Here is a 56,989-nt window from a genome sequence, read left to right as displayed (position 1 = left end):
TCGACCCAGGTTGCCGCGCCGTCCGCGTGCGATCGGCCAAGCAGCGACGCTGCAACGATCGTCTCGGCGAGCGGAAGGCGCGGTACGTGGCGGCCCACCTGCTCCATCGCCAGCATCACGTCGAATAGAGGCGAGCCACCCTGATCGGGTGGCAGCGACCGCATCGTCAAAATGCCCATCTGGGCAAGATGCGCGTACAGGGTGCGGTCGACGGTTCCCGGCTCCAGATTGCGCAGGCGGTCGACCCCGCCCGCGCCTGTAAGAAGCTTTTCGACCATCGAGACCAGCAGGTTGTTTTCTTCACTCAGATCGAGATTCACGGCCAGTTCTCCACGGTCCGTTCCTGTGTCCTCAGCGTTGCCGGTCACGCTGGCCGGCGACTATAGCGGAGGGCGGATCAGTCTTTGCGCTCGAGCCGGCGCAGTTCGGATTTCTTGCCGGTCGTGCCGTGGTGCATGCCGGTCACCTTGGCCCAGGCTCCGCCGCGTTGCAGCCGGACTTCCATTCCGCTGTCGCTGGTCGCGCCGCCATCGACGAGGATCGTCTGACCGGTGATGAAGCGGGCTTCATCGCTGGCCAGGAACACCGCCGCGGCCGCAATGTCGGTGGGCATACCATGATCCGGCCAGGGCTGTCCCTTGGAAAGCCGGGCAGCCGCCTCGACCGGGTCCTGGCCGCCGATTTCGGTAAGGATCGCACCGGGGGCGATGGCGTTGACGCGGATGCGGTGGGCGGCGAGATCGACCGCTGCCACGGTCGTCAGATGCGCCACCGCCGCCTTGGCGACCGAATAGGGGCGAGGGCCTGCACCGCCGACGAGGCCGGCGGCGGACGAGGTATTGAGGATCACGCCGCCGGATCCTTGCGCCTTGAACTGGCGAACCGCGTGCTTGAGCCCGAGAAAGGGCCCCTTGACCAGGACGTCGAAGGTGCGATCCCAATCCTCGGCCGCGACTTCCTCGAGCGGGCCGAGTGCTCCCGGGATGCCGGCGTTGTTGAACATGATGTCGAGTGTACCGAAGACGTCGGTAGCGGTACCGATCATGCGTTCGACATCGGCCTCATCCGTCACGTCGGTCGTCACGAAGCGAACGCGGTCGGCAAAGCCGAGTTCTTCGGCTAGCTTGAGAAAGGCATCGCCGCTCGCCGGGTTAACGTCGGCAACGACGACCTTCGCACCTTCATTGAGAAAGCGCACGCTGCTGGCGCGCCCGATGCCGCTGGCCCCCCCCGTGATGACAGCAACCCTATTTTCGATCAGCATTGCATTTCTCTCCTGATGCGATGATGCCGCCCGCCGCCTATCATTGTGAGCAGTCATTTCCGGCGCTGACAATCCGCTGGCCAAGGACGACCCGGCGCGTCGACTGGCGCTGAACTGAAAGCACAAGTTTGACACCTATGTCAACTAAGTCGATCCGCTTTGTGCTGACCTGAATCGGGTGGGGTATTCGGCGGCTTGCGGGAGAGGGGCAGGGTTGTACGGTCAGGGGTCCTACGGTATCGGATTCCCCAGTTTTACTACGAGGCGGGGTTTGACGCAGAAGCGGGAGGCGGGCTTGGCAAGCAGGCCTGTTAAAACCGGGCGGTCAGGGGGGGCGCTCGGGCGAAAGGGGCTGGAGACCCGCGCCCGGCTCCTGCAGGCGGCGACCAGATTGTTGCAGGTGCAATCGGCGGTTTCGCTTACCGCTACCGCCATCGCGCAGGAGGCAGAGACCTCGCTGGCGACTCTCTATGTCTATTTCGGCGACGTCAGCGACATCCTGTTCGTCTTGGCGGAGGAGGCGAGCGCAGCGATCACCGACGTTCTCGCGACGCTCGAGGCCTGGGACCCACGGGGTGACAATACCGGGGGCGCTCGGTGCTTCCTCGATGCCTATCGTGCCTATTGGACCCGACACCACGCGGTACTGGTGCTACGGAACATGGAATCCGATCGCGGCGATGCGCGCTTCGCAGACATCCGCAAGCGGGCAGGCGTGCGGATCGTGCGCGCGCTTGCCGGCAAGATTCTGAGCGGTCATTCGGGCGCGACCCTCACCGATGAGCAGGCGATGGCGCGGGCGATGGTGCTCTTCGCCGCGATTGAGCGTCTCGCGGTTCGCGAGATGCTTTATGACGACGAAGGACCTGAGATTCAGGAGGCCCTGCATGAGGCGCAGATCGGTATCCTGAGCGAACTGGTTTCCGCGTAGCGTTCGTCGCTGACCCTCGTGGTGCGGCGGATTGGTCCATTGACGCCTCGCACGGTAATTTCTACACAGGTGTCAAATTTCGTCGACCAGACCCTTGTCGCGCCATCGGTGGAAGGATTGCGCAAGACCTTCTGTCTGGATCGTCGGACTACGGGAAGCTCCGTGCCGGCGCGCCCGGGCTCGGCGGCCCTCATTGGAGAGAGTGATGTCTTCGACCACCAGCCGTGCGATCAGCCTTAAGCATCCGGACCGGTTCTTCATCGACGGCGCTTGGGTCAAACCCTCCTCTGATGCCACGTTTGCGGTGCTCGACAGCGCGACCGAGGAAGAATGCCTGCGGGTGGCCGAGGCGCAGTCCGCGGACATGCAAAGGGCGATCTCCGCCGCGCGCCGCGCTTTCGACGAGGGCCCCTGGCCCCGGTTGTCGCCCGCCGAACGCGGCACTTATTTGCGGCGCATCGCCGACGCCTGGGAACGGCGCGCCGGCTCGCTCGCGCATAGCTGGATGGTCGAGGCGGGGGTGGTGCACGGCATGGCCGCCACCGCCGCGCCGGGCGCCGCGGCGGTGTTCCGCTTCCACGCCGATCTTGGAACGAGCTATGCTTGGGAGGAGCCGCGCACCACGCGCGGCGGCACTCCGGCGTTGGTGGTAAAGGAGCCGGTCGGCGTCGTAGCGGCGATCGTTCCGTGGAATGCGCCCGCGTCGCTGCTGACGCATAAGGCAGCGCCGGCGCTGATCGCGGGCTGTACGCTGGTACTGAAGGCATCGCCGGAGGCGCCTTCGGCGCTCTACATGTTCGCCGAGATCTGTGAGGAAGTGGGCCTGCCGGCGGGTGTGGTCAACGTCGTGACGGCCGATCGGCAGGTGTCCGAGGAACTCGTCCGGCATCCGAGCATCGACAAGGTGAGCTTCACCGGGTCCACGGCCGCCGGGCGGAGGATTGCGGCGGCCTGCGGTGATCGCATCGCTCGTTTCACGCTGGAGCTCGGCGGTAAGTCCCCCGCGGTCATTCTCGACGATTACGATATTGCCAAGGCTGCGGCCGAAATCGCCCTGTACGCGCCGATGGCGACCGGCCAGGTCTGCGCCTCGCTGACGCGAATCATCGTCGATGCGCGGCGCCACGACGCGCTTGTCGATGCACTGGCTGCGGAATTCGCTCGCATTCGGATCGGCGATCCGTTCGAGGTCGAAACACAGATGGGGCCGCTTGCCCTAGACCGGCAGCGGGATCGGGTGGAACGCTATATCCGGCAGGGCCAGGCGGATGGTGCGCGGCTGGCCTATGGCGGCAAGCGCCCGGCGGAGATGAACCGCGGCTATTATATCCAGCCGACCCTGCTCGCGAACGTCGACAATGGCTCGGCGGTTGCCCAGGACGAGATCTTCGGTCCCGTCATCTGTGTGATCCCGGCCACGAGCGAGGTGCATGCCGTCGCCCTCGCCAACGACACGATCTATGGCCTGAACAGCGCCGTGTTCACCAACGATCCCCAGCGCTACTATGCGGTCGGGCGGCAGATGCGGGCGGGGACGGTAGGCCATAACGGCTTCAAGCTGGACTTCTCGATCGGCTTTGGCGGGTTCAAACAATCGGGCATCGGCCGGGAGGGCGGCTTGGCCGGGCTGGGCGCCTATCTTGAGCCAAAGACGATGATCTACGACCCGCAGACGATCGCCGCCGGCTGAGCGGCCATCCAGGTCAGCCGGGATCCAGATTATCCGGCAACGCGGGAAGCGGTTGCAACAGCGCCAGCAGCGGGGTGGCAAGCAGGCAATAGCCAGCCACCAGGATCGCGGTTCCGGTGCCGATCCGGTCGGCAACACTGCCCCAAACATAGCTGCCAGCCGAAAGCCCGCCAAAGGCGCACATTTGGTACAACGAATGGCAGCGCCCGATCGCATCCTGCGGCGCGTACATCTGGATGGTGACGCTGATGGTGGACATCCCGCTGACCCAGCTCAGCCCGGCGAGCACCAGGAACGGAAGGTCCAGGGCGAGTTGGTTCTGGTATGCCACGCCGATCATGGCGGCAGCAAAACCCAGGCTGGCAATGCCGAACAGGCCGTCCGGACCGAGAAACTGGCGCAGTTCGGTGACGATCAGTGCACCGAGGATCGAGCCGACGCCGAACGCGCCCACCACGATGCCGAAGGTCCGTGCATCGCCGTGCAGCAGGTCCCGTGCCACCAGCGGCATGGTTGACCACAGGCTTGCCGTGAAGATCGAGAACAGTGTGATGCGGCACAGCGGACGGCGTATCGCCGGCTGCCCGATGGCGATGCACACCCCCCGCCAAATCGATCCCCAAAAGCCCTCCCGGGCAGCGGGCCGCCCCCCGTCGCGTTGCGGTCGCCACCGTAGTAGCACGAAGATCGTTCCCATGTACGAAACGGCGTTGATCACGAAATTCGCGGCGGGGCCGGCAATAACCAGCAGGCTGCCGCCCAGCGCCGGACCGATGCTGCGCGCCGTATTGAAGCTGAGCGAATTGAGAGCGACTGCCGCCGGCAGATCCGCCATTGGCACCTGCATGCGCAACGATGCCTGCCAGGCCGGCGTGTTGAGCGCTGTGCCGGTGCCGACCACCAGCGTGAGCGCCAGCAGTCCCCAGGGCGTGATGCGACCGAACAGAGTGAGCAGCGCGAGCGCCGAGGAGGCGAGCAGCATCAGCGCCTGCGCGGCGAGCATCGTCTGCCGCTTGTCGAGCGCGTCGGCGATCGCGCCGGCGATCAGCGAGAACATCATGAGCGGCAGCGTGGCGGAGGCCTGTACCAGGGCCACCATCTGCTTGGACGGCGTCAGCGTGGTCATCATCCACGCCGCACCCACCGACTGGATGACCGAACCGAAGTTCGACACCAGGATGGCAATCCAGATCTGGCGAAAGGCCGCGTGCCGCAACGGCGAGAAGGAACGCGAAAGGGCCATGCGGCGGCGATCAAACCCCATCTGACGAGAGTGTCAAGCCGGGAGCGCATGCCGCGATCGGTCGACGGCGCTGCGGTCAGTCGCCGGACCGGGGCGTGGCAGGTGCGGGATCTTGATGCACGCACCTGCCGCCGACGATGGTCGCGGCGACCCGGGCGTCGCCCAGATCCGCGCGGACCACCTCCCAGTCCTGCGTCAGCAGGCACAGGTCGGCGGGCGCGCCCACCGCCACGGTCCGCTGACGGGACAGCGCCATCGGATCGGCGAGGAACAGGCCCAGCGCTTCCTCCGGCGTCAGCGCCTCGTGAAGGCTCAGCGGCACCCCTGCGGCAGTGCGGCGGGTGACGGCGGCTGCCATCGCTGCCCAGGGGTCAGCCATGCCAAACGGCGTGTCGGTGCCGCCGGCAAGGGGTACCCCTGCTGCCAGGAACGATCGCAAGCGATAGAGATGGGACCATTCGCCGGGCGCGATGTCGGCGAGATAGGCGTCGCCGCGCTCGGCCACGAAGTTGGGCTGGGAGACGACGCTCAGGCCCAGCGCGGCGATTTGCGTGACCAGTTCGTCTGTTGCTACCGAGGCATGCTCGATCCGGTCCTGCGCGTCCGGCCCCGCCTCGCGCAGCGCGGCCAGGGCGAAGACGAGTTCGGTTTCGGTCACGCAGTGGATGGCCACCCCCCGCCCGACGCGATGGGCCTCGTCGATGGCTCCGGTCAGTGTATCGTAGGCGGGCAAATGCGCCTCGTGGAGATGGACCTTCAGGGGGCCGACGGCGACCCACGGATCGGGGGCCATGCCGGCAAGCGTGGCTCGCCCTGCCACCGTCACGCGCTGTGCAAGGGTGCCCTCCCGGCGGAGCGCCGAAAAGCGGGTGGCATCCGCCGGTTCGTTTTCCGGGTTCATGTCCGTCAATCCCGTCACGCCCCAGCGACTCCAATTTCGCGAGACCAGGCTCAGATCTGGCGGCATGCCGTGCAGCGCGTCGCGCAACCATCTGTCCGCATCGAACAGCCAGCCGGTGACGCGATCGAGCGCGGGCGGCGGTTCGCGGCCCGCCAGCAACAGGTCGAGACCGACGCTGTTGAAGATCCACATCCGGCCCGAGCGGTGCTGCAGTCGCACCGGCCGATCGGGCACCGCTGCGTCCAGCCAGGCGCGATCGATCCTCCCCGCGACACTTTCGTGATAGCCGATGCCACGCAGCCAACCGCTCCCGGCGGCGCCGGCGAGCGTATGGAACAGCCCGGCTTCGTCGGTTACCTCCGAGGGGCCGCAGCGGACCGAGGCCAGCGTTGCCGCGGTTGCGGCGATATGGACGTGGTGGTCATGCAATCCGGGCAGCAGCAGCCCACCGCGGGCGTCGATGTCGCCGCCGCGGCTGGGCTGGTGGTCGACTAGATCGGCGATCCGCCCTTCGTTAAGGGTAACGTCGACCAGGCGTCCGTCGAACAGGCGGGCTGCAGTGATCAGCATGTCATTTAGCTCTAGACCTTCGCCTTGCGTACAAACTGTTCGGCACTGGCGAGCAGGTATAGCGGCAGCGGATCGAAAATGCGCCACGTGCCTTGCTCGCGCTGCCGATCAGCGATTTCGCATATTTGCGCTCGAGCAGCGTCGCCAATTGAACGGTGCCAGAATCATGTGCCAATCGAGGTGGCTATCGGCAGGCCGGTGCGCTCGTGATTGAATTCCGCAACATCCTCGCGCGAGGGACAAACGGATGCATGGAACAGGTCGGGCGGGACCAGTTCGCGCACGTTGCCAAATTTCAGGTTTGCCATATTCATTTTTCCCGGTCTGGCGCGTTGGATTTTGGTAGATAACTCTAATGAAATTGGATCAATCGGAGGAGCGTCGGTCCAAGCCGCATGCGGAGGGCAAGGCGCCTGGCCAGTTGATTCGCCAGTCGCAGAAGCACGCCACCCGTAGCGCGATCGTCCGCGCGGCGAGAGCCTGTTTCCTTGCGTCCGGGGTAGCGAAAGCCAGCTTTGACGAGGTCGCGGAGCCTGCGGGGCTCAGCCGCGCTACCGTCTATCTGCATTTTTCCAGCAAGGATCAACTCCTGCTGGGGATGTTAGGAGAGGATTGGGACGCACGGTGTGCGCTGTTCGCGTTGTTGCAGGCGAACGCGATATCGCCAGATGCTTTTGCCCTTTGGCTACGTGAGGTCGTCGCGCGATATCAGGCCCGACGCGGATCGATTGGCCTTTACGCCCTTGCCCTCGCGCAAATTCCCGATCTGTCCGACTGTATCGTCGCGCAGCGCGATCGGCTGATCGCAACGCTAGGCGCACGCTTTCCAGCCTTTGCCATCACGGCTACCACGCCGATGGAAAAGCAGGTGGATGTCCATTTGATGATCGTGCAGATCGAACATGTCTGCCTGATGGGCGTGCGTGGCTATACGCAAGACGCCGTAGAGGCCGGTATTGCGCTGGTCAGCCGCCGTTTGGCCGATTATGTCGCCGCCGGCTGAACCGGGCGACGGCGGACTTGCCCGCACCTACGCGCAGGTCTTGCTGGCTGCGTTCGGGATCGGCGGCGCCGTGGCGCCTGACGGTCTCCATCCGGCGCTGGCGTGGCGGCGTTCGGGACTGATGGCGGTCACCGGGCGATCGGACGGACCCGCGCGCGTGGTGCCTGCAGCGTTGACAGCCGCCGCCGATGGTGCGCTGGCCGCGCTGCGGGCCCTCGCCCCCAGCGCGCGGCTGCCCAATAACGGCTGGGCGTTACCGGGCGAGCGGGCTCGCCTGCTTGGGCTGGGGCGACATGGAAGCGTGTCGGCCAACGAAACCTGCCATCTGTTGGCGGCGAACGATGGCATATTGGCGCTGAACCTGGCTCGGCCGGACGACTGGACGCTTCTACCGGCGCTTTTCCGGACCTCGAGCGTCGACCGATCTGTGATCGGGACTCTGGTCGCGGAACAGCCGGTGGTGGATTTGGTCGCTCGGGGACGTGAACTGGGTCTGCCGATCTCGTCGGCTGCTGCGGTGCCGCGGGCGCCCGCCATCCCTATCCAGGTCAAGCAATTCGCCGAACCGCGTGCCTCGACCGCACGGCCGCTGGTCGTCGACCTGTCGTCGCTCTGGGCCGGCCCGCTTGCCGGTGCCTTGCTGGCCCTCGCTGGCGCCGATGTCATCAAGGTGGAGAGCAAGCACCGACCCGATGGCGCACGGGGCGGCAATTGCGCGTTCTTCGATCTGCTCAATGCTGGGAAGCGCTCGGTCGTGCTCGATTTCGGTGACCTGCAAGATCTGGTGTTGCTGCGCACGCTACTATCGCGGGCGGATATCGTGATCGAGGGGAGTCGCCCGCGCGCGCTCGCGCAATTGGGAATCGACGCGCAGACCGTAGCGCAGGGCGGTGCCACCTGGTTGTCGATCACCGCCTATGGCCGCGAGGGCGATGCGGCGCACTGGGTCGGATTTGGCGATGACGTCGCCGTCGCCGGCGGGCTGGCGACCGCGATGTCGGAGGGCTGGGGCGAAGTGCTCTTCGCGGGAGACGCGATCGCCGATCCGCTGACCGGGATGGTCGCAGCGCTTGCCGGCTTGGCAAGCTGGCGCACCGGCGGTGGGCGGCTAGTTTCGGTTCCGATGGTATCCGTGATTGGCCATGCGCTTGCCTTGTACCGGCCCGGAGCGGACGAACGCGCACAGTGGCAGGTCATGGCCGAAGCCGACGATAAGCCGCTGGTCTCGCTACGGGTTGCGCCGGGGCGGGCGCGCCCGGCGGGTGCGGATACAGCATGGGCGGGGGCGACCTTCGCATCGACCTGAACGACAGCACCATCCCGCCCGACAAGCTCCATGGTATTAGACATATGTCTGGCGAAGTCGCAAAGGAGAGGGCGGGCGGGGATGATCGACTTCACACTGAATTCCGCATCAGCGCGCTCGAGCCGTCGCGATGTGGGGTGAACGCGACGATGTCGAAGCCGAGGCATAATCGGCAGCTGATGGCGGTCGCCTGACTGCGGCCCTAGCCGGTCGTCGTCACCGGGCTCTCGGGCACGTCGTCGGCCCAGCGGACCGAGCCGAAGGGGCGTTCGAGCAGGCGGCGGAGCCGGATCTCCGATCCCTCCCGTAGATAGCGCCGGACGTGGAGTTGGGTGTCGAGTTCATCAGGCGTGCTGCGGTCGCGTTGGCGCAGATAGTCGTGCCAGGTTGGGCACTGGTCTCGCTCGAGCCACAGCTCCGCGTCGGCGATATCGCGGGAGAGCGACCAGTCGAACGCGCCATTGCGTCGGCGTACCGAGCGCACCGCCTGCATCGCCCGATAGAATGCCCGGGCGTGCTGCGGCGCGACGCGATATTCGAGCTGTACGATGATGGGGCCCGATCGGCCGGTCAGGTCGAGATTGACCTCGGGATCAGACAATTTGACCGGCTCAAGATTCGCCGGCGGAGCGGCCTTGATCGGCATGATCCACCCGAGCAATAAGGTCGCCGCGAGAAAGGCTGTCGCGCCGAGCAGCGCCTGTTCGACGCTATAGGCCTGCGCCTTGCGCCCCCAGCACCAGCTGCCCGCCGCCATCCCACCACCGATTGCTCTCTGGTATGCCGCCATCAGCCGTCCTGAGACCCAGCGCGGTGCGAGGGTTTGGATCTGGACGTTGCAAACCGTCAGCGCGACCATCCAGCCCGCACCGCCAAACACGAGGCTGGCGCCGCTAAGCAGCGCACTGGTACTGGTCGCGACGGTGCAGGCCGCAAGCGCCAGCAGGCCGGTCGACAGCAGTACCAGTCCCTCGGCGGACAGCTGGTGTCGCAGGCGGTTGAGGCACATCGCACCGATGACCGCGCCTACTCCATAGGTACCGAGCAGCAGGCCATAGATTGCGGCGCTGCCTCGCAGCAGGTCGCGGGTGACCAGCGGCATCAGCGCCGAAATCGTACTGCCGCCGAAGCCGAACCAGAAGGTGCGGAAGAGCACCACGCGTACCTGCGGCGAGTGTAGTACGTAGCGGACGCCGGTATGCATCGCGCGGTCGATCCGCTCCGGCGGCAGGCGGGAAGGGGCCGGCGTGCGACGCCAGAGGAACATCACTGCGAACATCGTGCTGGCCGCGGTCGACGCGAAGGTGATTGCCGCGCCGCCAAGCGTGAGGATCACCCCGCCCAAGGCGGGACCGAAGCTCCGGGCGATGTTGAAGCTGATCGAGTTCAGCGAGACGGCCTGGCTCAGCATGTCGCGCGGCACCTGCTCGCTCACCGACGCCTGCCAAGCGGGGTTGAACAGCGTCATGCCCGTCCCGGTCAGCGCGCAAAACGCTAGCAGCGTCCATGGTGCGGCATGGCCGAGCCAGGTCAGAATCGCGAGCGCGCTTGCCGACATCATCGACAGCGCCAGCGAAACCATGCCGATCCTGCGCCGGTCGTACATGTCGGCCACGGCGCCGGCCGGTATCGACAGCAGCATCATCGGCAGCATCAACGCAGTCTGCACCAGCGTGACCATGCCCGCCTGTGCCGTGAGTGCCGTCATCTGCCACGCGGTTCCAACCGACAGGAACAGGAAGCCGAGGTTCGACAGGACACTGGCGATCCAGATTCGTCGAAACAGGGGCATGCGCAGCGGCTCCAGGAAGCCTTGGTGAGCGGCTGAGGAACGGATCGCGGCGGGATCGCTCATGCGGTGGGAGCGGCGGCGGCTGCGCTCAGACGCGCCCGGTTACCGGAATGCACGCGCCGGTAACCGCCGAGGCCGCATCGGACAACAGGAAGGCAATGACCTCGGCGAGTTCCTGCGGGCGGACCCATTTCGCGGCGTCGGCATCGCCCATGTCGGCCCGGTTCACCGGTGTGTCGATGATCGATGGCAGCACCGCATTGACCCGCGCCTTGCCCTTCCATTCGTCGGCAAGGGCTTCGGTCAGCCGGGCCACGCCCGACTTGCTGGCGGTGTAGGCACCCATTCCCATGCCCGCCTTCAGCGTAGCGGCCGCACCGACATTGACGACGCCTGCGCCTTCGATGAGGCGTGGCATGGCCGCGCGCGCAGCGTTCAGCGCAGTGCGTATGTTGATTCGGTAGAGGAAATCCCAGGTCTCCGGGCTCCCGTCCATCACCGTTTCCCAGCGGAACCCGCCGGCGATGCTGGCGAGACCCGCAAGCCCGTCCGCCAGGGCCGGGGCGGCAAAGGCCTCGGCAGTGGCCGCGGCGTCCGTCAAGTCGACGCCGCCGAGGAAGATGCCGCCAAAGTTCGGGGCTCGCGCGGCAAGGTCAATGCCGACCACTGTCCGGCCCGTTGCCGTCAGGTGTCGCGCGACGGCATTGCCCAGAAAGCCCGCGGCGCCGGTAACCACGACAGGCTTCGACATCGCACATGCTCCTTCAGAAAGAGAATCGTGTTGCGGGGCGCCCTCGCGCCCCGAGCGGTTTTCGCGGTCAATCCGAAGCAGGGAGCGGCTTGGCTTCCTTGACGACCAGCGCCACGCCGTCGACCGCCAGCGATCCCTTGCCCGGCTTCACGCACAGCAACTCGAACTGCCCGGCGGTATCGACATAGCGCTTGCCCATCATCGTCCCTGCCGAAAAGCTCGCCGATAGCGGCGCCGCTTCGCTGGGCTTCTCCACGGTCATCGGCGCGCCGCCGCACTGGATCGTGCCCGCGCCGCAGCGGATCACCATCACTTCCGTGTCGTCCGCTGCGCTCCGCAGGCGGGTTCCAGGCTTCATACCACTCTCCACTCGCTTGTATGTAGTTGTTTGCCGGCCATAGTCTGTGCCGCCGCTCGGCTCTAGTCGCGGGGGCGGCCATAATAGCGGACGAGCTGTTCGGGCGAAGCAGACTTCATGCTCTTCCTATCCATGCTCGACAGACCCTCGACGACGTTGAGCGCCCGCACGGTGGCCGGTCGCTGCGCGACCGAATCGTACCACCGGCGCGTTGCCGGACCAAATTCGACATCGGCGAAGAAGCGCGTGCAGGTCCGCATCCAGGGGAAGAGAGCGATGTCAGCGATGCTGTACGTGTCGCTGGCAAGATACGCACGCGTCGCCAGCACGGTGTCGATCACGCCGCACAGCCGATCGAGCTCGCGCCTGAACCGAGCAATGGCATAGTCATTGCCTGAAGACCGATCGCGGAAGTGAATTGCCTGACCGAACGTCGGGCCGACGCCCGCCATCTGGAACATCAGCCACTGCAAGGCATGATAGCGCCCAGCACCCTCGGCAGGGAAGAACTTCCCCGATTTCTCGGCGAGATAGATCAGGATAGCGCCCGATTCGAAGATCGTGACAGGACCATCTGTCGAGTCATCGTCGACGATGACCGGCACTTTGGCGTTGGGGTTCAGCGCGAGGAACTGGTCGCTGAACTGCTCGCCCAGAATGACATCGCACCGCTCAAACCCATACTCTGCGCCAATTTCCTCGAGCATGAGGAAAATCTTGACGACATTTGGGCTGCTCATTCCATAGAGAGTGATCATGCTTGTTCCACTTCGATGGGGTGGTCCCTTTTGCGATGGGCGCAGCCGACTGCCGTCAGGGATTTTTTACGGTGCAATCGAGGTCAGGAGTCGGTCCCTTCCGTCGCGAACGCGAACTTCATCCCCACCATATCGCCGCTGTCGCGCCACTCCTGGAAGTTGTTGAAGAACTTGCGGATGCCGCCGCCATAGGAGTCGGCGAAGAATCCGTTATTGTTGTCGACATTGCCTTCGTTGTTGAAGAAACCAGGGGTGCATTCCGCCCAGTAGCGGTCGGCCTTGCGCTTGTGCGCCCAGAAGTCGTCCAGGAAGTTCTGGACGGCTTCGGCACTGGGTTCGACCGAGGCGGCGCCGCGCTTTTCTGTTTCGGTGATCATGTGCACGACATGGCCGATCTGGCGCGTGATGCCGTAGAGCAGGTTGAGTGACGACCCGCTCTGGGTGCGGCCGAGCAGGAAAAGGTTCGGAAAGCCGTCGACTGCCACGCCGAAGAAGGTCCGCAGGCCATTCGCCCAATAATCCGAGAGCTTGCGGCCGTCCCTGCCCGTCACGTCATATCCGGCACGGTGGACGTAGGACGTCTCCGTTTCGAAGCCGGTCGCGAAGATCAGGCAATCGAGCTTATACTCCTCGCCATTGGTCATCACGCCGTCGGGTGTGATCTGCTCCACGCCGAGCCCGTCAGTATCGACGAGATGGACGTTCGGGCGATTGAACGCCTGCAGATAGGTGTCGTGGAAGGTCGGTCGCTTGCAGAACTGGCGGTACCACGGCTTCAGCGATTCGGCGGTTTTGGGATCCTTGACGATGTCCGCGATCTGCTGCCGGATCCTGTTCATGTTCTGATAGTCGTACAGCTCAAGCAGCTGGCTCCGCTCCTCGCGATCGAGCTTGCGGCCGACCTGTTCGGCTGCCTTTTTCAATGCCGGGCCGAACGCCTTGCGATAGAGTACCGTCCAGCCGTCGTTGACCAGATCGACTTCGACATCGGGGATGCCTTCGAGCACTTCGGCGAAGTTCACCATGCGCTCCCACTGCCAGCCCGGCTTCAGCGAAGCGGCCCATTCCGGATCGGTCGGCTTGTTGTAGCGCAGGTCCACGCACGAGGGGGTGCGCTGGAAAATGTAGAGTTCCTTGGCCGAGGCTGCCAAATGCGGAATGCACTGGATCGAGGTGGCGCCGGTGCCGATGATACCCACACGCTTGTCCTTGAGGCCGTCGAGCTCGCCCAGCGTGCTGCCGCCAGTATAGCCATAGTCCCAACGGCAGGTATGGAAGGTATGCCCCCTGAAGGAATTGATCCCGGGGATGCCTGGCAGCTTGGGCTTGCTCAACGGACCCGTCGCCATGACGACGTACTTGGACCTGAAGTTGTCGCCACGGTCGGTGGTGATCGTCCACTTCTTTGCCTTGTCGTCCCACGCCATGCCGGTGACAGAGGTCTGGAACATCGCGTTTTCGCGCAGGGCGTATTTGTCCGCGATACGGTTGGCCTGGGCGAGGATTTCCGGCTGATACGGATATTTGCACGTCGGCATCGTGCCGGTATCTTCGAGCATGGGCATGTAGACATAACCCTCGGTATCGCACTGCGCGCCAGGATACCGATTCCAGTACCAGGTGCCGCCGACATCGCCTGCCGCGTCGATCAGCCGGATGTTGCTCGGCGCCGTGTACCCCGCCTTGCGGAGGCGCGCGCCGAGGACCAGCGAGCTGAAGCCCGCGCCGATCAGCAGGAAGTCGACCTCGTCGTTGATCGGATCGCGCGTGAAGTTCGGATCGGCGTGCGGGTCCTCGCAGAAGTGCGAAAGCTCGCCGGCGATCTCCTTGTAGGAGCGGGCGCCGCGTTCAAGTCGCTTGTCGCGCTCGTGCAGGTATTTCTCGTGCAGTGCATCGGGATCGAAGTCGATTTCGCCAATAATCTGCTTAACGACCGGTGCAATTTCCATCTGCTAATTCCCTACCCTCAAGTCCCTGTCTACGCCCAAGCGGATTGCGGCGACGGACCCGCACAAAGCACCCTGGCCGGCGATCCGAAGATCACCCCGTCCGTTCGGTTGAGGACGGGAGCCGCGGCGTCGCTCATGCTAATGAACGTTTTTGACATTAGCGTCAAATATCTTTTGTGACGCGGCTGTCGGAGGCGCATGGATCGTCCGCGGGCACCCGGTACGATCGCCCCGCCGATACGGTGTGTGCCGGAGCGTCGCCAAACGCGCAGCCGCATCCGCCGTGCGTGCCTGGTCGCAAAACCTGGTGCTCGAAAGCCCGTGCGGCGCTCACGCCCACGCGCGCCGCAAGTGGCGGGGGTGCGATGCCGTGCCCGTTTCAGCCCGCAAACATGGCCTTCACGTTGCGCCGCAGCAGCTTGCCCATTTCGTTGTATGGCAGGGCATCCACGAACCGGATATGTTCGGGCACGCGCGACGAGCGCAGCTTTCGGCGCACGTGATCCTGAAGCGCCTCGGTGGTGAGTCCGGCACCCGGCGTCCGGACGATGGCGGCCGCGAGTGTCTCGCCCCATTCCACCGAAGGCACGCCGACGACGGCGACGTCGGCGACGCCCTCGCGTTCGCGCAGCACCTTTTCCACTTCGCCGGGGGAGATGTTCTCGCCCCCCCGCACGATCACGTCGTCGATCCGTCCGGCCAGAAACAGAAAGCCGTCCGCATCGAGGAACCCCGAATCGCGCGTGGGGAACCAACCCTGCGCGTCGGTCAGCTTGCGGCCTTGGTATTCCCCGGAAACCTGCGGTCCGCGCACGAACACCTCGCCCAGCTCGTTCGGCCCCAGCACCTTCCCGCTCTCATCGCGAATCTCGACTTCTACCGTGGGCAGCGGCTTACCCACCGAATCGAGCCGGCGGGCGATCATCGGATCGGGATGTTCGTGAGCCTCCCGATGTTCGTCCGGGCCCAGCAGTGCGATCGTTGAGCTCGTTTCGGTCAACCCATAGGCGTTGGTGAACGCCACGTGCGGGAACAGGTGCAGTGCGCGTTGCACCACCGGCAGCGGCATCTTGCCGCCGCCGAATGCGAGCGAGCGCAACGCCCCGAGGTCCGGTACGGTGCGCGCCTCGTCCAGATGTCCGATGATTCGGGTGAGCATGGTGGGAACGACGAACGCGTTGGTTACGCGCTGCTCCGCGCATTGCTTGAGCCACTCGACCGGGCTGAACTGCGGGAGCTGGACGATGCGGCGGGTAGCATAGATCGAGCTCAGGATCGCCGAAATGCCGGCGATATGGTAGGGAGGCACCGATACCAGTGTCGCCTCGTCCTCCTCGGCCGAACCGAACTCCACGGTGCCCAGCACGTAGCTGAGCAGGTTCTGGTTGCGCAGCAAGGCAGCCTTGGGCTCGCCCGTCGTGCCGCTGGTGAACAGCTGTACGGCAACGCCTTCCTCGTCTTCGGGAGCTTCCCAGTCGGATTGCTGGTCCGTGATCACCGTCGCCAGAAACTTGGCTGCCGACATCACGACCTGCGCCGCACCTGTAGGAATGGTGGCGAGCTTGTCTTCGTCGGCGATCAGGAACACCGGGTCCAGCCGCTCGATCAGTCGGTTTGTCTCGGGTACCGTCAGCCGATAGTTGAGCGGTGCGAACGGTCGGCCGGCGAGTGCCGCGCCGAACAGTGCGACCACCGTCGCGGGATTGCTTTCGCCGAGATACGACACATAGCTCGCGCCGCTTTCCACGATGCGCGCCGCCGCCGCCTTGGCGGAGGCGTAGAGACGGCCATAGTTATAATCCACCGAATTGTGAGTAAGGGCGATCCGATCTGCGAAGGTGTCGGCCGCCATTTGCAGCACCAAGGATATGTTCATGCCGTCACGCCGATGAGGTTGAAAGCCAAGTTGTAAGGAATGCCGCTGGCCGCTGGATTCTTGTCTGCGCGAGGCTTCGCACCCGCCCGATACGGAGCGGTGCAGTGCACATGCACATCGCGAAATTTCTGATCGTGCATTCTTCCTCCCCCAATGCATGTCTTATGCTGCTTGGAACGTGGTCGACCGTCCCCTTCGCCGCGAAGCCTTTCGGGGCGCGAGGGAGCGGCATGGAGATGGCATCGGGCAAAAACCCGTGCGCCGTTCCGTTTCCGCGGGTGGCAGCCGGTCATCTTATCCCTCTCACGTCCGTGCTTGCGCTTGCGCTGCACGGCAGCATATCGCTTGTTGACACTAGCGTCATATCCGTTGTTGACGGTGTAGTCATGTCCTTAAATGCGCGGAGAGGTTTCAAATGTCGTCGCCTGTCATCGTTAGCGCGGTCCGCACCGCGGTCGCCACCGCCCGAAAGGGAACGCTCGCCAACACTAGCGGCGAAGCGCTCGCTGCGACGATACTGGGGGCTGTCCTTGCGCGGGGCGGCATCGATCCTTCGCTGGTCGACGACGTGATCTTCGCCGAGTCGCTGTATGGCGGTGGGGCCCTGGCACGCCACGCCGCCGTCGAACTGGGGGTATTTCAGGCGGGCGGCATGGCGATCAACCGGCACTGCGCGGGGAGCCTCAGTGCCGTGGGTCTGGCCTCCGCACAGATTCTCAGCGGCATGGAGCGGCTGATCATCGCCGGTGGCGTGCAGTCGGTATCCACCGGGCCGATGATGCGCTGGCGGGTGCCGGCCAGCGACGAGGTCGAGGATTTTTGGATGCCGCCGACGCATCCGGCGAGCGAGGAAGCGCCGAATCGCGACATGTCGATCACCGTCGGATGGAACACCGCCAAGGCAGCCGGCTTGACGCGCGAAGAGATGGACGCTTGGGCGCTGCGCTCGCACCAGCGGGCCATCGCCGCGATCGATGCCGGCAACTTCAAGGACGAGATCGTGCCCGTCCAGGCCCTGCACATGGACGGTAGCACCGTCACGTTCGACGTCGACGAATATCCGCGTCGTGACAGTTCGGCCGAGCGGCTCGCCAGCCTCAAGGTCCTACACCCGGAAATCGACGGCTTCTCGATCACCGCGGGCAATTCGAGCGGGGTGAACGATGCGGCATCGGCGCTTGCCGTGGCCAGCGCGGACTTCGCCAACAACGAAGGGCTGGCGCCGATCGCCCGCGTGCTGGGCTGGACCGCCAAGGGCGCCGACCCGCGCTTTACCGGCATTGCGGCGATCGATACGATCCGCAAGTTGCTCGATCGCGCCGGACGGTCGGTGGGCGATATCAAGCTATGGGAAATCAACGAGGCGTTTGCGTCGGTGCCGCTCGCCGCATGCCGGATGCTCGACATCAGCGAGGAGGTAGTGAACGTCTCGGGCAGCGGCTGCTCGATCGGCCACCCGATCGCGGCTTCGGGGGGGCGCATGCTGACCACGCTGATCAACGATCTCAAGCGCCGCGGCGGCGGTCTGGGCGTTGCGGCGATGTGCGCCGGCGGCGGCCAGGGCGGCGCGGTCCTGATCGAGGTCTGATCGCCGCTACAGCCGTTCCGGCCGCGGGGAGGGGGCGTCGTCGCCTCCTCCCAACGGGGCGGTGGGCGGGCCGGATCAGTCTTCGATGCCGTCGATCAGGCCCCATCGCAGCGCCGTCCGTGCGCTGATCCGGGCGCCGGTCATCATCATCCAAGCTGCGCCCTGCCTGCCGATACGGCGAGTGATGCTGACACAGCCGCCCGCGCCCGGAATCAGGCCCATGTTCGTTTCCGGCAGGCGCAGGAAGGTCGATGGCGTTGCCGTCACCGTTCCGCCAAAGGCGGCGATTTCCAGCCCGGCGCCGACGCAGGCGCCGTGCAGATGGAAATGATATTTAGCGCCGTGATCGGCGAGCATCCGTGCCGGCAGCCGCTCGGTACGGATGAAGTGCCCGGAAACGCCGCTCTTCACATGCCCGAATTCGCTCAGAGCCCCGCCGATGCTGAAGCTGTCTCCCAACCCGCGGACGTGGATGCGTTCGATGCCGTCGTCTACCGCGCCCACCGTGAACGCCTCGAATAACGCATCGCGCATCGTCACATCAATCTCATTCCGCGCCGCGGGCCGGTTCAGCACGATGTCCAATTCCGCCCCCTTGCGATCGACCAGAACGGGCGGGCCGTCGGTCGCATTGGCGGCGGGCTCCCGCGACGACGCCGGCAGCCGGGCGAGCCAATCGCGAAATTCCTCGCCCTGTTGCAGGGCAGCGAAAGCCAGCGACTCAACGACCAGCGCCGATTGCGCCGACAGGCCTTCGATGATGCGCAAGGCCTGGACGAGGATCGTGGTCGAAACAGGATGGGCGGCAACCGCGCTTGCGATCCGTTCGACTTCCGCAGGGTTCGAGACCGAAAGATCGAACCCCGCCAACCGCGCAGGTGTTGTGGTCAGGGCCAGCGACGGGCAGGGCAGGCGGCGGAGCCAGGCCTCGGCGCGCGCCGAAACCGCCTCGGCATCTCCTTCGAAACCGGTGAAGTCGACGGTGAGCAGCGCACCGGGGCTGATCCCGAGGGCCAAAGGATCAAAGCCGATGAGGCTCCCTGCAAGTTCCCGAGCGTCCAGTTGCATGCGCGCACGTTGCCACGCCCGATCGCGGGATGCCAAGTATTCGTGGCGATAGGGCGCGCCGGGCGACGCGCTCGCCACGCGCGGAACCGGTTTCGGCCGCGAAAGATTGACGGATGCGTCAAATTCGTTATGCGCGGAGCGAGTGGCCGTGCAACCGTGCATGGCGAGGCGTCTGACCGCCAGATACGGGAGAGGCGAATGAACGCTGTGGGAACCTTCACGGTCGAGGATGGTATTGGTCTGATCACCATCGATTCGCCTCCGGTCAACGCCCTGAGCCATCGTGTGCGTGTCGCTCTCGACGCAGGCTTCCGCAAGTTTTCCGCCGATCCAGCGGTCAAGGGTATCGTGTTGATATGCGCCGGGCGTACCTTCATCGCTGGCGCCGACATCACCGAACTCGGCAAGCCAATTCTCGAACCGACGCTGCGCGAGGTGGTCGATCTGATCGAGCAGGGAAAGAAGCCTGTGGTCGCGGCGATCCATGGCACGGCACTGGGCGGCGGCTATGAGATGGCGCTGATCTGTCACTATCGCGTTGCGGTACCCAGCGCGCAGATGGGCTTGCCGGAAGTCAAGCTGGGGCTGCTACCCGGCGGGGGCGGAACCCAGCGACTGCCGCGATTGGTCGGTCCGGAAATCGCTCTCGAAGTCGTGATTAAGGGGGATCCGGTGCCCGCCCCCGAGGCGCTGCGGTTGGGCATGATCGATGCGTTGACCGAGGAGGGCAATCTCAAGGAAGGCGCGCTTGCCTTCATTCGGCAGGTATTGGCGGATGGACGACCGCTCCAGCGCATTCGCGACCGCACGGACAAGACCGGGCCGCACAAGGGGGACAGCAGCGTCTTCGACGCATTTCGTCGCAAAAACGCCCACGCGATGCGTGGTTTCCTCGCGCCGGAGAATAACATCAAGGCGATCGAGGCGGCGGTGGAATTGCCGTTCGATGCCGGCATCGCCCGCGAACACGAACTGTTCCAGGAACTGCTCGAATCCACCCAGTCCGCGGCGCAGCGCTATTATTTCTTTGCTGAGCGCGAGGCGTCCAAAGTGTCGGACGTGCCCGCCGATACCCCGGTGCGGCCGGTCGAGTCAGTCGGCGTCCTGGGCGCCGGCACAATGGGCGGTGGGATCGCGATGAACTTCCTCAACGCAGGACTGCCCGTCACGCTCGCCGAGACGACGCAGGAAAATCTCGACCGCGGCGTCGCCACCATCCGCCGAAATTATGAGGCGAGCGTCAAGCGCGGCAAGCTAACCCAGGCGCAGGTGGAAGAGCGCATGGCCCTGATCAATGGGGTGGTCGGGATGGAGGCGCTACAGGGCGCGGACCTCGTTATCGAGGCGGTGTTCGAGCAGATGGCACTGAAAAAGGAAGTCTTCGGCAAGCTCGACGCGATCGTACGGCCGGATGCGATCCTGGCGAGCAATACTTCCTTTCTGTCGATCGACGAGATCGCCCAAGCGACGCGCCACCCCGAGCGGGTTCTCGGGCTTCACTTCTTCTCGCCGGCCAACGTGATGCGCCTGCTGGAGGTCGTGCGTGGTGCGGCGACGGACAAGCAGGTCGTCGCGACAGCCATGAAGCTGGCCAAGACACTGCGCAAGGTGCCGGTCCTGTCGCGCGTCGGTCCGGGCTTCATCGCCAATCGCGTAATGGGTCCGCGCAACCGCCAGGCAGAAGCGGTCGTTCTCGAAGGCACAAGCCCCGAGCATATCGACGAGGCATTGTACGACTTCGGTTTCTCGATGGGACCGTTCCGCATGTTCGATCTGATCGGGCTCGACGTGACCGGCCGGGATTCGACCGAGCGCACCCTGCGGTCGGATTTTCTCAGCCATGGTCGGCTGGGGCAGAAGCAGAATGGCGGCTTCTACGATTACGACGCAGATCGCAACGCCACACCGTCGCCGGAAGCGGCCGCGATTATCGCCGCCTATGCGGAATATCGCAACGTCCCTGCGCGGGCGCCGCGTTCGCCCGAAGAAATCGTCGCCGATCTGCTCTATCCGGTCGTGAACGAGGGTGCGAAGCTGCTTGAAGAGGGGATCGCGTCGCGCGCCTCGGACATCGATGTCGCCTGCATCCTGGGCTATGCGTGGCCCGTCTATACCGGCGGTCCGATGTTCTGGGGCGATACGATCGGGCTCGGTAAGATCGTGCAGCGGCTGGACGAATTGGCCGCGCTCCATGGATCGGCCTTCGCACCCGCCGCGCTGCTGCGCGAGAAGGCGGCGGCGGGCGCATCTTTCACGCGGTAACGGCGACGTACCCTTCTGCGTGTGCACGGGTCGCATGGTCGAGAGACTGATTTCAGGAGGACCAGATCATGGGTGAAGCGTATATCATCGACGCGGTTCGCACGCCGCGCGGCATCGGCAAAGTCGGCAAGGGCAAGCTTGCGCACCTGCATCCGCAGCATCTTGCGGCGACCGTGCTGAAGGCCCTGAAGGACCGCAACAGTCTCAAGACGGATGAGGTCGACGATGTGATCTGGTCGGTCTGTACGCAGGTCCGCACCCAGGGCAGCGACCTTGGACGCATGGCAGCACTCGATGCCGGCTATCATCCCAAGGCGTCAGGCGTGACCCTCAACCGGTTCTGCGGTGGTGGCATTACGGCGGTCAATTTCGCGGCGGCGCAGATCATGTCGGGCATGGAAGATTGCATCGTCGCGGGCGGTACCGAGATGATGTCTTTCACCAATACGCAGGCGCGCGACGAGCAGGCTGCTGGTTTCGAGCCGCTGGGCATCGGTGCCGGCAACGCTCGACTGCAGGCGGCCCATCCGCAATCGAACCAGGGCGTCGCCGCCGATGCGATCGCGACGATCGAGGGCTTCACCCGGGAAGAGCTTGATCGTGCCGGCGTCATCAGTCAGGAGCGCGCCGCTCGGGCGATTGAGGAAGGCCGGTTCGACAGATCGATCGTCCCGGTGCTGGACGACGACGGCAATGTTGTGCTCGACCGCGACGAACATCCCCGGCCGGGCACTTCGCTCGCCGACCTGTCTGCGCTGAAGCCCTCCTTCGCCGCGGTCATCGACATGCCGATGAACAAGACCGGTGAAACCTTCCGCCAGGCGATAAACCGCCGCTATCCGGACGTCGACATCCAGAATTTCCATCATGCCGGCAATTCGTCGGGCGTGGTTGACGGTGCCGCAGGCCTTTTGCTGGCGTCGAAGGCCTATGCCGACAAGATGGGCTGGCAGCCGCGCGCGCGCATCGTCGCGACTGCGAACATGGGTGACGATCCGACGCTAATGCTCAATGCGCCGGTCGCCGCGGTCCGCAAGGTCCTGCAGCGCGCTGGCCTCACCCTCGACGACATCGACCTGTTCGAGATCAATGAGGCCTTCGCCGTGGTTTCGGAAAAGGTGATCCGTGACCTCGCGCTCGATCGCGACAAAGTGAACGTCAATGGCGGCGCGATCGCGCTGGGCCATCCGATCGGCGCGAGCGGCGCGATTCTGATAGGAACGGTGCTCGACGAACTGGAACGGACCGGTAAGCGGCGCGGACTCGTCACCATGTGCGCGGCCGGCGGCATGGCGCCGGCGATCATCATCGAACGCTGCTGAGCGAACGCCGCGCATCTTCATTGCCACGCGACAAACAGGGAGCGCTTGGGCACTCCGCGCGTTTGAACGCCGAGGTCTCAGATACTGATCGTTGCGAGGATCATCGTCGCCAGGTTGCGCAATACATCCTGGCGTTCATGGGGCGTGACGGTCAGCCACCAGTGGTACCAGAAGCGATCGAGCATCGAGCGCAGCGCAAGGCTGCGGATCAACAGGTCGGACTGGCTGCCGCGGGCGCCAAGTTGTTGCAGGGCTTCCGCCAGAACGCGGGAGGCGCGCTGGCTGCCTTCCATCCCGAGCTTGCGTAGCGCGGGGTCCTTGAGCGCCGCCTGCTGCCAGGTCAGTATATAGCCGCCGTCGCGTTCGAGAAACCGAAAATACTTGTCGATCCACGTCTCTATACCGGCCTGCAGATTGCCGCTGTCAATCTCGCCGAGCTGTTTCAGCAGTGCACAGCTCGTATCGCGGGCATCCGTACCGGCGACGATCATGATCTCCATCTTGGAGGAGAAATAGGTGTAGAATGACGCGCGTGACACCGCCGCAGCATCGGCGATATTGTCGATCGTGGTCGCCGCATAGCCATATTCCAGGAACAGCGCCTTGGCGGTGCTGACCAGCAGGTCCTTGGTTTGCAGCGCACGCTTGCGCAGGCGCGCATTTGCCGAGCGGTGGCTGGGCGCGCTGCGCGGCTGGCGCTCCGCCCGCTTCGTTTTCGTCACCTGCTCGCTGTCTTCGGCCGATTTGGGCCGCGGCTCGGCCACGGCGATGTCGGTGGTTTTTTTGGGCATATGCGTTTGGATTGTGTCAGTCTCGGATGGCGGTGGAAAGGGCCGTCAGCGCCTATGGCTGAGGTACGTACAGCGCCGAAACCCAACGGCTAAACGTGATTGACACAAGTGTCAAAAAGTGATTTTCAATGCACATACACAGGAGAGGTTCATGGATTTCGATCGCTACAAATACGTGCGCTTCGAGCGGCGCGGGCGGGTTATAGTTGCTGCACTTTCCCGGCCGGACCATCTGAATGCCGTCTCTGGGGAGATGCATCGGGAGCTGGCGCCACTGTTCACGGACCTGGCGCATGACCCCGACTCTGATGTCATCGTGCTGACGGGGGACGGCGGGGCGTTTAGCGCCGGCGGTGATTTTGATCTGCTTCTGGAGCAGAATGCCAATCCTTTCATGCTGCAAGCCGCGGTGGCTGAATCGAAGCAGCTGGTGTTCGGCATGCTGGAATGCAGCAAGCCGATCATCGGGCGCATCAATGGCGACGCCATCGGCCTGGGCTGCACGGTGGCGTTGCTTTGTGACATCATCGTCGCGACGGAAACCGCGCGCTTTGGTGACCCTCACGTTAAGGTGGGGCTCACCGCCGGCGATGGCGGTGCGGTAATCTGGCCGCAACTGGTGGGTTTTGCCCGCGCCAAACAATATTTGCTGAGCGGCGACCTGCTCGATGCTCGCGAGGCGGAGCAGATCGGCCTGATCAACTTCGCCGTCCCCGCCGAAGAACTGGACGAGGTCGCATTCCGCTGGGCCGACCGCATCGCGCGCGCTCCGCAACTCGCAGTGCGATCGACCAAGACCGTGATCAATATGGAGTTGAAGCGCATTGCCCATGCCGAGATGGATGCGGGCATGGCCTATGAGGCCATGACGATGGGTAGCGAGGATCTGCGCGAGGCGATCGATGCCATCAAGTCTCGCCGCAAGCCGACCTTCGTCGGTCGCTGAAATCATGGGAATCGTTCAAAGAGTGGAGGGCGGTCAGGAGCAGGAGGCTCCGGACCTTCTCGATGCCGTGCGCGCCAGCGTCCGCTCCTTCGCCAAGACCAGGCCGACGCAGCGGGATGCGGCAGCCTTGGCGGACGAATGGCAGCAGATCGCTGCCGCCGGATGGCTCGGGCTGCTCGCCGACGAAACGCTAGGCGGCTCGGCCATGTCGACCGAGGTCATGGCGGCGCTCTATGAGGAATTGGGCCGGGCTGGGGTGACGACCCCCTATAGCGCCGTTGCCGTGCTAGCCTTGGTGGCGCTCGACCAGTGTACTCCTGGCGTGGTGCGCGACGAGCTGCTGGCGGCGCTGTCCGCCGGTACAGCGTGCCCGGTACTCTGCTGGCAGGACCAGCCGAACCGCGACGAGCGTACGCTGCCTTTCGAAACCTTATCGCACGATAGAACCGGCACGATAGCGTTCCGGCGCTGCCTGATCGATCTTGCCGATCGCGCCACTCATTTCTGTGTCCCTGTTGATCGCGACGGCACGCCGGGGCTAGCCGTGATTGCCCGTAGCGATCCTTACCTTACCCTGACGTTGGTCCCCGGTCTGGCAGATCGGCCGCTTGGCCAGATCGAATTCAGCGGCGCCATTCCGGCCGATGCGTTCCTGCCGTTGCCGGATCGCGAGGCGCTTGCCCCCGCCTTCCTGTTCGCGCGCATCGCCGCTGCGGCGCAGCTTTCGGGGCTATGCGCGCAGATCAACGCGATGACCGTTGATTTCACCGGGCAGCGCGTCCAGTTCGGTAAGCCGATCGCCGCCAACCAGGCGGTGCAGCATCGGCTGGTCGATCTGTGGACCGAACAGACTTTGGCGGCCGCGGCGGTTGCCCACGCCGCCCGCTCCTGCGCTGACGGGTGCGACGCTGCCCTATTGGCGACGCTGGCGGCCAAGGCGCGCGCGGGGAAGGCGGCCGATGTCGTGACGCGCGGCGCGTTCCAGCTCCATGGTGCCATTGGCTATACGGGCGAATATCCGCTCGGCGGGCTCGTGCGGGGATGCCTTGCGCTGATGAGCTGGCTGGGGACGGCGCATGAATTGCGCCGCCGCTTCGTGGCGATCGAGCGCACCCGAGGAGCCGTCGCATGAACAAGCCCATAGATCTTTGGATTAACAATCACGTCGCGACCGTCACGCTCAACGTGCCCCCGGTCAACGCGCAGAGCGCGGCGATGATGGACGCGCTGATCGCCGCCTTCGATCGGATCAGCGACGATCCGGATGTGCGTTGTGCCATCCTGACCGGCGCGGGCAAGATCTTCTCGGCGGGCGCCGACCTCAAGAGCCGGATCAAGGGCAACCCCGAGCCAGGGGCGCAATGGGCGCATCTGCGGCGGGTACGCGAAACCTTCTATGCCGTGATGGAATGTCGCAAGCCGGTGATCGCTGCGGTTAATGGGCCGGCTTTGGGTGCCGGTCTCGCCTTGGTGGCGTCCTGTGACATTTTGCTCGTCTCCGAAAGCGCCAATTTTGGCCTTCCCGAGATAAATGTCGGCCTGATGGGCGGCGCGCGGCATGCACTGCGCCTGTTCGGGCACTCGCTGACGCGCCGGATGGTGCTCACCGGCTACCGCGTGCCGGGGCCGGAACTGCTGCGCCGCGGTATCGTCGAGGATTGCCTGCCGCCTGATCAACTGATGCCCGCAGCGCGGGCAATGGCCGAGGAGATTGCGAGCAAGAGCCCGCACGCCATCCGGCTCGCTAAGCGCACGCTCGGCTCGATCGAGAATCTGTCGCTCAGGGATGGCTATCGATTCGAGCAGAACATGACCGCCGAATATTCCAAGCATCCCGACTCGCGTGAATCGATGCTGGGTTTCATCGAAAAGCGCGAAGAGCGCGATTTTGAAGACTGATCGAGCCATGACCGAAGGCAATGCCGACTACGGCGCGATGGACTCCGAAGATTTCCGCCTGATGGTACGAGCATGGATTCAGGAGCATTATCCTGAAGACAAGCGCTTCATCGTCCGCCGCATGGGCATGGATGAAATTGGCGGTTGGGTCCGCGCGCTTGGCGCGAAGGGCTGGCTCGCTCCCAGCTGGCCACGCGAATGGGGCGGCATGGGACTGCCAATTCGGAAGCAGATCATCTTCATGGAGGAGCTGTCACGCCATGGCTGTGCCCGGTTCCCCGATCAGGCACTGAACCTGGTCGGCCCCCTATTGATGACGTTCGGCACGCCGGAGCAAAAGGCCCGCCACCTCCATCGCATCGCGAGGGGCGAGGAGATCTGGTGCCAGGGCTATTCGGAACCGGCGGCCGGCTCCGACCTTGCCTCGTTGCAATGCAAGGCGGTGCGCGACGGAGACAGCTTCATTGTCAATGGCGAGAAGACCTGGACCACGCTCGCCTTCTGCGCCGACTGGATCTTTACCCTGGTGCGCACGAGTAACGCCGGCCGAAAGCAGGAAGGCATCAGCATCCTGCTGATCGACCTGAACACGCCCGGCGTAACGGTGCGCCCGATCGACAGCTTTACCGGCGAGCGGGAATTCGCGCAGGTCATCTTCGACAATGCGCGGGTGCCCTCGGAGAACCTGGTGGGCGAGGCCGATCGCGGCTGGGATATCGCCAAGTCGGTCCTGGGCCATGAGCGCGTCATGGTTGGGGCGCCGATCATCCCGATGATGGCCCTGCGCCAGCTTGAGGACCTAATGGATCGGCTCGGGACCTTCGGCGATACCGGCGCGCTCGACCGCTACGCCGCCTTGCGGCTCGACCTTTATGACCTGACGACAATGTTCGAGGAATATGTTCGCCGAATCGAGGAGGGGGAGTCGATTGGCGGAGACGTCTCGCTCCTCAAGATTCGTGCGACCGAACTCTACGCAGCGATCTCCGAGGAGATCCTGCTGCAGGCTGGGGATATGGCGCGTGTGGCGGAGCCGATCGCGCTGCCGGACAATGTGGCGTTCCCGCTCGAAATTTATGCAGCTGCGCGGGTTCCCACCATTTACGGCGGTGCCAACGAGGTGCAGCGCAACGTTATCGCACGCTCCGTGCTGCGACTGCCGAGCTGAGTGTGATGACGAACGTGACCCTCGGTGACATCCTCAGGAACAATGCGCGCTGGTATGCGAACCGCCCTGCGGTGATTTGCGACGGGCAAAGTCTGACGCATGCCGAGTTCCTGAAACGCGCCAACCGCCTCGCATCGGGTCTGGGGCGTCTCGGTGTGCGGCATCAGGACAGGGTTTGCGTGCTCGCGCAGAACTGCATTGAATATCTGGAGGCCTATGCCGCGGCGGAGCTATCCGGGCTGATCTTGGCGACGGTCAACTATCGCTTGGCGGTACCGGAAATGGCATACATCATCGGTGATGCCGCGCCCCGGGTGCTGATATTCGAGGCGGCCTACGCCGATCACGTGCAGGCGATGCGCGACAAGCTCGATCCCGGCATGCGGTACGTCGTGATCGGCGAGGGGCCGGATTGGGCGTTGCCCTATGAAACGGTCGTCGCCGATGGATCGCCTGATGGCGAGCATTGGCAGGTATCGTCCGACGACATCGCCTATCTGCTCTACACCAGCGGCACGACCGGGCGGCCAAAGGGGTGCATGCTGGGTCAGACCAATCAGGTCGCCTCCGCCGCGATGACCTCATTCCACATGCGCTGCGCCGGCGAGGATCGCACGTTGCTGGTGATGCCGCTTTACCATGTCGGTGCAAAGAACATCCAACTCGCGCAGCATTGGGCGGGCGGCACCGTTCATCTCGCGCGCAGCTTCCGGCCTGCCGAAGCGCTGGCGACGATCGCGCGCGAGCGGATCACGGTGGGTCATCTGGCGCCGACAATGGTGCAGATGCTGCTCGATGAGCCGGGTTTCGCAGATCACGATCTGTCGAGCCTGCGGATGATCCTCTATTCCGCAGCGCCGATGCCCCTGCCGTTGCTGCGCGACGGCCTGCAACGCATCGGGCCGGTATTTGCGCAAATCTACGGCCAAACGGAAGGGTTGGGTACAATCCTGCCTATCGACCTGCACCGCCCCGATGGCGACGTCGACGACCTGCGCCGGCTGGCCTCGGTGGGGCATCCCTACCAAGGCGCGCGCATGCGGGTGGTCGACGAGAACGACATCGAACTGGGGGTCGGCCAGCCGGGGGAACTCTGCGTCCAGTCGCCGACGGTGATGCGCGGCTATTGGAATAATGCGCCCGCCACGCTCGAAACGCTGCGTGGCGGCTGGCTCCACACCGGCGACATCGCTGAGATCGATGCCGAAGGCTATATCCACCTCCGCGACCGCAAGAAGGACGTGATCATCTCGGGCGGGGAGAACATCTATTCCCGCGAGGTGGAAGCCGCGATTGCCGAGCACCCGGCGGTTGCAGACGTCGCCGTAGTCGGGGCTGCCGATCCGAAATGGGGAGAGGCGGTTACTGCCTTCGTGTTGTCGCGCTCGCCGACGCTCACCGAGGCCGAGATCATCGCGCACAGCCGTACGCTGATCGCCGGCTACAAGTCTCCGCGACGGGTCATCTTCGTCGAAGACATGCCGCGCTTGCCGAGCGGCAAGATCAACAAGCTCGCCCTGCGCGCGGACCTCGCCGGCCGGGTCGGGCATAGGCCGGAACCGCGTCCTCCCAAAAGGGGGCGGCAGCAAAGGTAACATGCATGACCGTCGATAGAACTGAAGAACTCGACCTTTATCGCGACAGCGTTCGCAAGTTCCTGGATCGAGAATGTCCGCTCGAGAAGATCGCGGTCTGGGAACGGGAAGACCGGGTCCCGCGCGAACTGCTGAAGGGCATGGCGGAACTGGGCATTCTCGGCCTCACGACTCCGGAAGAATATGGCGGCAGCGGCACCGACGTCACCGTCATGACCGTGGTGATGGAGGAACTGGCGGCGCGCTGGAGCGGCATTGCCAGCCTGTACAATATGAGCGTCGGCTACGGCAGCCTGAACCTCGTGTACAAGGCTTCCGAAGCCCAGAAGCATCGCTTCCTCCCGGGCCTGCTCGCTGGGGACACGCTGGTCGCCTACGGGCTATCCGAGCCCGAGGTAGGCGGCGACCTCGCTTCGGTTCGCACCCGAATGGAGCGCAAGGGCGACAAGGTGGTCGTCTCGGGCGCCAAAAGGTGGATTTCGGGCGCGAACGTGGCGGATTACATGCTGACGCTGGTGCGCAGCGGCGACCCGGCCGACCGCCACCGCAACCTGTCCTTCGTGATGATCCCGATGGATGCCGAGGGCGTGAGTTTCGAGCGCACCCGCTGCATGGGGACCCACGGCATCCCGACCAACGACGTGCATCTGGACGGCGTGACGCTCGATGCCGACCTAGTCATCGGTGAGGAGGAAGGCTGGAACAAGGGCTGGGGGATGCTCGCAGGCGGGAGCCTTGAGGTCGAGAAACTGGCGCCGACCTTCATCGCGCTGGGTATCGCCGCAGCGGCGGTGCAGGAGGCATGGCAATATAGCCAGGATCGCTCGCAGTTCGGCAAGCGCATCTGCGGTCATCAGGCCGTGCGGCACGTCCTGTCCGACGTGCAGACCAAGCTGAAGGCGTGCCGACTTATGGCCTATGATGCGGCGGGCAGGGTGCACCACAACCAGCCCTCGGCGGTCGATACCTGCATGGCCAAGCTGTTCGTCGCGGAAACGGCGAAGGAGATCGTGCTGTCCTGCCAGCAATATGTGATGGGCGCGTATGGCTATGCGGAAGGCTTCCAGATGGAGCGCTACGTACGTGATATCTTGGCGGTGCCGATCTACGGCGGTTCTTCGGCCATCCAGAAGAACAACATCGCCACCCTGATGAAGCTGCCGCGCGAATAGGTCGGCGGCCGCCCGAAGCGTTCGGTGCGCCTGATTCCCCGCACGCGGCGAAGCTTCCGGGTGCGGCATGGCAGAAGGGGCAATCGCGTCCAGGCTTGCCGCAGTTGACAACCGTGTCGTGAAGTGGTCGAGTCGATCCCAGACAGGGATGGACGATGATCTTCCTGTCCGTCCGCGCCATCTGTATCGCGGCGATTTCAGGAGTGCGATCTCGCGGTGACGAAGTCTGAAACACCTGAGGTGCAAGCGCGCCAACCGCAACGGGAGGAAGACCTGTCCTTCGTTCATCGCGCCCGGAGTGCGAACGGAGCCGGCCGCCAGGGACCGACGGTGGGCACGCGGGCGCTGCGCACGCGCGAGCATTTGCTCAACACGGCCCGGCAGACCTTCCTGAAGCAGGGCTATGACGCCACCTCGATCGACAGCATCGCCGAGGCCGCGGGGGTCTCGCGCGCGTCTGTCTATACCTATTTCTCGTCGAAGAGCGAGTTGCTGCGCGAAATGGGCAGTTCGGGCGTCGCGACCAGCTTCTCGATCCTGAGTTCGCTCGGCGATCTGCGCCAGGATTGGGATCTTGACGACATTAGTGCCTGGGTGCAGCGCTATTTCGATTTTCTCGAGGACCATGGCGGCTACATGCTGGTGTGGCTGCAGGCGGCGCGCTCTGACGAGCAATTGCGGGAACTGGGCATGCGCGGCTCGATGCGTGCGGCACGGCTGGCGAGCGACGCAATGCGCAAGCTGGGGGCGCCGACCGACGAGGAACCACATGTGCAGGGCCTCGCGCTGATGGCGCTGCTCGATCGCTTCTGGTATCACTGGCGCATCACCAAGGCACCGCTCGAAGCCTCCGATGTGCACCAAGGCTTGGCTCGCATGCTCGCCGCCATGCTGCGGCCCGCTCAGGCTGAGCCTAAGCGGAAGACCAAGCCTCGCGCTAAGCCGAAAGCGGAGTCTGCCGCCAAGGCTGCCGCCGCTGCCGCCAAGAAGGCTGCTCCTGTGCCTCCCGCCAAGCGGACAAAAAAGGCTTGAGCAAATGCGATCTGCCATAGTTGCGGCCGCAGACTGCAATCCCGTCTCTGGCCAGAGTTGGCAATGATTATCGCAGTTGAGCCCTCGGAGGGCGCGACCGCGCGTTCATTTGGGGGCGAATGCGTAGCGCATCATCGTTCGATCGAAACGTGCTCTTTTTCACCAACGTATCTCTAGCGATTCCACCCCCATTACTGCTCCGCCGCGCTGGTTGGGCGCGAACCCGTCCGCGAGCCGTATGTCCGGCATGCGCTTCAGCCATTCGGCGAGAAAAATGCGCAACTCAAGCCGCGCCAACGGTGCCCCGATGCAGGCATGAGGGCCGGTGTTGAACGCCACATGCTGGCAGCGGCCCCTGGATAGATCCACATGGTTCGGGTTCTCGACCCACCGCGCATCGTTGCTTGCCGCAGCAAGGCTTACCAGCACCCGGTCTCCAGCGCGCATTTGAACGCCTTCGAACAGGACATCCCGCGCCACGCGACGATAAACGTTCACGAAGGAATAGCGCCGTAGCAATTCCTCGACCGCTCCGTCGATCTCGTCGGGGTGAGCGCGAAGCCGTTGCTGGAGCGCGACGTCCTTGGCGAGATGTGACATTGCAAAGGTGAGGGCATTGGTGACTGTGTCCGTGCCGGCGGTGAACAACAGTGTGGCGATCTCCTGAACGCGCTTGTCCGATAGGGGGACGCCATCGACCTCTGACGCAAGTAGAAGGCTGATCGGATCATCGCCGGGGCTTGCCCTGCGGCGTTCGATTTCGCCGTCGAGATAGGCGCGAAGCTTGGGAAGCGACGCTTGCACGCGCGCCAGATCGTTGCTGGAGATGATGTCGATGGTCCAGCCGACGAATTCCCGCAGGCGTGAAACGTCCCAGTCCATGACAGCAAGAAAAATCGACACCGGCAGCTGCACGGCGATTTCGCTCTTGAACTCACAGCCATTGCGTCCAGCGAGGCCGTCGATGAGGCGCGTACAGAGAGCCAGCACATGCGGCGCCTGTTTGGACAGGTCCTTGGGTGCGAGGAACTGCAGCAGCAGCTTACGATATTTGATATGCGCGGGTGGATCCAAGTCCTGCGGCGGCAGCCGAAATTCGAGCGACGGCGGCATGGCACTGGATGACGCGCTGGAAAAGACCTCGGTGTCGCGGACCAGCTTGGTGACATGATCCATGCGAGAGACGATCCAGTGACCGCCATTGCAAGGTGTGTAAATGATGTCCGGGAGACCGGCGTGCAACCTGTTCACCATGGCGAACTGCACATCCGGAGGGTTGGTCGGCTCCGACCAAACGTCATACTCGACGACAAGATGCGGAGGAACGTGATCGGGAACGGTAGTTTTGAGGGCAATTGCCATACCAGCCTCGAAGTCATTTCTTGATGCATCGCCATTCCGGATTCGCCGGTGCGGAATCGTCACGTCGAGGGCGCACCTCGCTCTATGCCGAGCAGCTCGGCTAGAAGTGCCACAAGCCGTGTGCCCGGGCTCTCGCCATTGCTTCCTAGCCCAAGGCGCATCTCTACCGCCAATTGGGGGCAGAAGGAGCGAAGGGCCATGCTGAGGAAGCTGGTGGATAAGTGGGTAGCGCCAGAGCGCCTGATCAATGCGGCTGCCAGTGCATCTGCGCGTTCGCAGATTCTGGAGAGATGCATACTGTACCGTTCTGAAATGTCAGGGTTGCGCATGGCTTCCAGGCGCAACTCAAAGTCGAACAGGAATAAGTTTGTGTTCAGCGCGAAGGCGTCGAAGCGCGCTTGCAAGATTGGCAAAAGGTCGTCGAACGAACCCTCGGCTGCGAGCAGCGTCTGCCACGCCTCAATTTCCTGCGTCTGGTGCTCTTCCAGCAACTCCAGCAGCAAATCATGCTTTCCCGCATAATTCGAATAAAATGCTCCGCGCGAAAAGCCGGCCGATTCACTAATGCGGTCGATGGATGTTGCGCTCACGCCCCGGAACGCGAACTCGTGCTGTGCCGCCTGCCTCAGATGTGCTCGCGTGAGTGCCTGCTGCTCGCTTCGGGTCTTCCTTAGTGTGCGCATGTGTATCTGGATACAGTATTGTATCTAATGTGCAAGGGAGTTTCTGCGGGTTCTTGCCACGCCTGGCACCCCCCACGCAGGCGTTCGTTCTGGACAAGAGCCGGGATAGTTTCACGCCGCGGGTCTCGGTTCGCTATGCACTCGCCGATCGGCTGAACGTCTATGTTACATTCAGTCAAGGCTTCAAAAGCGGGGCCTATAATTCCAGCAGCTACCCCTCGTCGACGGCGGCGATTGCGGCCGTCGATCCGGAGCCGCTGCCATCACCCGGCTGCAGAATGCTGCCACCGCGAAGATCACCGGAATCGACGGCGATCTCTCCTTCACCGTGGCCGAGGGGCTGCGTCTGACCGCTAGCGCTGCCTATTCCCACGCGCGGTACGATAGCTTCCCTGGGGCGATCGCGCTCACACCGTCGACGGTCATCAATCCCTTGAATGGCGCGGCGAACGGGAACGTCCAGAGCAACGTGTCGGCGTCCGGTAACAAGATGGTCCGTCAGCCAGATTATACGTTGAGCTTGAGCGCTAACTACACTGTTGCGGTGGGGGCATCGAAAATTCAGCTGTCAGGCAACAGCTATTTCAGCGGTTCCTTCTATTGGGATCGGGCGAACACCGTGCGCGAGCGGGCTTATAACGTCACCAATGTACAGGCGACATGGATCTGGCCTGGCGAGAAGGTGCGCGTCTCGCTCGTCGGCAACAACGTGTTCGATCGCAAGTACAACCAGGCCATCGCCATCGCCGGTGCCGGCACGCGTGCCGTCATCGCCCGACCGGCCACGATCGCGGCGGAGCTACAGGTCCGGCTCTAGGGTCTCGCGCCGTTGCCAGCTTCAAGCGTCGGCAACGGCCTCGGCTCAGGGCACCGCCTTTGCAAGTTCGGAGACGCCTGCAAGCGAGCGGGCTACATCGTTGAGATGGGTGCAACCGAGCGGCCCGGCTAGAGTGACCGGTACGGCTGCGCGCAACCCATCCACCGGCTGGCCGACGAGCCGGCCGATCTCCAGCGCGGCTCCGGGGCATTCGGCATAGGGCAGGATCAGCGCCTCGGCCTCGATCCGGGTCAGCAGGCCGTCCTTTAGGTCGATTTCGGCAAAGACGCGATATTCATGGACGGCGCTACGCTCGCCGTCCGGCATGGTGGCACTGTCCTGAAAGCCGATGTCCGCCTTCAGCACCCCGCCTTCGCGCCACAGGTCGAGCCGCCGCGCCCGGCGCATCGCTGGGCCGCGTACCGACAGCAACGGATGCCAGCCCAGCGGATCGGCGGAGGCGTCCAGATCCGCGACTGGCGCACTCGACTGTCTGCCGAAATTGATGTTGCCATCGTCTGCGAACGCGCTCGATCCGGCCGCGAAGCCGGTGCAGATATCTTCCATGTCCGCGGCCCTCGGCGTCTCGCTCGCGCCAGAAGTTGCCTCGGGCCACTCGGACGTCCAGCGCGACCATGCCCAGGGCGCAACCAGACTGGCCCCGGGAAAATCGTCGAGGAGCTGGAACAGCACCGAAGCGCGTGCGTCCGCGAGTGCCTCGTTCAGCCGTCCGCGACTGGCGCCGCCAGCACGGATTCCCACCAATTCCGCCGCGCCCGGGTGTGGCGGCGCGACCTGTAATTCCAGGATTTCGCGGCGCGGCGATGACAAGAGGTCGAAGCTGCCTTCGGCCATGATGCACGTGTCGCCCTCCGTCGGCGTGAGGAAGTCGCGACCGCGACCAATCATGCGCCAGGGCGCGTGTCGTCCGTTCGGCCAGTGCGAGTCGATCGTCGTGGTCCTGCGGATCGATCCAGGGCGGCGCGGGGGTGGTAGACCTGCAGACTGGCGGGCGATCGGAAACTGCTGCGGCTTCGACACGGTCGTCCTTTCCAGCGGCACTCGCTTGCTCGATCAGTCGGCCAGTGCGGGTTGCCGCACTGGGGCCGGTGCGGTCCTTTGGCCGCGCACCAGGCGGCCGGGCAGCGCGCCGGTCGGCTCGCCGCGCTCATAGGTCACGGTGCCGCTCACGATCGTGGCCAGATACCCGTCCGAGCGCTGTGTCAGGCGCTTGCCGCCGGCGGGCAGATCGGCCTTGACCACCGGTCGATGCAGCTTGATGCGGTTCATATCGATCACGTTCACATCGGCCTTGTAGCCGGGGGCGAGCACGCCGCGGTCGAGCAGTCCCACGGATTCCGCTGCACGGCTAGTGATCGACTGGATGGCGTGCGGCAGCGTCACGCCCAGCTGGCCCACCCGCTGTTCGAGCAGATAGGTGGTGAAGGCAGCATCGCAGATCATGCCATAATGCGCGCCGCCATCGCCGAGTGCCGGGATCGTCAAGGGTCCCCCGAAGAAGCCTGCGGTGTTCTTCAGATAGGTGTTCAGGTCGGCCGCATAGCGGCACAGGATGGCATGGCCGTCATCCTCGAGCAGGGCATCATAGATCACTTCGTCGACCGGCCGACCCTCACGCTCGGCCTTGAGCATGAGATTGTCCTTGTCCCCGAAATTATAGTTCGCCGATTCGTCCATGAAGTACAGCGTGCCCTTTAGCTGCACCGTTTCCACGAAGCCGGGATTGGGATCTTCCGGCTGTTCTGAAAGGATCCGCGCCCGCAGTTCCGGATCTCGCATCCGCGCCACCTTTTCCGCGAGTGGCAGGTTGGCAAGCGGGCGATAGCTCGGGTTGAGGCAGAAGGGGTGGAAGCTGAGATCGAGCCCGAACAGCATCCCGATCGGGCGCGCCATGAACTGGGCGCGCACGTCGAGCCCCCGATCGACGAGTTTCTGCACACCGTCGACATATTTCTGCCAATTGTCACCAAAGGCGATGAGGCTATAGTTTATCGGCCGCTGCGAGGCTTCGGCGATTTCGCCGAATATCCGGATTTCGTCCTCGGGGGCACCGTGTAGATAGGGAATGAGCTGGAACACGCCGCTGCCCGCATCGCCAAGTCCGCGCCCGAGTTCCAGCAGTTCGCGCTCATGCACGCCAACCGACGGCGCCAGTTCGCCGCTGCGGAAGCGGTGGAACAGATTGCGCGAGGTCGAAACTCCGAGCGCGCCGGCCCGCACGGCCTCCGCGACGAGATCGCGCATGCGGGCAAGGTCTTCCTCGGTTGCCGGCTCGATATTGGCGCCGCGCTCCCCCATCACGAACACGCGCAGCGGACTGTGCGGGATTTGGGTCGCGAAGTCGACATCGGCCTCGCGCTCGTCGAGCGCGTCGAGATATTCGGGGAAGGTTTCCCAGTTCCACGGCACGCCTTCGGCCATGACCACTTCGGGAACGTCTTCCACGCCCTCCATGAGCTTGATTACCAATTCGTGATCGGCACTACGCGTGGGTGCAAACCCGACACCGCAATTCCCCATGACCACCGTAGTGACCCCATGATTGGAGGAAGGCGAGAGCGTGCTTTCCCACGTCACCTGGCCGTCATAATGGGTGTGAACGTCGACGAAGCCGGGGGTAACATAGGCGCCCTGCGCGTCGATTTCCTTTCGACCGCGGCCATCGATTCTGCCGATATCGACGATAATCCCGTCGGTAATGGCCAGGTCCGCCGCGAAGGGTGCGCCACCGCGTCCGTCAACCACGGTGCCCCCCCGGATGACGAGGTCGAATTCAGCCATCATACTCTCCTTGATTGACCAACGCCGGCGTGAATCGCCGCGCCGCTTGCCGCCCTGGCCCTCGATCCTGGACCAGCGCCGGTCGCGATCAGCGCAGCCACCCGCCAGTGGCGAAACGTGTGACGACGTTCCTTGACAGTAGTGTCAATACTCTGGAATGGCCGGACTGGCAAGAACGAGAAGGGAGAGGCCGGTGGGCGCGCGCATGCACGAGGTTCTGGAGGCCGATTACGTCATCGTGGGCGCAGGATCGGCGGGTTGCGTTCTGGCCAACCGGCTGAGTGCTGATTCGTCCGTAAAGGTCATCGTGCTGGAGGCGGGGAGCGACGACAGGCTGCTCGCCGAGCCACGCCACCTCAAGAGTCGATTCATGATCGGCATTCCGGCTGGTTTCAGCCATGTCTCAAACGATCCCGCCCTCAACTGGGGCTTCGTCAGCGAACCCGATCCTCATGTGGCGAATCGCACCTTCGCACTCGCCCGCGGCAAGGTGCTGGGGGGATCGTCGGCAATCAACGGTATGATCTATGTCCGCGGCTTGCCGCAAGATTATGAAGGATGGCGCCAACTCGGTTGCGAAGGCTGGTCCTGGTCCGACGTCCTACCCTATTTCCGGGCGGCAGAGCGGCAGGAGCGCGGTGCCGACGAGTGGCACGGCGATGATGGTCCGCTGGCAGTGGGGGATTCGACGCTTCGCCACCCGATGACCCTACGCCTGCGTGAAGCCTTCATCCAAGCGGGAATCCCCGCCACTGACGATCTGTGTTCCGGCGATCATGAAGGCGTCAGCTTCGTCCAAAGCACGATCCGGCGCGGGCGCCGGCAGTCCGGCGCCGCTGCATATTTGCACCCGGTACGGCACCGCCGCAACCTGACCATTCTTACCCATGCGCTGGCGCAGCGCGTGCGCATCGAAAATGGCGAGGCGGTGGGCGTGGAGATCGACCATCAGGGCACTACCAAGTTCCTTCGCGCTAGGGTCGAGGTAATTCTTGCAGGCGGTGCCTTCAACAGCCCGCAGCTGCTCCAGTTGTCCGGCATCGGCGATCCGGATCTGCTGCGTAGCCACGGTATTCCGGTGGTGCATGCGTCGCCCGACGTCGGCGAGAACTTGCAGGACCACTACATCGTGCAGCTGCGCGCCACACTCAAGCCCGGTTCGCCCAGTCTGAATGCCCGGTCGCGTGGGCTTGGGCTGGTCGGTTCGGTGATCCAATATGGCTTGTTCCGGCGCGGCCTATTGGCGGGCGCGGCGGCGCATCTCACGGCCATTGCCAAGTCGAGACCGTCGCTCGATCTACCAGACTATCAGTTCTTCAGCAGTCCGGCGAGCACGGACGTGCCGAGGACGTTGGCGGCAGGCCACACGATTCTGGATGCTCGGCCCGGCGTTACGATCGGCGGCCACCCGGTCCGGCCGCGCTCGGTGGGGTATGTTCGAATACGCTCGGCCGATCCGGCGCAACATCCGGCCATCATGACCAATTACCTTTCTGATCCGTACGATCAGCAGACGACGATTGCCGGCATCCGGCTAGCGCGCAGCATTCTGGCCCAGCCGGCTATTGCCGACGCGCTCGTGCTGCCGACCCGGCCCGCCTTCGATGCAATGACCGACGATGAAATCCTCGACCATGCCCGGCAGACCGGCGGCTCCATCTATCATTATGTGGGCACTTGCCGCATGGGCGCGGAGGGCGCGGTGGTGACGCCGCGGCTCGCGGTGCGCGGAGTCGGCCGGCTGCGCGTGGTCGACGCCTCCGTCATGCCCCGGATCATCTCGGGAAACACGAACGCAGCGGTGGTCATGATCGCGGAAAAGGCATCGGCCATGGTACTGGAGGATCGGAGAGCGTGATGGTCCCCGGCGATGCCGTCTGGGCGTCGGTCGGCGGCATGAATGCGGGTTCTTGACAAGAATGTCGGCCTCTATGGGCGCTCTCAACCCCGTGTCGGCGGTAGCTATTGTCTCCTCGTGCCGGGCTCGCCAGGCCGTCGGTGATCCCTCATACCTGTGTCCGGCGCGCTTCCTCGATCACCCCACGGATTGCCGCGTACACAGCAAAGGGCTGGTCGATCATCAGGTGGTGTCCGGCGCCGACGATGGGAATGAACGGCGTGCCCTTGGGCGCTTGCTGCTGCTGAAGAACGACAAGTTCCGGGGTGACGAGCGTGGAGTCCTCTCCATAGATGAAAGCCAGGGGGCATTTGGGTGCGGCTAGTGTGCTCCATCCGTCATAGGCCTCGAGATTGGACCAGAAGTGGGGGTCGAACCGCCACCGCCAGGCGCCGTCGTCGGTCTGGACGAGCCCTTTGCGCGCGATGTCGTCGAGGATGAAGAGGTTGCGATGGTGCTGCGGCGGTGCGAGCCGAAATCGTGCCAGCGCATCCGCAATGGTCGGGTAGCTTCGCCCTCTAGTCGTCAGCGTTTCCTGCTCGGTAGTCGGAGCGACGCCGCAATCGAGCAGCAGTGCCCGGCTGAAGCGTTCGCCGATGCGCGCCGCCAGGAAGATGGCTGGCTCCGCGCCGAAGCTATGGGCGATCACCGTGGGACGCTCGGCTGCCGCGAACAGCTGCGCCGCCTGAGCTGCGGCGAAGGCTTCCTGCACCTGGACCTCGACGGAGTAGGTGGTGCGCCAGCCCGATCCGCCCATACCTGCCAGCGACATGGCGCAGACGCGATAGTCGCGCCCCAGAAGTGGCGAGAGCGGCCCCCACCAATGGGCGTGCGCGAAGTTGCCATGGATCAGGAGGAGACCCGGCTTGCCGATATCTCCCCAGGTCAGGAACTCGATAGCGGTCTTGTCCACTTCGACCGTGCCGACCTCGGGCAGGTCCGCCATGACACGCCTGTACCATTCGGGAGCTGGCGGTTTTTCGCCCGCAAAGGCAGCCAGCGGGTAGCGATCGCTCGATTCTACAAAATTCATCGTTTAGATTCCATGAGAGAAATCGTAATCAAGGCATTGTAAAGTAATGTAGTTGGCTAATAACCTGTCCACTGCAGAGGTCCGTCGCTGCGGCATCGCGTGCCCATCGGAAGCGTTGTCGCAACCATGTTCGATGGCAGGCGCTCACAATGATCAGTGTACCTTACTGGCGAAAATTAATCCTTACGGCGAACCTATAGCGCCTTTCAAACCAATTGATCGTTGATCGCTGTGCACGGATTTGATACATGTGTCAATTATTGGCGCAATGCAAGGACGTCAGGAGGGGGCATCATGGCGTTTGAGGCGCAGGCTCCAGGATCGAGATTGGGATCGGGACTAACTGATGCAGTGAGTGCGCTCTGTCGCTATCGCCGGAGATTGGTGAAGGGTCGCAGCGGCGTCCGTCCTGACGAACCTTGCGAGATCCGGTTCGACCGGATGCAGATGTGGCAGCTCCTCGCCGGCTGATCGCGGCGGGTTACCAGCAACGCTACACTGCCGCGATTAGCGGCGTTCCAAAAACAGGCATAGAAGAGGAGAGGAAGCGTGAGCGATCTATTGTCGTACAAAGGCAAGCGCGTCGCCATCGTCGGCTGTTTTTCCGGCATGGGTGAAGCGTGTGCACGTACGCTCGTGGCATTGGGCGCGGAGGTCCACGGCGCAGACATCAAGCCCTCGCCCGTATCCCTGGCCTCGTTCACCCAGGTCGATCTCAAGGACTGGGAGTCGATCAATCGGGCCGTCGACAGCATCGGCGGCGAGATTGATGCCCTGTTCAATTGTGCCGGCCTGCCACAGACCTTCCCGCCCGCCGATGTCCTCTCGGTCAATTTCCTCGGCATCCGGCACTGGACGGAACAATGGCTGCCCCGTCTGCGCCGGGACGGCGCCATCGCCACTATCTCCTCACTGGGGGGCATGGGATTCCTGCGGCGCATCCCGCTACTCACGTCGCTGATCGCGATCTCGGACAAGCAGGCATTCCTCGATTGGGTGGCATCGCATCCGGAAGAGGTCCAGGACGGCTACGCGCTCTCGAAGGAACTGGTCAACGCGTGGACGTGCCTGCTTGCCCAAGAACTGGGCGGTCGTGGCATCCGCGTCAACGCGACGATGCCGAGCCCGACGCAGACGCCGATGATGGCGGCCTTCGAAAACGTAGTCAGCAAGGCCGTGCTCGAACTCTTCACGATTCCGTCGGGGCGTCGCGCCACACCGACGGAACAGGGCAATCCGCTGGTCTTTCTTAATTCTAATGCCGCCAGCTTCATCAGCGGCGTGTGTCTGCCGGTCGATGGCGGGTTTCATGGCGGCGTGCAACTGGGCGCAATCGACCTGCAGGCGGCGCTGGCGGAGGCATGATCCTGCGCGCCGCCGCACCGTGCATACACCCGTCGATGCGAGGGGAGTCGCTTCATGGCTGCGAGCGGCGCCGATGCGCGGATCTGCCCGGCGGCGGTTCGAATGGAAACACTGGGCCTGCCGGATCGGCGGACCATGCGCAATGCGCCGATGGGCGTTTCAACAACGCGCGGCATTCTCGCGCGGCAGGAGGTTAGACGGTGGAAGAAATCTTCATTCTGGCGGGCGCCCGAACGGCGATCGGCGACTTTGGCGGCGCCTTGAAGGACGTTCCTCCCGCGGATCTGGGCGCGACGGTAATCGGCGAGGCCGTCCGCCGGGCCGTGCTGTCTCCGGCCGATGTCGAGCATGTCGTGATGGGGCAGGTGATCCCGACGCTGCCGTCCGATGCCTATCTGGCACGCGTTGCGGCGGTCCGCGCCGGCATTCCCCATGCTGCGCCTGCGCTCACGTTGAACCGGCTGTGCGGCTCGGGCCTGCAGGCGGTGATCTCGGCGGCGCAGATGATCGCGCTGGGCGAGATCGGCGTGGCAGTGGCGGGCGGTGCCGAGAGCATGAGCCGCGCGCCCTATCTCGCCACCGGCATGCGCTGGGGCACCAAGATGGGCGAGACGACGATGCTCGACATGATGGTGGGCGCGCTGTCCGATCCGTTCGACGCCGTCCATATGGGGATCACGGCGGAGAATGTCGCCGATCGCTTCGATGTCTCGCGCGAAGCCCAGGACGCGCTGGCCGCCGAAAGCCACGCCCGTGCCGCCCGCGCGATCGCCGAAGGCAGGTTCGAAACGCAGATCGTCCCTGTCGAGGTCAGGACGCGCAAGGGCGTCACGGTGTTTGCCACCGACGAGCATGTCCGCGCCGAGACGACGGCGGAAAGCCTCGCGGCGCTGCGCCCCGCCTTCCGCCGCGACGGATCGGTGACCGCGGGCAATGCGTCGGGCCTCAACGATGGCGCGGCTGCGGTGGTGCTCGCTTCGGCAAGCGCGGTCGAAGCGCGCGGCTTGCAGCCTGCGGCGCGGATCCTCGGCTGGGGGCATGCCGGTGTCGATCCGCAGATCATGGGGATCGGCCCGGTCGCAGCCGTGCCGATCGCGCTGCGCCGCGGCGGGCTGGAACTGGCCGCGATCGACGTGATCGAGGCCAACGAAGCCTTCGCTGCGCAGGCCTGCGCGGTCGCGGCCCAGTTGAGCTTCGATCCGGCCAAGGTCAATCCCAACGGCAGCGGCATCGCGCTCGGCCATCCGATCGGCGCTACCGGCGCGATCATCTTGGTGAAGGCACTGTACGAGCTGCAGCGGACCGGAGGGCGCTATGGCCTCGTCACGATGTGCATCGGTGGCGGGCAGGGCATCGCCATGGTCATCGAACGTATGGAGGCGCACGCATGAAGGTCCTGGTACCGGTCAAGCGGGTGCTTGATTACAACGTGAAGCCCCGCGTGATAGAAATCGCGTTATATGCAGTGCGACCTTCAAACATCCATATTGCCGAAAGCCCGGCGCAAAGCGTTGAGTTTGGCCGTCGTAAATTGCCGGGCGGGCGGCGTATCCGCAGCTATGATGTCAAAGCCGTGGTAAGCGCCAGGAACGACCAGTACCTCGCAGGGGACCTTCGCATTGAGCAGTCGCTGCGCGTAGTTCAGATCCTCCGTGACGAACAAGTCGATGCCGCCGACTGCGATAAACGCGGGCGGCAGACCGCTCAAATCTGTGACGCGCGCAGGTACGGCCGATGCAGGAACGCTGGAACTTCCCGGCTCCATTCCGAGAAACGATGCCCAGCCATAGCGGTTGCTCGCGGCATTCCAGCCAATTGCGCCAACAGGAAACGGCGGCATGATCGTGCTGCCGGTGCGATCATCAAGCATAGGATAGATTAGGGTCTGAAAACATACTGGCACTTCGCCGCGATCGCGTGCTGTGATTGCCAGTCGCGCGGCATGGCCGCCACCCGCACTTTCACCCATCACGGCGATACGGGCGATATCTACACCAAGTTCTGCGGCATGATCATGCACCCATTTCAGGGCGGCGTAATTGTCCTCAATTGATCCGGTGAATCTCGTTTCGGGCGCGAGCCGATAATTGACCGTTGCGATCACGCAATCGAGCTGCTGGGCAAGCGCCTGATGCTTGCCAATTTCGAAGTCTGCTGTTCCAGCGATGTAGCCGCCACCGTGCATGTGGACGACTGCCGGACGCTTCGCACCGACCCGGGCATTGATGACGTAGACCTTGACCGCGGGCCCTCCAGGCACGGGGACCAGATGTTCATCAACCGGGACGTCGGGCAAACGCTTAGGCATAACTTCAGGGTGCGGTCGGCGCAGAGTTGCCAAAGTGGCGTCGCTGGGCGTGCCATGTTCCGCGGTCATGCGTGCGACCACTGCAGCGGAGGGGCGCAACGCCGGATTGACGAAAGCCATCACGTCCGCTTGCGTTTCAGAGCTGATGGTTGCAGCCGAGGCGAGCCTTGGAAGGAACTGGGCGGACCCTAACGCGGCGGCCCACTTGGCGAGGCTACGGCGCGAAATTTCCATCGTCATGCTATTTATCCCGTCGCGTGGTTTATCAGGCAAGGTGGGTCTGCGCCCAAGCGTGAAACAGGTCCGGCCACGCCCGATTGGGCTGGCCGGCACGCCCCGCGCCGAAGGCGTGTCCGCCTTTCTCAAAAAAGTGTGCCTCGACGGGGCGCTTTGCGGTCATTAGCGCTTGCATCATGGCCAACGTGTTCGCGGGGTTTACTGCGGCGTCGTCCACTGCATGGGCAAGAAACATGGGAGGTGTTTCGGTCGATACTTGCAGAGCGGGCGAATGACGCGCGATTGCCTCTGCGTCGGGATTGGGTCCAACTAGGTTCGAAGTGGAGTCGTGGTGTCCGATATCCGGTGACAAACTGATCACCGGGTAGATGGCCCCGACGACCGCTGGCCGAGCATCGGTATCATCCAGAGCGTCAATCGCGGGATAAATTTTCTGCTTGTAGCGGGTGGCGAGCGAAGCTGCGAGATGGCCACCCGCTGAAAACCCGGCGACGAGAATGCCGTCCGTCCTTAGATGTCGCAAGGGGGCTTGCCGCCGAATGACTTGCACTGCACGCCGTGCATCGGCCAACGATACGTCCGCGCGCGGGCTCCAGCCTTCGCCGGGGAGGCGATAGACCAAAACGAATGTCGTATAGCCCATTGTTCCGAACCGACCAGCGATTTCGATTCCTTCGTTTAGGATCGATACCCAGCTGTATGCACCGCCAGGTAGCACCAGAAGGCTTAGACCATTGGATGGCGTGCCTGCAGGCGGCGGGAAGACGCGCAGTTCGGGGCGTGCGACGTTGCGCACGAGGATGTCGGGGAAATCTGGTGGAACCGGACTGGCCCGAAAGCCTGTTCCGGGCAGCGCACCTGGCCAAAGTGGTATGCGTTCGACCCGGTTCCAAGAGGTAGGGAGCGGAGGCAGTTTGAGCCCGCGAGGTATCGTCTGGCTCATGCCATGATTTGAATTCAGCGCCGCTGCGGCAAGGGTCAGGGCAGGCAGGACAGCACGGCGTGTCCATCCCGAGGCACTATTGCCGCTTTCATCCATCGCATCTTTCCTCTCCGCGTCAGACGCCAACATTATACCAAATGATAGGATATGCAATTGATTGCGTCAAAAATGAGGCTATGGTTTCGTCACGGGCTGACAAGCCATGAGAGGATGCTTCGGACATGAATAAGTATATGATATGCCTAACAGCCGCTTGTGCCATGGCCTGCATGGGGTCTAGCCCTCCAAGGCAGCCTGACCTCACGCCTATCGACAATCATGTGCCGGTCGGAACGGGTCGCTTTCCCGCCATCATGGAGCAGGCAGCTTCACTTCCGGGCTATACGCTCTATGCCCCTGCAAACCTTACTTTCAGCCAAAAGCTTCCCGTGGTGCTCTGGGCCAACGGCGGCTGCATGGCCTATGGCAACAGGTATCGCATATTTTTGAGCGAAATCGCCTCCCACGGCTATCTGGTCATTGCCATCGGCGGGGTGGGGCCGAGCACCATCGAGGGCGGCACCGAAGAGGGCATGCCTCCGCCACCCAAGAGCACGACGGCGCCGACTTTGTCCGATTACACGCAATTGGGGAAGGCGCTGGACTGGGCAACTGCCCAGAACCGCAACGCCAAAAGCCCACTGCATGCGAAACTCGATACACGCCGCGTGGCGGTGATGGGACACTCTTGCGGTGGGCTTCAGGCGATAGCCGCTGCCGCAGATCCTCGCGTCACAACCACGGTGGTGATGAACAGCGGAGTTTGGAACACGGGGCCCGGCGGCCTGCCCGGCGCGCCGGTCACCAAGGCCAGCCTGACGCGCATGCATGGCTCTGTTCTGTACATCGGTGGGGATGCGTCCGACGGTGCGCACGAAAACAGCCGCGACGATTTTGGTCGGCTTACCACGATACCAGCCATCTGGGCTTACCCAGACGGAGTAGGCCACGGCGGAACCTATTTTGAGCAAGCCGGCGGCTCGTTCGGCAAGGTCGTCGTCAGTTGGCTGCAGTGGCGCTTGAAGGGCGATCGCGCAGCGTCATCGATGTTTGCCGGCGTCGAATGTGGCTTGTGCGGCGACACGCGTTGGCATGTCGCGCGAAAGAACATCAAATGATAGGTCGGGCAAAACCCAGCTGGCCATTCTGCATGCAGAGCGTCAAGCGCCAAGGTGAGGGGATGCATCATGTTAATTGATCGCCGCCGCGCCATAGGCGCCACGCTCGGCACCGCTGCTCTCTTCCCGCTTGATGGCTTGGCGCGAGCGGCCGGACCGTCGGTGGCCCGGACGACCGCTGGGCAAGTCGCTGGTAGCATGCCCCACGGCGTGCACCGCTTCCTGGGTGTGCCTTATGGTGAGCCGACCGGCGGAACGGCGCGGTTTCAGCCTTCCCGGTTGCGACAGCCTTGGGATGGCGTGCGACCGGCGCTCGAGATCGGCGCCCGCTGCCCCCAAAAGGGGCACGATGGCGCAACCCCCGAGGCGTCCGAGGATTGTCTGTCACTGAACGTCTGGACCGCTGCGCTCACAGGCCGCAAGCCGGTCATGGTATGGCTGCATGGTGGCGGGTGGGAAGCCGGTATGGGCTTCGATCCGCTCACTGAAGGCGACTATCTGGCCCGCACGCGTGACGTAGTGGTGGTTACCATCAATCATCGCCTCAATGTCTTCGGCTATCTCAACCTCGCCGGGCATGGGGGTGAGGAGTATGCCATGTCTGGCAACGCCGGACTGCTCGACATCGTGCTCGCGTTGCAATGGGTGCGGCTCAATATCGAGGCCTTCGGAGGTGACCCCGATAGAGTCATGATTTTTGGCCAGTCCGGTGGCGGGCGTAAGTCCAGCCTGATGATGGCCGTGCCGTCGGCGCGAGGTTTGTTTCATCGCTGCGCATCGGAAAGCGGACCTGCCCTCCGTATGGATGCTGTTGACCTGTCCTACGAGCGCGCAGATCGCTTGCTGCACGAGCTCGGCATCGCCGCCGGGGATCTGCACAAGCTAGCCACAGTGCCCACGCCGCTCCTGACCGCGGCCGGCATCGCAGTGCGCAACGCCCTGGGTCAATTCCGCCCGACGATCGACGGAGATGTCTTGCCGCATCAGCCAATCGACCCAGTAGGCTTGGCCCCCAGCGCGCGCGTGCCGATGATTGTCGGGACCGCGCGCGACGAGACGGCCCTGTTCCTCGGCGCCGACCCGGCCTACGCCAACCTGGAAGAGGGTGAACTGCGTAAGCAACTGCTGCCTTTTATTCCGGCCGATAGGACCGATGCGGTCATCCAAGCCTACCGCACGCGCTACCCTGCGCTGGATAACGGCAAGCTCTTTGCGCGGCTGACGACTGATCGAAGCTATCTGCTCGACGCCATTCTGCTCGCCGAACACAAGGCCGCTCAAAACGCTGCGCCGGCCTATCTCTATGCGTTCGACTATCCCATGACCGTGGGGGCATTCGACAACGTCACGCCGCATGTTGCCGAGGTTCCGTTCATCTTTGGCACGTTGCCCGCGTGGCGATATGTGCCCCCATCGCCCGCCGCCCAGCATTTGGTCGAGACGATGTCAGGTACTTGGTCGAACTTTGCCCATACCGGCATCCCGCGCGGACCCGGCTTGCCGGCGTGGCCGCGGTTCGACGCGGCGCGGCGATCGACGATGGTGATCGGCAAGACCATTCGCGTGCTGCCGGATCCTTATCGCGCGGACCGCAAGACGATGATGCAGTTCGGTTCACAGCAGCTGGACCGGTTCGAGCCGCGGCCGCCTGGCCCTTGGATCCGTCCCTGACACATGGCCGGATGCGGCAAGAGGAGTAGAGCAATGATCAAGACCCCCCAAGCGCACGCGCTGCCGCGTGTGGCGATGACCCTCGCAGCTCTCGCCATGACGCTGCCTCCCCTGGCGCTTCCGGCCGCTGCACAAACGTCGATCGCGCCGCAGGGCGGACCGTCACCGATCGAACTCGCGCAATACGCCGGGACGTTTGCCTTGCCCGACCTGCCGGGGACGGGGCCGATGCCGGCGATCGTTGAGCAGCAGCCCACGCTGCCGAACCATCTGGTCTACCACCCGGCTGCCCTCAAGCGGGGGGGCGCAAAACTGGGGGTGCTGTTGTGGGGTAACAGTGGATGTTCTGCCGATGCAGCGAGTGCCCGACTGCATCTTCTTGAAATCGCCTCGCATGGCTATGTCGCAATTGCGCCGGGCAGCGCCATGACCGGGCCCGACGCGCCGCCCGCTTTACGCGGGGTCATGCCCGACCACGCCCTTCGCCCGGTAGCCACCAGCCCCGCCGACATCATCGCTGGCCTCGACTGGATCCTGGCCGAGAACAAGCGCCCCGCTAGTCCTTTCTTTGGCCTGATCGACCCTGCGCTCGTAGCGGTCTCCGGACATAGCTGCGGCGGGGTCCAAGCTCTCGACGCGGCCTCGGATCCGCGCATCCGAGCGGTCATAATCCACAACAGCGGCATCTTTCCCGATGGCAAGCCGTTCATCCCCGGTCTGACCACGCCCAAGGCAGCGCTTGATCGACTTCATACCCCTGTGCTCTACATCATGGGCGGGCCAGCTGACATCGCCTACGAAAACGGAATGGATGATTACCGACGGATCAGTCGTGTTCCGGTCGTCATGCTCAATATCCAGCGCGGCCATCGCGGCAGTATGGATGAGCCGTACGGCGGCCGCGTCGCGCAAGTGGCGCTCGATTGGCTCGATTGGCAATTGGGCGGAAACGAGGCTGCAGGTCGCACCTTTACCGGTCCGATGTGCCGACTGTGCGTCGACCCCGCGTGGACGGTCCAGCGCAAGGGAATCTGAATGGGCGAGCCCTGCCGTGATGACCGGGATACGCGGGCGCACCTGGTCATCAAGCTGCTCAAGCTGGGCAGCGTGCTCAGTCAGCCAATGACGATCGGGCTGTGCCAGCCGATGGGGCTGACACAAGCCGAGCTAAAGATCCTGATGGCCTTGGCAGGGGAAGGGGCATTGGCGGGATGTGACCTCTCGAAGGTCCTTGGCATTCCCGCCATGACGGTCAGCCGGCGTGCGACACCCCTGAAGCGGCGCGGTTGGGTCGAGGAGCAGGCGCTCCCGAGCAATCGGCGGCGCAAGCTGTTTGCACTGACCGATGCGGGGCGCGAGGCTCATGCACAGGTGATGGCCCATCTGCATCCAATCGGGCTGGATCTGCTGTGCGCACTCGATCCGACGCAGATACAGGCCTTGGCCGCAAGCGTCGATACGATCAGCGACGGGGTGGTCCGCTGGGCCCGTCGGAGCGCAGCGGACTCCTGACACGGGGGCTGTCAGGGCAGCTTTTGCTTGTTCGGGTCGATCTTGCGATCACTGCGCAGCATCGGGTCCCAGTGTTCGGCAATGCGGCCGCGTTCGATGCGGAACATGTCGAACCAAGTCGTGACATAGTGCTGGCCAGTTGAGTCTGTCTCGGGTCGGGCGAAGGCGATCGTTACAAAATTGCCCTCGGCCATGATGTGGATCATCGGAATTTCGAGATGATCAAGGACGGGCCTGACCGGGCGGGTCGACTTGACGTATTCGATCAGCCCCGCGAGCCCTTGCGCGGCATTGGGGTTATGCTGGACGTAGTTGGCCGCGATGAATTCGTGCGCCCGGGCAGTGTCGCCTGCCTGTAGTACGATCCGGTACATGTCGAAAACTAGCCGCTTGTTGGCCGCCAACCGCCGGTTCGGACTGGCGAGCAGGGCTTCTTGGCCGCGGGGCGAGAGAACGGCAGTTGCAGCGGTTGGCGAGGCAGACGCAGATCCGATAGCAGCGGGCGTAGGCGTCGCTGCGGCAGTCGAGCTCGCCGCCAAGGTGGCTGCAAAGAACAGGGGGAAAAGAGCCATTGCAATATCCAGACGTAGGCAACCGGGCAGTGAAGGCGGGGTGACCCGCACGAGGCGAGCCACCCGGTTCAAGGATATCAGAACGAGCGCTTGACCGTCACGCGCCATTGGCGCGGAGCCGCCGGGAAACCGGTGACCAGGCCGTTGACTGCGCGCGCGTCGAGCAGCGCGTAGTAGTAGAGCTTGTTAGTGAGATTCATGACGTTGCCCGTGACCATCCACTTGCCGTCGGGCGCCTCCCACGCGACCGCCGCGTTGAGCAGTGTATAGCCCGGCACCTTGTTGAACGTGGTGTTGGGAATCGAGGTATAGAAGCTCGACTGGTAGGTCATGTCGATGCGCGGGGTGATCGTTCCAACGGAATTGGTGTCGATGCGATATTGAGCGCTCGCGCTGCTTTTCCACTTGGAGGCCAACGGGAACTTCGAGTTCAACGTCGTGCCGGCGCTGAGCGCCGAGGCCTGCAGCGACTTGAAGCCGATATCGAGGTAACCGAGCGTTCCCTGCAATGTCAGCTTGTCGGTTGGGCGGGCGGTCACTTCCAGTTCGCCGCCCTGCGTGCGGGCACGACCGGCGTTGAGCAACGCGCTGCAAGGCTGCGCGTAGCTGGCAAGAGGTACGTTAGGATAGGCCGGGTTGGCCGGGCATGAACTGACTGGCAACTGCAGGTTCGAATATTTGCCGTAGAACAGGCTGGCATTCACGCGCAGCTTGCGATCGAACAGGTCGCCCTTGAAGCCGACTTCGTACGAGGTCAGCCGTTCGGGATCGAACGGGATGACCTGGTAGAGGTTGTAGGGGCGCGGGTTGACGCCGCCACCCTTGAAGCCGGTCGCGACCGAAGCGTACGTCATGAACGTCGGAGCCCACTGGTACTGTGCAGCAACGCGGTAATCGACGTTGTCACCCTTGAAGGTGCCCGAGAGTCCGTTTACCGGGCACACCGCGACGTTGACAACGGTCCCGCCGGCCTGCGGGCAGGGGAAGTACGGCGGACCGTCGGGATGGAAGCCGGCGACCGAGCCGGGCACACCAAGGCGGCCGAAGTTGAAGGTCTTTTCCTGCTTGGAATAGCGCAGCCCGCCGATCAGCTGGAGCTTGTCGGTCACCTTCCAGTCGGCATTGCCAAAGACCGCATAGGTTTTGGCAGGGACGACGTCGCGGCCGAGGAAATCGAACGGCGGAATATCGATGCGCGAGTTGAGGTTGGTCTTCTCGTCCATGTAGAAGCCGCCCAGGGTTACGTTGACCTTGTTGTCGAACAGCGCGGCATTGAGGCGCAGTTCTTGAGTGAATTCGCGGTAAATCAGGCTGTTGGTGAGCAGTGCGCCACCGATCGGGGTGGTATCGCTGTCATCGACGTAATCCATCGTCTGGCGACGGAATGCCGTGATCGACTTGAGCGAGACGTCCGAGCCGAGCTTGTAGTCGATCGTCAGCGAGCCGCCGCCGCCTTTGGTGGCCGAGCGCGGCGTCGCGCAGTACGCAGCGGTCTGGTCGCTGGGGGACGGGTCGCAGAACGTGGCGTAGCTGAGGTACGGGCTCTTGCTGTAGACATCGAGCGCATAGGCGCCATAAGGCGAATAGCTGATGAACTGCGAGGCGCCGCTGGCAGTGCCCAGGCTCACGCCGTTGATGCTGGTCTTGGGGGTCTGTCCTGGGTTCTTCGCGTAGAGCAGCGTCTGCGGCGTGCCCTCGGAATTGTCGTTGATGTAATCCCCGGCCAAGTTGACTTCGAGCGCATCGGTGGGGGTCCAGCGCAACTGTACGCGCCCGGCAGTTACAGACTTGCCGCCCAGCGTGCCCAGCTGGCAGCCACTGGTCGTTGCGAATGAGGGGACGGCCGTGCCCGGGTGCGTGCAGGCATAGTCCATGCGCGTAACGTAGCCGTCCTTACTGTCTGACACGCCGGTGATGCGCATGAACAGCTTGTCGCGCACCAGCGGGATGTCCGCCGCGGCGTTGACTCGTACATTGTTGAAGCGGCCGTAGGACAACGAGACGTAGCCATGGCCATCGCCCGTGGGCTTCTTCGAGTAGAGCTTGACCGCGCCGCCGATCGAGTTCTGGCCCGCGAGCGTTCCCTGCGGGCCACGCAGCACCTCGACGCGATCGAGGTCGACGAGGTCGAAGTTCGCGCCGGCGATCGTGCCATAATAGACGTCATCGATGTAGGTACCCACGCCCGGGGATACGGCGGGGTTGGAGTCGACTTGGCCGACGCCGCGAATGAACGACTGGACCGACGGCCCCCCACCGGCCTGGGCAGGCTGCAACACGACGTTTGGCGCCTGAGCCGCAATGTCGCTGATGTTGGTCAGCCCCTGCGCGGCAATGGTCGCGGCGGACAGAGCGGTGATCGCCAGCGGGGTGCGCTGGACACTCTGCGCGCGGAACTGCGCGGTCACGACGATTTCAGTGATCTGCCCTTCGGTGCCCGCGGGCGCAGAGGCCGCGGCAGGTTCCGTGGGATTCTGAGCAGACTGGTCGGCCTGGACGCTTTGCGCGTGCGTGGCCAAGGGCATGGCGAGTGCGGTCGTGAAAGCAGTCAGCGCTGCGGAGCGCAGCAGCCAGGTCTTGTCTGAAGTTAGCGTGCGAGATGTATCAATCATGGAACTCCCCTCCTCGGTACAGCGGCTTGATGCCGCCCTGTTTGCAAATGAAGATGCAATCGATTGAAATCACATGCGCCACAAAACCGCTTCTGTCGCTTCGTGGGCCGGAAATAGCTATGGCAGTTGGTCGGCGGGCACCCAGCACCCATGTACTTGCGCGCGCAGAGGCAGCGGGACTTGAACTCGGGCTATCGGGCCCTCGACCAGTTTGTTGGCATCAAGAACCCAGACCTCTGATTTGAAACTTCCATCCTCGGCCGCACGATCGACGACGCACAGCAACCATTCGCTGCCGCCAGGCTGCGTGGCGGGAACATGGACGGGCTCGCTAATCGCGTGACCTGGAGGCAGGGGCATCAGGTCAATCCGGCCGTGCGGGAGTTCGATACGCACCAGCGCATTGAAAGCCGCACCCACCGGGCCGCCGGGGAGCGGAGGCCCACCTTGCGGGTTCATGGTGAGATACCAGCCTTTCCCGTACGCGCGGCCACAATCTGCATCCCGGATTCGCGGCATGTCGCCCGGGGGGCCAAGGACCGTCACCGCGAAATCTTCGCGGTCGCTGGCCATGTCGAAAGTCCAGCGTTCGAACGCTCCGCGGATGGCACGCTGGTCCACGTGGATGCCCCCGGCCTCGCGCATGAAGCCAAACGCGTTAGTTTCAGAGATGAACAAGTCCAGATGGACAAGATCCCCCTCGTCGTGGGCGTTCATAATGTGGAACGCCGAGGCGCCCTTTGGGCCTGTGAACCACCGGATTCCGCTGACGTCTCCGCTACGCGGCATGATGCCAATCCGGCATTCCAGATTCTGCTCATGTGCCCACTTGGGGCCGCCAGCCTGAAGCCTTGCAAGGTCGGTGGTGGTCGGAAAGAACGGAAAGACTGCGTGCGTTTGGGTGATCGCGAAGTCATGGATCATCCCGTGGTACGGTTGCTGGAACCATTGTTCACGAACGAGCTGACCTTGGGCATCGACCACTGCATAGGACACATCCAATGAGCACGGGCCTGCAGCCTCATACCCGAACAGGAACATCTCACCCGTTTCGGGATCGACCCGTGCATGCGCGGTCACTGTTTCAGAGCGCAAGGCACCGTCGTAGCTCCACGATCCTTGCGTATCGAGTGTATCTGGGGCGATGACGTAGGGGCGGCCGTCTTCCTTGGTCATGTACAAGCGGCCAGCGTGCCATACCGGGGTGGTGTTAGCGACGGTGCGATCGATCCCCGCAACGCTTGCATCATCGGTGTAGGGGTTGCGATATCCGCCAAATAGTGCGCGCTGCGCGTTGTTCTCGGCCTCGTATCGTGCCGTCCTGACATAGCGGATATCGAAGTCAACGACACCATCATGAAAGCGGAAGGCAGAAATCATGCCGTCGCCGGATAGGATGTTGTCGTCGGCGAACATGGGCGGATGGGCCGGATCGGGCACGGCCCGGAAAAACGTGCCTTCGAGACCTTCGGGTAGCACGCCAATGACGGGAAGACAGGCGCGGGAAGCCTCGATCCCGATCGGTGTGTTCAGTCCCTGAAAGTGGATGCTGTCAGGGAATCGTGGTCGCCGCGGCACGAGTGATGTCTGATTGTCTGCGGGGGCGCTGGGATCGTGCACAAAAGATCTCCGATGCAGCAAGCTACACTTGCCGCATTCACCAATATGGGAAAATGTAGCTGTCTAATGGCCTGTAATCTAATGCGGAAAGCTTTTGATAATAGGTTCGATTTCAGGAATTAGGCGTTCAATATTTGGGAATTACACGATTAGACCATTGCCCAATATGTAAAGATTGAGTGGGTTTTGTCGCGATCCGCCTTGCCGACAAAAATTGTCTGACTAAGCCATTCGTGCGGGCCTTCAGGTGCTTCGAATCGTGGGGTCAGGCCCATGTAGTATTCCGAAGGGTCAACATGCTCGTAGCGCTGCATGCGATCCAGAACGGCCTTGTCGGCATGGCGTATGCCCGTATTGTGCAGAGCAACGATGGTCCCGTCGTCTGCCTGCAACAGATAGCGGGCGTCAAAGCGCACGCTGTTGTCCGGACGGATGGTGGGCCAGTCGCCTCCGCTATGCGGGATGACCTTGCCCGAGAAGCGCGGGCCGATCACAGAACCGCCAAGTACGCCGACAAATCCGCGATCAAGCCCCCAATACGTCGGACCATAGCGCAGCCGTTCGCCTAGCTCGATGCGGATCTGGAACGCGAACTCGAACGACGGCGGCTTGGCATCGGCAGGAGGGGTGAAGCCCGTGGCGTTGCCGGGAGCTTTTACCGCGCCGGTCGCCGCTTCTGCAAGCACCGGGAGCATTCCTGCCATTCCCACGGTTCCGGCGATCATGTTTCTGCGCGATACCTCGGCGGTCATCAGACTTCTCTCCTGGTCAAGGCTGGTGATATCCCAGCATCGATTGCATGTCTTTTTATATCAATTGTGCGGACGGCTAACCACACAATGTCCGACTTTTCAAGCTAATTTGGATGAGCTGAGGGCGCGCGTCCCGTGGAAAGAGCTTTTTTGATATCGATTGCGGTTGCAGGAGATGTGACGATCTCAGCAATCAAATTCTGCTTTATTAACGTTAATATGTTGAAATATATAACATTTCAGCTTTAGCTGGTGCGTGGAGACATCGCGTGGGCAGTGTGCATGTCATGCCTCTGGCAGTTTCAAATGTCTGGGTATTGCGTCGTGCAATCGTGCTTCCGTCGATTTCAGATACCGGATATAGGCTCGAATAAGCTTTGGGCCTTCACGCTACACATTGGAAAATTAAAGAATGACTGTTGCAGCGCATTCTGCACGTCCTGCTGGCAAAGGCGGAAGACGAAAGAAAAAATCCAGCCTTCATGAAAGCATAGCGCACGACCTCGGAGTGGCCATAGTGACGGGCCGGCATCAGCCAGGCGACATTCTCAACACAGAGATCGAGTCGAGCGAGCAACTGAGTGTTTCGCGCAGTGCCTATCGCGAGGCGGTGCGTATTCTGACCGCTAAGGGGCTTGTGGAATCGCGCCAGCGAACCGGTACAATCGTGCTACCTATAACGCGTTGGGCCATGCTGGATCCCGATGTCATGGCATGGATGTTCGAGGGCGGCGCCTCGGCCTCCGTCCTCGAAGGGTTGTTCGAGATGCGCTTGATCATCGAGCCGTCCATGGCGCGCCTGGCCGCGATGCGACGCACGCTCGATCACATCGCCGACATGCGCAGGTCATTGCAAGCGATGGAACGGTTCACGCTCGCGACCGACGAAGGGCAAGCTGCCAACCGCAGGTTCTACAGCATCATAGTCCAGGCTACCGGCAATCCGCCGCTAATCAACCTGGGGAATAGTTTGGGGACCTTCGTGTTGTGGTACACTGAATTCCAGGGGAGCAGTGGAACTAAACCGCGCGACACGATACCGGAGCATTGGGAGCTATTCGACTCCATTGCGGCCGGAATGCCGGAACAAGCTAGTATCGCAATGGAAAAGCTTATCCGTGCAAACCAAGCTGATTTTGAGGAGCGCCAGGGATCTCGAAGCTAAACGATCTACAATCAAGCTTCTATAAAGGTAGATGTGATAAAATTTTGAAATAACTTTGAATCGATGTGTTGGTTGGGCGAGTATGTAGGGGGGATTTTCGATTTTTCTTCTTGATCAGCATTCTTCAATTTCGTCACCACGCGCGCGGACGCGTTTTCCTCCAATGTCATTCTCTGGGCATAGCGTGCCATTTGGCCAGGGCTCTTCTAGCGTAGGGCATGCACGATGCCGGCGAGGTCCTCGTGAGCGGCAGACAGGTCTTGCGTAAGGCCGACGCGTGTCGAGTGGGCGGTGAGCGTCCGGCGCCAAGCTAGCGCGGGTTGCGGCATCGATCGTTCCAAACAGGCCTGCGCCATCGGCGTGATCGAACAGCGCGCGAAAGATGGCGCAGGCATAATGAACCGCGCCGGGTTTGCCGGAGGCTCCAACTCCTGTGAAGGTGGAGCCTGTATGAGCGAGACGACGAACAAATTTGCGCCTGAGGTCCGCGAGCTTGCGGTGCGGATGGTGCTAGATCACGAGGCCGACCATCCCTCTCGCTGGCCAGCTATTGTGTCGACCTCGGAGAAGATCGGCTGCGTTCCGCAGACTTTATTTGAGTGGGTGAAGAAGGCCGAGGTCGATAGCGGTAAGCGCGCCGGTGTCCCGACCGAGGTCGCCGACAAGCTCAATGCGCTGGAACGCGAGGTCCGCGAGCTGCGGCAGGCCAACGAGATTCTGCGCAAGGCGTCGGCATATTTTGCGCAGGCGGAGCTCGACCGCCCGTTCCGGCGATGATCGCGTTTATCGATGATCACCGCCATGCCTATGGGGTCGAGCCGATCTGCCGCGTGCTGCCGATCGCTCCATCAACCTATCACGAGCGCGTCGCGCATCCTCGGGTTCGGATGCCTGAGCGCTGCGATGACGCGGCATCAGAAAGATTGGCTGGGTCGTACGCTGCCTGCGCAGGCAAAGCGGTGGCTTCGCGGAGGCGGCGGCGTCCTGCTGGTGGTCGCGCTCGCAATCAACATGGCTTGTCTTGGTGCCGCCTATGGGGCGATTGCCTGGTTAGGTCATCTAACCATAGGCGCCGTGGTGGCGGTTGCGGGATTCAAATGGAAGACGGTCTAATTGTTGATTGCCACTAAGAAGTGACCCGGGATTTCCATCGAGAATTGACCCGGTTGGATATGTGTCCCCCGGTACGGGGGTAGGGTCAAGCGGGTGATTTTTCCTTTCGTGTTTTGGGTGCTGCGGCACTGCT

Annotated in this window: 50 protein-coding genes, 2 pseudogenes and 1 other annotated feature (1 of these 53 cut by a window edge); of the genes and pseudogenes, 26 read left to right on the top strand and 26 right to left on the bottom strand. The window is 63.5% G+C overall.

Translation table 11 applies throughout. From position 1 onward, the window contains the following. Together IE191_RS17895 and IE191_RS17890 are read right to left on the bottom strand one after the other, a co-directional pair. Positions 1-320: the 5' end (the start) of an acyl-CoA dehydrogenase family protein gene (locus IE191_RS17895; RefSeq protein ID WP_191325749.1), read on the bottom strand. It extends 1,888 nt beyond the left edge of the window; the window shows 320 of its 2,208 coding nt (coding positions 1-320); the start codon lies at positions 318-320; its stop codon lies beyond the left edge, outside the window. A 77-nt stretch (positions 321-397) separates the two neighbouring features. Then, a complete protein-coding gene (locus tag IE191_RS17890) occupies positions 398-1,264 on the bottom strand; it encodes an SDR family NAD(P)-dependent oxidoreductase (protein WP_191325748.1) in 867 nt (288 codons plus the stop codon). Between the two features lie 400 nt (positions 1,265-1,664). On the opposite strand from IE191_RS17890, the gene IE191_RS17885 reads away from it, so the two are divergent. After that, entirely contained in the window at positions 1,665-2,195 is a 531-nt protein-coding gene (locus IE191_RS17885) for a TetR/AcrR family transcriptional regulator (protein WP_229815602.1), read from the top strand. Between the two features lie 205 nt (positions 2,196-2,400). Then, positions 2,401-3,885 (top strand): aldehyde dehydrogenase, encoded by a 1,485-nt coding sequence (locus IE191_RS17880; RefSeq protein WP_191325746.1) that lies wholly within the window; start codon positions 2,401-2,403, stop codon positions 3,883-3,885. A 13-nt stretch (positions 3,886-3,898) separates the two neighbouring features. Here IE191_RS17880 and IE191_RS17875 read toward each other — a convergent pair whose 3' ends face one another. From IE191_RS17875 to IE191_RS17865, 3 genes are all read right to left on the bottom strand, one after another. Beyond that, a complete protein-coding gene (locus IE191_RS17875; RefSeq protein WP_191325745.1) occupies positions 3,899-5,128 on the bottom strand; it encodes an MFS transporter in 1,230 nt (409 codons plus the stop codon). Positions 5,129-5,204: 76 nt separating this feature from the next. Beyond that, positions 5,205-6,599, bottom strand: a complete 1,395-nt coding sequence (locus IE191_RS17870) for an amidohydrolase family protein (protein WP_191325744.1) — start codon at positions 6,597-6,599, stop codon at positions 5,205-5,207. Positions 6,600-6,763: 164 nt separating this feature from the next. After that, positions 6,764-6,907, bottom strand: coding sequence for a hypothetical protein (locus IE191_RS17865; protein WP_191325743.1), 144 nt, complete (start codon positions 6,905-6,907; stop codon positions 6,764-6,766). A 47-nt stretch (positions 6,908-6,954) separates the two neighbouring features. On the opposite strand from IE191_RS17865, the gene IE191_RS17860 reads away from it, so the two are divergent. Then, positions 6,955-7,602 carry a TetR/AcrR family transcriptional regulator gene (locus tag IE191_RS17860; protein WP_191325742.1) on the top strand — a complete coding sequence of 216 codons (648 nt, stop codon included), beginning with the start codon at positions 6,955-6,957 and terminating at the stop codon, positions 7,600-7,602. Beyond that, entirely contained in the window at positions 7,586-8,908 is a 1,323-nt protein-coding gene (locus tag IE191_RS17855; RefSeq protein WP_191325741.1) for a CoA transferase, read from the top strand. The genes IE191_RS17860 and IE191_RS17855 overlap by 17 nt, the downstream gene beginning before the upstream one ends. 202 nt (positions 8,909-9,110) lie before the next feature. Here IE191_RS17855 and IE191_RS17850 read toward each other — a convergent pair whose 3' ends face one another. The 7 genes from IE191_RS17850 to IE191_RS17820 form a co-directional block, all read right to left on the bottom strand. Beyond that, on the bottom strand, positions 9,111-10,763 hold the full coding sequence (locus IE191_RS17850; protein ID WP_191325740.1) for an MFS transporter: 1,653 nt from the start codon (positions 10,761-10,763) through the stop codon (positions 9,111-9,113). 25 nt (positions 10,764-10,788) lie between these two features. Beyond that, entirely contained in the window at positions 10,789-11,451 is a 663-nt protein-coding gene (locus IE191_RS17845; RefSeq protein ID WP_191325739.1) for an SDR family oxidoreductase, read from the bottom strand. A gap of 67 nt (positions 11,452-11,518) precedes the next feature. After that, positions 11,519-11,809, bottom strand: a complete 291-nt coding sequence (locus IE191_RS17840) for a hypothetical protein (protein ID WP_191325738.1) — start codon at positions 11,807-11,809, stop codon at positions 11,519-11,521. A gap of 62 nt (positions 11,810-11,871) precedes the next feature. After that, on the bottom strand, positions 11,872-12,567 hold the full coding sequence (locus IE191_RS17835; protein ID WP_191325737.1) for a glutathione S-transferase family protein: 696 nt from the start codon (positions 12,565-12,567) through the stop codon (positions 11,872-11,874). 83 nt (positions 12,568-12,650) lie between these two features. Beyond that, positions 12,651-14,516 carry a flavin-containing monooxygenase gene (locus tag IE191_RS17830; protein WP_191325736.1) on the bottom strand — a complete coding sequence of 622 codons (1,866 nt, stop codon included), beginning with the start codon at positions 14,514-14,516 and terminating at the stop codon, positions 12,651-12,653. A 379-nt stretch (positions 14,517-14,895) separates the two neighbouring features. Next, complete coding sequence (locus IE191_RS17825; RefSeq protein ID WP_191325735.1) at positions 14,896-16,392, bottom strand: class I adenylate-forming enzyme family protein; 1,497 nt, start codon at positions 16,390-16,392, stop codon at positions 14,896-14,898. Continuing rightward, entirely contained in the window at positions 16,389-16,532 is a 144-nt protein-coding gene (locus IE191_RS17820) for a hypothetical protein (protein WP_191325734.1), read from the bottom strand. The genes IE191_RS17825 and IE191_RS17820 overlap by 4 nt, the downstream gene beginning before the upstream one ends. A gap of 275 nt (positions 16,533-16,807) precedes the next feature. Between IE191_RS17820 and IE191_RS17815 the strand changes: the two genes are divergently transcribed. Beyond that, positions 16,808-17,980, top strand: coding sequence for a thiolase family protein (locus IE191_RS17815; protein WP_191325733.1), 1,173 nt, complete (start codon positions 16,808-16,810; stop codon positions 17,978-17,980). 75 nt (positions 17,981-18,055) lie between these two features. Here IE191_RS17815 and IE191_RS17810 read toward each other — a convergent pair whose 3' ends face one another. Next, on the bottom strand, positions 18,056-19,048 hold the full coding sequence (locus tag IE191_RS17810) for an enoyl-CoA hydratase/isomerase family protein (protein WP_191325732.1): 993 nt from the start codon (positions 19,046-19,048) through the stop codon (positions 18,056-18,058). 198 nt (positions 19,049-19,246) lie between these two features. Between IE191_RS17810 and IE191_RS17805 the strand changes: the two genes are divergently transcribed. Together IE191_RS17805 and IE191_RS17800 are read left to right on the top strand one after the other, a co-directional pair. Then, a complete protein-coding gene (locus IE191_RS17805) occupies positions 19,247-21,310 on the top strand; it encodes a 3-hydroxyacyl-CoA dehydrogenase NAD-binding domain-containing protein (RefSeq protein ID WP_191325731.1) in 2,064 nt (687 codons plus the stop codon). 68 nt (positions 21,311-21,378) lie between these two features. After that, positions 21,379-22,632: an acetyl-CoA C-acetyltransferase gene (locus tag IE191_RS17800; RefSeq protein ID WP_191325730.1), complete on the top strand. Its 1,254-nt coding sequence runs from the start codon at positions 21,379-21,381 to the stop codon at positions 22,630-22,632. Between the two features lie 77 nt (positions 22,633-22,709). On the opposite strand, the gene IE191_RS17795 is transcribed toward IE191_RS17800, so the two are convergent. After that, positions 22,710-23,423 carry a TetR/AcrR family transcriptional regulator gene (locus tag IE191_RS17795; RefSeq protein WP_191325729.1) on the bottom strand — a complete coding sequence of 238 codons (714 nt, stop codon included), beginning with the start codon at positions 23,421-23,423 and terminating at the stop codon, positions 22,710-22,712. Between the two features lie 151 nt (positions 23,424-23,574). Between IE191_RS17795 and IE191_RS17790 the strand changes: the two genes are divergently transcribed. The 7 genes from IE191_RS17790 (at position 23,575) to IE191_RS17760 (ending at position 31,235) form a co-directional block, all read left to right on the top strand. After that, entirely contained in the window at positions 23,575-24,369 is a 795-nt protein-coding gene (locus IE191_RS17790) for an enoyl-CoA hydratase-related protein (protein WP_191325728.1), read from the top strand. A gap of 4 nt (positions 24,370-24,373) precedes the next feature. Next, entirely contained in the window at positions 24,374-25,501 is a 1,128-nt protein-coding gene (locus IE191_RS17785) for an acyl-CoA dehydrogenase family protein (protein WP_191325727.1), read from the top strand. Next, positions 25,498-26,268, top strand: a complete 771-nt coding sequence (locus IE191_RS17780) for an enoyl-CoA hydratase/isomerase family protein (protein WP_191325726.1) — start codon at positions 25,498-25,500, stop codon at positions 26,266-26,268. The genes IE191_RS17785 and IE191_RS17780 overlap by 4 nt, the downstream gene beginning before the upstream one ends. A 7-nt stretch (positions 26,269-26,275) precedes the next feature. Further along, complete coding sequence (locus IE191_RS17775; protein ID WP_191325725.1) at positions 26,276-27,436, top strand: acyl-CoA dehydrogenase family protein; 1,161 nt, start codon at positions 26,276-26,278, stop codon at positions 27,434-27,436. 5 nt (positions 27,437-27,441) lie between these two features. Then, positions 27,442-29,031, top strand: coding sequence for a long-chain-fatty-acid--CoA ligase (locus tag IE191_RS17770; RefSeq protein ID WP_191325724.1), 1,590 nt, complete (start codon positions 27,442-27,444; stop codon positions 29,029-29,031). Between the two features lie 5 nt (positions 29,032-29,036). Continuing rightward, positions 29,037-30,203, top strand: a complete 1,167-nt coding sequence (locus tag IE191_RS17765) for an acyl-CoA dehydrogenase family protein (RefSeq protein WP_191325723.1) — start codon at positions 29,037-29,039, stop codon at positions 30,201-30,203. 216 nt (positions 30,204-30,419) lie between these two features. After that, the gene (locus IE191_RS17760) at positions 30,420-31,235 is read left to right on the top strand and encodes a TetR/AcrR family transcriptional regulator (protein WP_191325722.1); all 816 of its coding nucleotides are present in this window, start codon (positions 30,420-30,422) and stop codon (positions 31,233-31,235) included. A 159-nt stretch (positions 31,236-31,394) separates the two neighbouring features. On the opposite strand, the gene IE191_RS17755 is transcribed toward IE191_RS17760, so the two are convergent. Together IE191_RS17755 and IE191_RS17750 are read right to left on the bottom strand one after the other, a co-directional pair. After that, positions 31,395-32,597 (bottom strand): cytochrome P450, encoded by a 1,203-nt coding sequence (locus tag IE191_RS17755; RefSeq protein WP_191325721.1) that lies wholly within the window; start codon positions 32,595-32,597, stop codon positions 31,395-31,397. Positions 32,598-32,656: 59 nt separating this feature from the next. Then, the gene (locus IE191_RS17750; protein WP_191325720.1) at positions 32,657-33,280 is read right to left on the bottom strand and encodes a TetR/AcrR family transcriptional regulator; all 624 of its coding nucleotides are present in this window, start codon (positions 33,278-33,280) and stop codon (positions 32,657-32,659) included. On the opposite strand from IE191_RS17750, the gene IE191_RS21390 reads away from it, so the two are divergent. Then, entirely contained in the window at positions 33,241-33,630 is a 390-nt protein-coding gene (locus IE191_RS21390) for a TonB-dependent receptor domain-containing protein (RefSeq protein WP_373299330.1), read from the top strand. The two genes, IE191_RS17750 and IE191_RS21390, sit on opposite strands and share 40 nt — an antisense overlap. Next, positions 33,531-34,097: pseudogene (locus IE191_RS17740) on the top strand (TonB-dependent receptor domain-containing protein); the annotation flags it as partial. The gene IE191_RS21390 and the pseudogene IE191_RS17740, both read left to right, overlap by 100 nt. A gap of 45 nt (positions 34,098-34,142) precedes the next feature. On the opposite strand, the gene IE191_RS17735 reads toward IE191_RS17740, so the two are convergent. Beyond that, positions 34,143-34,952, bottom strand: coding sequence for a DUF2889 domain-containing protein (locus tag IE191_RS17735; protein WP_191325718.1), 810 nt, complete (start codon positions 34,950-34,952; stop codon positions 34,143-34,145). 219 nt (positions 34,953-35,171) lie between these two features. Beyond that, positions 35,172-36,899, bottom strand: coding sequence for an N-acyl-D-amino-acid deacylase family protein (locus IE191_RS17730; RefSeq protein WP_191325717.1), 1,728 nt, complete (start codon positions 36,897-36,899; stop codon positions 35,172-35,174). Between the two features lie 205 nt (positions 36,900-37,104). Here IE191_RS17730 and IE191_RS17725 point away from each other — a divergent pair, with 205 nt between their 5' ends. Then, complete coding sequence (locus IE191_RS17725) at positions 37,105-38,757, top strand: GMC family oxidoreductase (protein ID WP_191325716.1); 1,653 nt, start codon at positions 37,105-37,107, stop codon at positions 38,755-38,757. A 148-nt stretch (positions 38,758-38,905) separates the two neighbouring features. Here IE191_RS17725 and IE191_RS17720 read toward each other — a convergent pair whose 3' ends face one another. Further along, the gene (locus IE191_RS17720; RefSeq protein WP_191325715.1) at positions 38,906-39,829 is read right to left on the bottom strand and encodes an alpha/beta fold hydrolase; all 924 of its coding nucleotides are present in this window, start codon (positions 39,827-39,829) and stop codon (positions 38,906-38,908) included. Positions 39,830-40,378: 549 nt separating this feature from the next. Between IE191_RS17720 and IE191_RS17715 the strand changes: the two genes are divergently transcribed. Both IE191_RS17715 and bktB read left to right on the top strand, forming a co-directional pair. Next, positions 40,379-41,194 carry a coniferyl-alcohol dehydrogenase gene (locus IE191_RS17715; protein WP_191325714.1) on the top strand — a complete coding sequence of 272 codons (816 nt, stop codon included), beginning with the start codon at positions 40,379-40,381 and terminating at the stop codon, positions 41,192-41,194. A gap of 200 nt (positions 41,195-41,394) precedes the next feature. Beyond that, positions 41,395-42,585 (top strand): beta-ketothiolase BktB, encoded by a 1,191-nt coding sequence (gene bktB / locus IE191_RS17710; protein ID WP_191325713.1) that lies wholly within the window; start codon positions 41,395-41,397, stop codon positions 42,583-42,585. A gap of 83 nt (positions 42,586-42,668) precedes the next feature. Here the strand turns inward: bktB and IE191_RS17705 are convergent, their stop codons facing one another. Both IE191_RS17705 and IE191_RS17700 read right to left on the bottom strand, forming a co-directional pair. Beyond that, positions 42,669-43,742 carry an alpha/beta hydrolase gene (locus IE191_RS17705; RefSeq protein ID WP_229815595.1) on the bottom strand — a complete coding sequence of 358 codons (1,074 nt, stop codon included), beginning with the start codon at positions 43,740-43,742 and terminating at the stop codon, positions 42,669-42,671. Between the two features lie 25 nt (positions 43,743-43,767). Beyond that, positions 43,768-44,778: an alpha/beta hydrolase gene (locus IE191_RS17700; protein ID WP_191325712.1), complete on the bottom strand. Its 1,011-nt coding sequence runs from the start codon at positions 44,776-44,778 to the stop codon at positions 43,768-43,770. Between the two features lie 257 nt (positions 44,779-45,035). Here IE191_RS17700 and IE191_RS17695 point away from each other — a divergent pair, with 257 nt between their 5' ends. The 4 genes from IE191_RS17695 to IE191_RS17680 all read left to right on the top strand — a co-directional run bounded on the left by IE191_RS17695 (position 45,036) and on the right by IE191_RS17680 (position 49,022). Beyond that, complete coding sequence (locus IE191_RS17695) at positions 45,036-45,839, top strand: poly(ethylene terephthalate) hydrolase family protein (protein WP_191325711.1); 804 nt, start codon at positions 45,036-45,038, stop codon at positions 45,837-45,839. Between the two features lie 69 nt (positions 45,840-45,908). Next, positions 45,909-47,510, top strand: a complete 1,602-nt coding sequence (locus IE191_RS17690; RefSeq protein WP_268249453.1) for a carboxylesterase/lipase family protein — start codon at positions 45,909-45,911, stop codon at positions 47,508-47,510. Positions 47,511-47,543: 33 nt separating this feature from the next. Then, complete coding sequence (locus tag IE191_RS17685; RefSeq protein ID WP_229815593.1) at positions 47,544-48,545, top strand: alpha/beta hydrolase; 1,002 nt, start codon at positions 47,544-47,546, stop codon at positions 48,543-48,545. After that, entirely contained in the window at positions 48,546-49,022 is a 477-nt protein-coding gene (locus IE191_RS17680) for a MarR family winged helix-turn-helix transcriptional regulator (protein ID WP_191325709.1), read from the top strand. A gap of 11 nt (positions 49,023-49,033) precedes the next feature. Here IE191_RS17680 and IE191_RS17675 read toward each other — a convergent pair whose 3' ends face one another. The 4 genes from IE191_RS17675 to IE191_RS17660 all read right to left on the bottom strand — a co-directional run bounded on the left by IE191_RS17675 (position 49,034) and on the right by IE191_RS17660 (position 54,578). Next, positions 49,034-49,594, bottom strand: a complete 561-nt coding sequence (locus IE191_RS17675; RefSeq protein WP_191325708.1) for a nuclear transport factor 2 family protein — start codon at positions 49,592-49,594, stop codon at positions 49,034-49,036. A gap of 77 nt (positions 49,595-49,671) precedes the next feature. Further along, positions 49,672-52,206, bottom strand: a complete 2,535-nt coding sequence (locus IE191_RS17670; RefSeq protein ID WP_191325707.1) for a TonB-dependent receptor — start codon at positions 52,204-52,206, stop codon at positions 49,672-49,674. Between the two features lie 117 nt (positions 52,207-52,323). Next, positions 52,324-53,826 (bottom strand): lignostilbene-alpha,beta-dioxygenase NOV2, encoded by a 1,503-nt coding sequence (gene nov2 / locus IE191_RS17665; protein WP_229815591.1) that lies wholly within the window; start codon positions 53,824-53,826, stop codon positions 52,324-52,326. A 149-nt stretch (positions 53,827-53,975) separates the two neighbouring features. Continuing rightward, positions 53,976-54,578: a DUF3237 family protein gene (locus tag IE191_RS17660; RefSeq protein WP_191325706.1), complete on the bottom strand. Its 603-nt coding sequence runs from the start codon at positions 54,576-54,578 to the stop codon at positions 53,976-53,978. Between the two features lie 412 nt (positions 54,579-54,990). Here IE191_RS17660 and IE191_RS17655 point away from each other — a divergent pair, with 412 nt between their 5' ends. Next, complete coding sequence (locus IE191_RS17655; RefSeq protein ID WP_191325705.1) at positions 54,991-55,743, top strand: FadR/GntR family transcriptional regulator; 753 nt, start codon at positions 54,991-54,993, stop codon at positions 55,741-55,743. Between the two features lie 11 nt (positions 55,744-55,754). Here the strand turns inward: IE191_RS17655 and IE191_RS17650 are convergent, their stop codons facing one another. Further along, on the bottom strand, positions 55,755-55,934 hold the full coding sequence (locus IE191_RS17650) for a hypothetical protein (RefSeq protein WP_191325704.1): 180 nt from the start codon (positions 55,932-55,934) through the stop codon (positions 55,755-55,757). Between the two features lie 259 nt (positions 55,935-56,193). Here IE191_RS17650 and IE191_RS17645 point away from each other — a divergent pair. Further along, positions 56,194-56,615 (top strand): annotated as a pseudogene (locus IE191_RS17645) (transposase); the annotation flags it as partial. Further along, positions 56,475-56,591: a sequence feature (AL1L pseudoknot), on the top strand. It overlaps the preceding pseudogene by 117 nt. Positions 56,616-56,646: 31 nt before the next feature. Next, entirely contained in the window at positions 56,647-56,856 is a 210-nt protein-coding gene (locus tag IE191_RS21385; RefSeq protein WP_229815600.1) for a DUF3325 domain-containing protein, read from the top strand. Positions 56,857-56,989: the final 133 nt, after the last annotated feature.

Origin of the sequence: Novosphingobium pokkalii, assembly GCF_014652855.1 — a bacterium.
Taxonomy (GTDB): Bacteria; Pseudomonadota; Alphaproteobacteria; order Sphingomonadales; family Sphingomonadaceae; genus Novosphingobium; species Novosphingobium pokkalii.
Note: the sequence above shows the minus strand (reverse complement) of the source record. Positions and strands in the feature narration are given on the sequence as shown.

Excerpts from the sequence above, each read along its gene's own strand:
- IE191_RS17755 (WP_191325721.1), bottom strand. The coding sequence starts at position 32,597 with ATGGCAATTGCCCTCAAAACTACCGTTCCCGATCACGTTCCTCCGCAT.
- IE191_RS17880 (WP_191325746.1), top strand. The coding sequence starts at position 2,401 with ATGTCTTCGACCACCAGCCGTGCGATCAGCCTTAAGCATCCGGACCGG.
- IE191_RS17845 (WP_191325739.1), bottom strand. The coding sequence starts at position 11,451 with ATGTCGAAGCCTGTCGTGGTTACCGGCGCCGCGGGCTTTCTGGGCAAT.
- IE191_RS17660 (WP_191325706.1), bottom strand. The coding sequence starts at position 54,578 with ATGACCGCCGAGGTATCGCGCAGAAACATGATCGCCGGAACCGTGGGA.
- IE191_RS17695 (WP_191325711.1), top strand. The coding sequence starts at position 45,036 with ATGGAGCAGGCAGCTTCACTTCCGGGCTATACGCTCTATGCCCCTGCA.
- IE191_RS17875 (WP_191325745.1), bottom strand. The coding sequence starts at position 5,128 with ATGGCCCTTTCGCGTTCCTTCTCGCCGTTGCGGCACGCGGCCTTTCGC.
- IE191_RS17825 (WP_191325735.1), bottom strand. The coding sequence starts at position 16,392 with ATGAACATATCCTTGGTGCTGCAAATGGCGGCCGACACCTTCGCAGAT.
- IE191_RS17720 (WP_191325715.1), bottom strand. The coding sequence starts at position 39,829 with ATGAATTTTGTAGAATCGAGCGATCGCTACCCGCTGGCTGCCTTTGCG.
- IE191_RS17690 (WP_268249453.1), top strand. The coding sequence starts at position 45,909 with ATGTTAATTGATCGCCGCCGCGCCATAGGCGCCACGCTCGGCACCGCT.
- IE191_RS17790 (WP_191325728.1), top strand. The coding sequence starts at position 23,575 with ATGGATTTCGATCGCTACAAATACGTGCGCTTCGAGCGGCGCGGGCGG.
- IE191_RS17725 (WP_191325716.1), top strand. The coding sequence starts at position 37,105 with ATGCACGAGGTTCTGGAGGCCGATTACGTCATCGTGGGCGCAGGATCG.
- IE191_RS17850 (WP_191325740.1), bottom strand. The coding sequence starts at position 10,763 with ATGAGCGATCCCGCCGCGATCCGTTCCTCAGCCGCTCACCAAGGCTTC.
- IE191_RS17770 (WP_191325724.1), top strand. The coding sequence starts at position 27,442 with ATGACGAACGTGACCCTCGGTGACATCCTCAGGAACAATGCGCGCTGG.
- IE191_RS17700 (WP_191325712.1), bottom strand. The coding sequence starts at position 44,778 with ATGGATGAAAGCGGCAATAGTGCCTCGGGATGGACACGCCGTGCTGTC.
- IE191_RS17865 (WP_191325743.1), bottom strand. The coding sequence starts at position 6,907 with ATGGCAAACCTGAAATTTGGCAACGTGCGCGAACTGGTCCCGCCCGAC.
- IE191_RS17890 (WP_191325748.1), bottom strand. The coding sequence starts at position 1,264 with ATGCTGATCGAAAATAGGGTTGCTGTCATCACGGGGGGGGCCAGCGGC.
- IE191_RS17655 (WP_191325705.1), top strand. The coding sequence starts at position 54,991 with ATGACTGTTGCAGCGCATTCTGCACGTCCTGCTGGCAAAGGCGGAAGA.
- IE191_RS17785 (WP_191325727.1), top strand. The coding sequence starts at position 24,374 with ATGGGAATCGTTCAAAGAGTGGAGGGCGGTCAGGAGCAGGAGGCTCCG.
- IE191_RS17765 (WP_191325723.1), top strand. The coding sequence starts at position 29,037 with ATGACCGTCGATAGAACTGAAGAACTCGACCTTTATCGCGACAGCGTT.
- IE191_RS17705 (WP_229815595.1), bottom strand. The coding sequence starts at position 43,742 with ATGACGATGGAAATTTCGCGCCGTAGCCTCGCCAAGTGGGCCGCCGCG.
- IE191_RS21385 (WP_229815600.1), top strand. The coding sequence starts at position 56,647 with ATGACGCGGCATCAGAAAGATTGGCTGGGTCGTACGCTGCCTGCGCAG.
- IE191_RS17840 (WP_191325738.1), bottom strand. The coding sequence starts at position 11,809 with ATGAAGCCTGGAACCCGCCTGCGGAGCGCAGCGGACGACACGGAAGTG.
- IE191_RS17805 (WP_191325731.1), top strand. The coding sequence starts at position 19,247 with ATGAACGCTGTGGGAACCTTCACGGTCGAGGATGGTATTGGTCTGATC.
- IE191_RS17810 (WP_191325732.1), bottom strand. The coding sequence starts at position 19,048 with ATGCAACTGGACGCTCGGGAACTTGCAGGGAGCCTCATCGGCTTTGAT.
- IE191_RS17775 (WP_191325725.1), top strand. The coding sequence starts at position 26,276 with ATGACCGAAGGCAATGCCGACTACGGCGCGATGGACTCCGAAGATTTC.
- IE191_RS17795 (WP_191325729.1), bottom strand. The coding sequence starts at position 23,423 with ATGCCCAAAAAAACCACCGACATCGCCGTGGCCGAGCCGCGGCCCAAA.
- IE191_RS17680 (WP_191325709.1), top strand. The coding sequence starts at position 48,546 with ATGGGCGAGCCCTGCCGTGATGACCGGGATACGCGGGCGCACCTGGTC.
- IE191_RS17735 (WP_191325718.1), bottom strand. The coding sequence starts at position 34,952 with ATGGCCGAAGGCAGCTTCGACCTCTTGTCATCGCCGCGCCGCGAAATC.
- IE191_RS17855 (WP_191325741.1), top strand. The coding sequence starts at position 7,586 with ATGTCGCCGCCGGCTGAACCGGGCGACGGCGGACTTGCCCGCACCTAC.
- IE191_RS17685 (WP_229815593.1), top strand. The coding sequence starts at position 47,544 with ATGATCAAGACCCCCCAAGCGCACGCGCTGCCGCGTGTGGCGATGACC.
- IE191_RS17650 (WP_191325704.1), bottom strand. The coding sequence starts at position 55,934 with ATGGCACGCTATGCCCAGAGAATGACATTGGAGGAAAACGCGTCCGCG.
- IE191_RS17675 (WP_191325708.1), bottom strand. The coding sequence starts at position 49,594 with ATGGCTCTTTTCCCCCTGTTCTTTGCAGCCACCTTGGCGGCGAGCTCG.
- IE191_RS17800 (WP_191325730.1), top strand. The coding sequence starts at position 21,379 with ATGGGTGAAGCGTATATCATCGACGCGGTTCGCACGCCGCGCGGCATC.
- IE191_RS17820 (WP_191325734.1), bottom strand. The coding sequence starts at position 16,532 with ATGCACGATCAGAAATTTCGCGATGTGCATGTGCACTGCACCGCTCCG.
- IE191_RS17730 (WP_191325717.1), bottom strand. The coding sequence starts at position 36,899 with ATGGCTGAATTCGACCTCGTCATCCGGGGGGGCACCGTGGTTGACGGA.
- IE191_RS17780 (WP_191325726.1), top strand. The coding sequence starts at position 25,498 with ATGAACAAGCCCATAGATCTTTGGATTAACAATCACGTCGCGACCGTC.
- IE191_RS17860 (WP_191325742.1), top strand. The coding sequence starts at position 6,955 with ATGAAATTGGATCAATCGGAGGAGCGTCGGTCCAAGCCGCATGCGGAG.
- IE191_RS17870 (WP_191325744.1), bottom strand. The coding sequence starts at position 6,599 with ATGCTGATCACTGCAGCCCGCCTGTTCGACGGACGCCTGGTCGACGTT.
- IE191_RS17830 (WP_191325736.1), bottom strand. The coding sequence starts at position 14,516 with ATGGAAATTGCACCGGTCGTTAAGCAGATTATTGGCGAAATCGACTTC.
- IE191_RS17670 (WP_191325707.1), bottom strand. The coding sequence starts at position 52,206 with ATGATTGATACATCTCGCACGCTAACTTCAGACAAGACCTGGCTGCTG.
- IE191_RS17815 (WP_191325733.1), top strand. The coding sequence starts at position 16,808 with ATGTCGTCGCCTGTCATCGTTAGCGCGGTCCGCACCGCGGTCGCCACC.
- IE191_RS17750 (WP_191325720.1), bottom strand. The coding sequence starts at position 33,280 with ATGCGCACACTAAGGAAGACCCGAAGCGAGCAGCAGGCACTCACGCGA.
- IE191_RS17835 (WP_191325737.1), bottom strand. The coding sequence starts at position 12,567 with ATGATCACTCTCTATGGAATGAGCAGCCCAAATGTCGTCAAGATTTTC.